At 63.4% G+C, this 56,769-nt stretch carries 51 protein-coding genes and 1 other annotated feature (1 of these 52 only partly in view); of the genes, 19 read left to right on the plus strand and 32 right to left on the minus strand.

What is annotated here, in order from left to right; genetic code table 11:
• The 5 genes from M1D34_RS25195 to M1D34_RS25215 all read left to right on the plus strand — a co-directional run.
• A protein-coding gene (locus M1D34_RS25195) for a glycosyltransferase family 4 protein (protein WP_127517186.1) crosses the window boundary here: on the plus strand, positions 1-630 show its 3' portion. It extends 471 nt beyond the left edge of the window; only the last 630 of its 1,101 coding nucleotides appear in the window; its start codon lies beyond the left edge, outside the window; it ends in the stop codon at positions 628-630.
• A 129-nt stretch (positions 631-759) separates the two neighbouring features.
• Complete coding sequence (locus M1D34_RS25200) at positions 760-2,964, plus strand: amylo-alpha-1,6-glucosidase (RefSeq protein ID WP_498783041.1); 2,205 nt, start codon at positions 760-762, stop codon at positions 2,962-2,964.
• A gap of 134 nt (positions 2,965-3,098) precedes the next feature.
• Positions 3,099-4,820, plus strand: a complete 1,722-nt coding sequence (gene araD, locus M1D34_RS25205) for an L-arabinonate dehydratase (RefSeq protein WP_498783043.1) — start codon at positions 3,099-3,101, stop codon at positions 4,818-4,820.
• A gap of 26 nt (positions 4,821-4,846) precedes the next feature.
• Entirely contained in the window at positions 4,847-5,572 is a 726-nt protein-coding gene (locus tag M1D34_RS25210) for a ribonuclease activity regulator RraA (protein ID WP_010975034.1), read from the plus strand.
• Positions 5,573-5,574: 2 nt separating this feature from the next.
• The gene (locus M1D34_RS25215; protein ID WP_498783045.1) at positions 5,575-6,507 is read left to right on the plus strand and encodes a 2-hydroxyacid dehydrogenase; all 933 of its coding nucleotides are present in this window, start codon (positions 5,575-5,577) and stop codon (positions 6,505-6,507) included.
• A 207-nt stretch (positions 6,508-6,714) separates the two neighbouring features.
• On the opposite strand, the gene M1D34_RS25220 is transcribed toward M1D34_RS25215, so the two are convergent.
• The 7 genes from M1D34_RS25220 to M1D34_RS25250 all read right to left on the minus strand — a co-directional run bounded on the left by M1D34_RS25220 (position 6,715) and on the right by M1D34_RS25250 (position 14,563).
• A complete protein-coding gene (locus M1D34_RS25220) occupies positions 6,715-7,602 on the minus strand; it encodes a DMT family transporter (protein ID WP_498783047.1) in 888 nt (295 codons plus the stop codon).
• Complete coding sequence (locus M1D34_RS25225; protein WP_498783049.1) at positions 7,599-9,239, minus strand: ABC transporter ATP-binding protein; 1,641 nt, start codon at positions 9,237-9,239, stop codon at positions 7,599-7,601. Before M1D34_RS25225 ends, M1D34_RS25220 begins: the two co-directional genes overlap by 4 nt.
• The gene (locus M1D34_RS25230) at positions 9,236-10,168 is read right to left on the minus strand and encodes an ABC transporter permease (RefSeq protein WP_498783051.1); all 933 of its coding nucleotides are present in this window, start codon (positions 10,166-10,168) and stop codon (positions 9,236-9,238) included. Before M1D34_RS25230 ends, M1D34_RS25225 begins: the two co-directional genes overlap by 4 nt.
• Positions 10,169-10,179: 11 nt before the next feature.
• Positions 10,180-11,103: an ABC transporter permease gene (locus tag M1D34_RS25235; RefSeq protein ID WP_003532182.1), complete on the minus strand. Its 924-nt coding sequence runs from the start codon at positions 11,101-11,103 to the stop codon at positions 10,180-10,182.
• Between the two features lie 72 nt (positions 11,104-11,175).
• Entirely contained in the window at positions 11,176-12,684 is a 1,509-nt protein-coding gene (locus M1D34_RS25240; RefSeq protein WP_498783053.1) for an ABC transporter substrate-binding protein, read from the minus strand.
• A 123-nt stretch (positions 12,685-12,807) separates the two neighbouring features.
• Entirely contained in the window at positions 12,808-13,779 is a 972-nt protein-coding gene (locus M1D34_RS25245; RefSeq protein WP_498783055.1) for a dihydrodipicolinate synthase family protein, read from the minus strand.
• A gap of 52 nt (positions 13,780-13,831) precedes the next feature.
• On the minus strand, positions 13,832-14,563 hold the full coding sequence (locus tag M1D34_RS25250; RefSeq protein ID WP_014527624.1) for a FadR/GntR family transcriptional regulator: 732 nt from the start codon (positions 14,561-14,563) through the stop codon (positions 13,832-13,834).
• Positions 14,564-14,670: 107 nt separating this feature from the next.
• On the opposite strand from M1D34_RS25250, the gene M1D34_RS25255 reads away from it, so the two are divergent.
• Positions 14,671-15,375: a GntR family transcriptional regulator gene (locus M1D34_RS25255; protein WP_003532175.1), complete on the plus strand. Its 705-nt coding sequence runs from the start codon at positions 14,671-14,673 to the stop codon at positions 15,373-15,375.
• Between the two features lie 101 nt (positions 15,376-15,476).
• On the plus strand, positions 15,477-16,235 hold the full coding sequence (locus M1D34_RS25260; protein ID WP_498783057.1) for a sulfite exporter TauE/SafE family protein: 759 nt from the start codon (positions 15,477-15,479) through the stop codon (positions 16,233-16,235).
• A 75-nt stretch (positions 16,236-16,310) separates the two neighbouring features.
• Here M1D34_RS25260 and M1D34_RS25265 read toward each other — a convergent pair whose 3' ends face one another.
• The 9 genes from M1D34_RS25265 to M1D34_RS25305 all read right to left on the minus strand — a co-directional run bounded on the left by M1D34_RS25265 (position 16,311) and on the right by M1D34_RS25305 (position 28,179).
• A complete protein-coding gene (locus tag M1D34_RS25265; protein WP_498783059.1) occupies positions 16,311-18,113 on the minus strand; it encodes an NAD(P)-binding domain-containing protein in 1,803 nt (600 codons plus the stop codon).
• A 214-nt stretch (positions 18,114-18,327) separates the two neighbouring features.
• A complete protein-coding gene (locus M1D34_RS25270; protein ID WP_498783061.1) occupies positions 18,328-20,211 on the minus strand; it encodes a sigma-54-dependent Fis family transcriptional regulator in 1,884 nt (627 codons plus the stop codon).
• Positions 20,211-21,545 (minus strand): L-2-hydroxyglutarate oxidase, encoded by a 1,335-nt coding sequence (gene lhgO, locus M1D34_RS25275; protein ID WP_498783063.1) that lies wholly within the window; start codon positions 21,543-21,545, stop codon positions 20,211-20,213. The genes M1D34_RS25270 and lhgO overlap by 1 nt, the downstream gene beginning before the upstream one ends.
• A gap of 108 nt (positions 21,546-21,653) precedes the next feature.
• Entirely contained in the window at positions 21,654-22,625 is a 972-nt protein-coding gene (locus M1D34_RS25280; RefSeq protein ID WP_498783065.1) for a TIGR03885 family FMN-dependent LLM class oxidoreductase, read from the minus strand.
• A 1-nt stretch (position 22,626) separates the two neighbouring features.
• A complete protein-coding gene (locus tag M1D34_RS25285) occupies positions 22,627-24,261 on the minus strand; it encodes an alpha-amylase family protein (protein ID WP_498783067.1) in 1,635 nt (544 codons plus the stop codon).
• The gene (locus tag M1D34_RS25290) at positions 24,258-24,653 is read right to left on the minus strand and encodes a sensory rhodopsin transducer (RefSeq protein ID WP_498783069.1); all 396 of its coding nucleotides are present in this window, start codon (positions 24,651-24,653) and stop codon (positions 24,258-24,260) included. The genes M1D34_RS25285 and M1D34_RS25290 overlap by 4 nt, the downstream gene beginning before the upstream one ends.
• An 8-nt stretch (positions 24,654-24,661) precedes the next feature.
• A complete protein-coding gene (locus M1D34_RS25295) occupies positions 24,662-25,891 on the minus strand; it encodes a D-arabinono-1,4-lactone oxidase (RefSeq protein WP_498783071.1) in 1,230 nt (409 codons plus the stop codon).
• A gap of 1 nt (position 25,892) precedes the next feature.
• Complete coding sequence (locus M1D34_RS25300; protein ID WP_498783073.1) at positions 25,893-26,285, minus strand: sensory rhodopsin transducer; 393 nt, start codon at positions 26,283-26,285, stop codon at positions 25,893-25,895.
• A gap of 76 nt (positions 26,286-26,361) precedes the next feature.
• Positions 26,362-28,179 (minus strand): thiamine pyrophosphate-dependent enzyme, encoded by a 1,818-nt coding sequence (locus M1D34_RS25305; protein WP_498783075.1) that lies wholly within the window; start codon positions 28,177-28,179, stop codon positions 26,362-26,364.
• A 144-nt stretch (positions 28,180-28,323) separates the two neighbouring features.
• Here M1D34_RS25305 and M1D34_RS25310 point away from each other — a divergent pair, with 144 nt between their 5' ends.
• A complete protein-coding gene (locus tag M1D34_RS25310) occupies positions 28,324-29,976 on the plus strand; it encodes a phospholipase D-like domain-containing protein (RefSeq protein ID WP_498783077.1) in 1,653 nt (550 codons plus the stop codon).
• On the opposite strand, the gene M1D34_RS25315 is transcribed toward M1D34_RS25310, so the two are convergent.
• Entirely contained in the window at positions 29,871-30,812 is a 942-nt protein-coding gene (locus M1D34_RS25315) for a putative bifunctional lysylphosphatidylglycerol flippase/synthetase (RefSeq protein ID WP_010975013.1), read from the minus strand. The two genes, M1D34_RS25310 and M1D34_RS25315, sit on opposite strands and share 106 nt — an antisense overlap.
• A 10-nt stretch (positions 30,813-30,822) precedes the next feature.
• Between M1D34_RS25315 and M1D34_RS25320 the strand changes: the two genes are divergently transcribed.
• On the plus strand, positions 30,823-31,620 hold the full coding sequence (locus M1D34_RS25320; RefSeq protein WP_027991351.1) for an endonuclease/exonuclease/phosphatase family protein: 798 nt from the start codon (positions 30,823-30,825) through the stop codon (positions 31,618-31,620).
• 73 nt (positions 31,621-31,693) lie between these two features.
• Here the strand turns inward: M1D34_RS25320 and M1D34_RS25325 are convergent, their stop codons facing one another.
• The gene (locus M1D34_RS25325; RefSeq protein WP_010975011.1) at positions 31,694-32,200 is read right to left on the minus strand and encodes a ferritin-like domain-containing protein; all 507 of its coding nucleotides are present in this window, start codon (positions 32,198-32,200) and stop codon (positions 31,694-31,696) included.
• A gap of 175 nt (positions 32,201-32,375) precedes the next feature.
• Here M1D34_RS25325 and M1D34_RS25330 point away from each other — a divergent pair, with 175 nt between their 5' ends.
• Positions 32,376-32,507: a hypothetical protein gene (locus M1D34_RS25330; RefSeq protein WP_498783080.1), complete on the plus strand. Its 132-nt coding sequence runs from the start codon at positions 32,376-32,378 to the stop codon at positions 32,505-32,507.
• A gap of 3 nt (positions 32,508-32,510) precedes the next feature.
• Positions 32,511-32,834: a hypothetical protein gene (locus tag M1D34_RS25335; protein ID WP_088198788.1), complete on the plus strand. Its 324-nt coding sequence runs from the start codon at positions 32,511-32,513 to the stop codon at positions 32,832-32,834.
• 18 nt (positions 32,835-32,852) lie between these two features.
• Here the strand turns inward: M1D34_RS25335 and M1D34_RS25340 are convergent, their stop codons facing one another.
• The 3 genes from M1D34_RS25340 to M1D34_RS25350 all read right to left on the minus strand — a co-directional run bounded on the left by M1D34_RS25340 (position 32,853) and on the right by M1D34_RS25350 (position 35,914).
• Positions 32,853-34,829 carry a protein-L-isoaspartate(D-aspartate) O-methyltransferase gene (locus M1D34_RS25340; protein ID WP_498783082.1) on the minus strand — a complete coding sequence of 659 codons (1,977 nt, stop codon included), beginning with the start codon at positions 34,827-34,829 and terminating at the stop codon, positions 32,853-32,855.
• Positions 34,830-34,983: 154 nt separating this feature from the next.
• The gene (locus M1D34_RS25345) at positions 34,984-35,589 is read right to left on the minus strand and encodes a general stress protein (protein ID WP_127521121.1); all 606 of its coding nucleotides are present in this window, start codon (positions 35,587-35,589) and stop codon (positions 34,984-34,986) included.
• 22 nt (positions 35,590-35,611) lie between these two features.
• Positions 35,612-35,914 carry a PepSY domain-containing protein gene (locus tag M1D34_RS25350; RefSeq protein WP_498783085.1) on the minus strand — a complete coding sequence of 101 codons (303 nt, stop codon included), beginning with the start codon at positions 35,912-35,914 and terminating at the stop codon, positions 35,612-35,614.
• Positions 35,915-36,110: 196 nt separating this feature from the next.
• On the opposite strand from M1D34_RS25350, the gene M1D34_RS25355 reads away from it, so the two are divergent.
• Positions 36,111-36,257 carry a hypothetical protein gene (locus M1D34_RS25355; protein WP_010975006.1) on the plus strand — a complete coding sequence of 49 codons (147 nt, stop codon included), beginning with the start codon at positions 36,111-36,113 and terminating at the stop codon, positions 36,255-36,257.
• A gap of 51 nt (positions 36,258-36,308) precedes the next feature.
• The gene (locus M1D34_RS25360; protein WP_010975005.1) at positions 36,309-36,482 is read left to right on the plus strand and encodes a DUF1328 domain-containing protein; all 174 of its coding nucleotides are present in this window, start codon (positions 36,309-36,311) and stop codon (positions 36,480-36,482) included.
• A gap of 121 nt (positions 36,483-36,603) precedes the next feature.
• Here M1D34_RS25360 and M1D34_RS25365 read toward each other — a convergent pair whose 3' ends face one another.
• Positions 36,604-36,843, minus strand: coding sequence for a hypothetical protein (locus M1D34_RS25365; protein ID WP_003532132.1), 240 nt, complete (start codon positions 36,841-36,843; stop codon positions 36,604-36,606).
• Positions 36,844-37,049: 206 nt separating this feature from the next.
• Between M1D34_RS25365 and M1D34_RS25370 the strand changes: the two genes are divergently transcribed.
• Both M1D34_RS25370 and M1D34_RS25375 read left to right on the plus strand, forming a co-directional pair.
• Positions 37,050-37,952 carry a hypothetical protein gene (locus M1D34_RS25370; RefSeq protein WP_498783088.1) on the plus strand — a complete coding sequence of 301 codons (903 nt, stop codon included), beginning with the start codon at positions 37,050-37,052 and terminating at the stop codon, positions 37,950-37,952.
• The gene (locus tag M1D34_RS25375) at positions 37,949-38,659 is read left to right on the plus strand and encodes a metallophosphoesterase family protein (RefSeq protein WP_003532130.1); all 711 of its coding nucleotides are present in this window, start codon (positions 37,949-37,951) and stop codon (positions 38,657-38,659) included. Before M1D34_RS25370 ends, M1D34_RS25375 begins: the two co-directional genes overlap by 4 nt.
• Before the next feature lie 76 nt (positions 38,660-38,735).
• On the opposite strand, the gene M1D34_RS25380 is transcribed toward M1D34_RS25375, so the two are convergent.
• The 8 genes from M1D34_RS25380 to M1D34_RS25415 form a co-directional block, all read right to left on the minus strand.
• Positions 38,736-39,905: a zinc-dependent alcohol dehydrogenase gene (locus tag M1D34_RS25380; protein ID WP_498783090.1), complete on the minus strand. Its 1,170-nt coding sequence runs from the start codon at positions 39,903-39,905 to the stop codon at positions 38,736-38,738.
• Between the two features lie 109 nt (positions 39,906-40,014).
• Entirely contained in the window at positions 40,015-43,233 is a 3,219-nt protein-coding gene (locus tag M1D34_RS25385; protein WP_498783092.1) for a beta strand repeat-containing protein, read from the minus strand.
• A gap of 432 nt (positions 43,234-43,665) precedes the next feature.
• Positions 43,666-43,935: a hypothetical protein gene (locus tag M1D34_RS25390; protein ID WP_498783094.1), complete on the minus strand. Its 270-nt coding sequence runs from the start codon at positions 43,933-43,935 to the stop codon at positions 43,666-43,668.
• An 824-nt stretch (positions 43,936-44,759) separates the two neighbouring features.
• Positions 44,760-45,395: a response regulator gene (locus tag M1D34_RS25395; protein WP_498783096.1), complete on the minus strand. Its 636-nt coding sequence runs from the start codon at positions 45,393-45,395 to the stop codon at positions 44,760-44,762.
• On the minus strand, positions 45,395-47,068 hold the full coding sequence (locus M1D34_RS25400) for a sensor histidine kinase (RefSeq protein ID WP_498783098.1): 1,674 nt from the start codon (positions 47,066-47,068) through the stop codon (positions 45,395-45,397). The genes M1D34_RS25395 and M1D34_RS25400 overlap by 1 nt, the downstream gene beginning before the upstream one ends.
• 118 nt (positions 47,069-47,186) lie before the next feature.
• Entirely contained in the window at positions 47,187-48,173 is a 987-nt protein-coding gene (locus M1D34_RS25405) for an SDR family oxidoreductase (RefSeq protein WP_498783100.1), read from the minus strand.
• A gap of 107 nt (positions 48,174-48,280) precedes the next feature.
• The gene (locus M1D34_RS25410; protein ID WP_003532118.1) at positions 48,281-48,472 is read right to left on the minus strand and encodes a hypothetical protein; all 192 of its coding nucleotides are present in this window, start codon (positions 48,470-48,472) and stop codon (positions 48,281-48,283) included.
• A gap of 48 nt (positions 48,473-48,520) precedes the next feature.
• Entirely contained in the window at positions 48,521-48,763 is a 243-nt protein-coding gene (locus M1D34_RS25415; RefSeq protein WP_498783103.1) for a hypothetical protein, read from the minus strand.
• Between the two features lie 195 nt (positions 48,764-48,958).
• On the opposite strand from M1D34_RS25415, the gene M1D34_RS25420 reads away from it, so the two are divergent.
• The 4 genes from M1D34_RS25420 to M1D34_RS25435 all read left to right on the plus strand — a co-directional run bounded on the left by M1D34_RS25420 (position 48,959) and on the right by M1D34_RS25435 (position 54,269).
• The gene (locus tag M1D34_RS25420; RefSeq protein WP_003532113.1) at positions 48,959-49,816 is read left to right on the plus strand and encodes an SDR family oxidoreductase; all 858 of its coding nucleotides are present in this window, start codon (positions 48,959-48,961) and stop codon (positions 49,814-49,816) included.
• A gap of 160 nt (positions 49,817-49,976) precedes the next feature.
• Positions 49,977-50,906 (plus strand): substrate-binding domain-containing protein, encoded by a 930-nt coding sequence (locus M1D34_RS25425; RefSeq protein ID WP_498783105.1) that lies wholly within the window; start codon positions 49,977-49,979, stop codon positions 50,904-50,906.
• A gap of 464 nt (positions 50,907-51,370) precedes the next feature.
• Positions 51,371-52,564, plus strand: coding sequence for an MFS transporter (locus M1D34_RS25430; protein ID WP_498783107.1), 1,194 nt, complete (start codon positions 51,371-51,373; stop codon positions 52,562-52,564).
• Positions 52,565-52,659: 95 nt separating this feature from the next.
• Positions 52,660-52,715 (plus strand) — a sequence feature (sul1 is cis-regulatory element that is thought to sense ions involved in sulfur or methionine metabolism; They are found in Alphaproteobacteria).
• 66 nt (positions 52,716-52,781) lie between these two features.
• Entirely contained in the window at positions 52,782-54,269 is a 1,488-nt protein-coding gene (locus tag M1D34_RS25435; protein WP_498783109.1) for a SulP family inorganic anion transporter, read from the plus strand.
• Between the two features lie 281 nt (positions 54,270-54,550).
• Here the strand turns inward: M1D34_RS25435 and M1D34_RS25440 are convergent, their stop codons facing one another.
• Both M1D34_RS25440 and M1D34_RS25445 read right to left on the minus strand, forming a co-directional pair.
• Positions 54,551-55,930 carry an alanine/glycine:cation symporter family protein gene (locus M1D34_RS25440; protein WP_498783111.1) on the minus strand — a complete coding sequence of 460 codons (1,380 nt, stop codon included), beginning with the start codon at positions 55,928-55,930 and terminating at the stop codon, positions 54,551-54,553.
• A 535-nt stretch (positions 55,931-56,465) separates the two neighbouring features.
• Entirely contained in the window at positions 56,466-56,675 is a 210-nt protein-coding gene (locus tag M1D34_RS25445; RefSeq protein ID WP_003527838.1) for a dodecin, read from the minus strand.
• Positions 56,676-56,769: the final 94 nt, after the last annotated feature.

The raw sequence follows: 56,769 nt of genomic DNA on the forward strand, positions 1-56,769 counted from the left end.
GGTTTGGCTCCTGACGTCCTTCCCTTCACCGGCCAGCCGAGGGGCGATTATCTCGCCTTCCTTGGCCGCATCTCGCCCGAAAAGCGGCCCGACCGCGCGATCGAAATCGCTGCCCGGGTCGGCATGCCGCTGAAAATCGCCGCCAAGGTCGACAAAGCGGACGAGGCCTACTGGCTGAACGAGATCGAGCCGCTTGTCCGGCGCTATCCGAATGTCGAATTCATCGGCGAAATCGACGAATGTCAGAAGGGCGAGTTCCTCGGAAATGCACGCGCCCTCCTCTTCCCGATCGATTGGCCCGAACCATTCGGGCTGGTGATGATCGAGGCGATGGCCTGCGGCACGCCGGTGGTCGCCTTCCGCTGCGGCGCGGTGCCGGAGGTGATCGACCACGCCGTGTCCGGCTTCATCGTCGACAGCATGGAGGAGGCCGTGAAGGCGGTCCACGATCTCGACCGGCTCGATCGCCACACGGTCCGGGCGACCTTCGACAGACGCTTCACCGCCCGACGCATGGCAGATGACTATCTGGATCTCTATCGCGCCCTGGCAGGCGGCGCCCAAAGGGTCATGCCGATCCATGCGGCGAACGAAAGCGGTGCCGGCCCCGGCTCTGCCAGGGTCGCCTGATACCGGATCACGGATGAGTTCTGATCGACCTGAACGCATGGTGATCTACTCGAGGAGCGAGAGCGGGATGCGGGCGGAAAACGGCACGCAGCTCCCTCATCCTGCTCCGATGCAACGGAGACCGATCCGATGGGAACCAATCTCTCCGGGGGGCCGGCCGAAGCCGCCCCCGACGTGACATCTGCGGACGACCTGGGACCCGCAGCGGTCTCGCGTTACGAGCGAAGCTCCAGATCGCTGAAACACGGCGATACCTTCGCAGTGTTCGACCACAACGGCGATGCCTTTTCCTCTCCTTCCAATCCGGAGGGGATCTTCCACCGCGACACCCGCCATCTGTCGGAGTTCGTGCTGACATTGAACGGCGCCCGGTCGCTGTTGCTGAGTTCCACGCTCAGGGACGACAATGCCACGCTCGACTGCGATCTCACCAACCCGGCTCTCGTGCTCGATCCCGGTGGCGAGGTCTTGAAGCATGACCTCATTCACGTGCGGCGTACCCGGTTCCTCTGGCAGGAGGCCTGCTACGAACGCCTGGTCCTCCGAAACTTCGATGAAGTGCCTAGAAGGCTGCAGGTCGAGTTGTCCTTCGCCGCCGACTTCGCCGACCTTTTCGAGGTGCGTGGCACCCCCAGGCGGCGCCGCGGCACCCATCACAGCGCGCTGGTCGGCAACAGCCGGGTCGTGCTTGCCTATGACGGCCTCGACGGCCAGACCCGCAGCACGACGCTCCGCTTCGATCCGGAGCCGCAGAGGCTCACCGGACGGGAGGCGAGCTTTGTCGTCGAGCTCGCACCGCATCAGGCGCAATCGATATTCATCGAAATCGTCTGCAACAGTCTCGAAGACAATCCGCACCCTCCGGCCTTCACCTTCTTTCTGGCGTTGCGCGATGCCAGGAGGGCGTTGCGCTATTCCGCCTCGCGCGCCGCCGCGGTCGTGACCTCCAACGCCGTGTTCAACGAGGCGGTGAGACGCAGCGTCACCGACCTCTACATGCTGCTTACGGAGACACCCGAAGGTCCCTACCCTTACGCCGGCATCCCCTGGTTCAGCACCGTCTTCGGCCGCGACGCGCTCATCACCGCGCTCGAAACACTGTGGCTGGACCCGGAAATCGCGAAAGGCGTGCTCAGGCATCTTGCCGCCAATCAGGCGACCGATTTCGACCCCGCCGCCGATGCGGAGCCGGGCAAGATCCTGCATGAGATGCGCTACGGCGAAATGGCGGAACTCGGCGAGGTGCCCTTCCGGCGCTATTACGGCAGCATCGACTCGACCCCTCTCTTCATCATGCTTGCCGGCGCCTATCTCGATCGCACCGGCGATCTCGATACCGTGCGGAACCTCTGGCCGAACGTGGTGGCGGCGCTTGACTGGATCGACCGTTTCGGCGACCGCGACGGCGACGGCTTCGTCGAATATGGAAGCCGCACCGCAAAGGGCCTGGTGAACCAGTGCTGGAAGGACAGCCACGATTCGATCTTCCATGCCGGGGGCAATCTGGCCTCGGGGCCGATCGCGACCGCCGAGGTACAGGCCTATGTCTTCGGCGCCTGGCAGGCGGCCGCGCGGCTGTCGCGCAAGCTCGGCCATGTCGAGGATGCGCTGAGGCTCGAACGACGGGCCGAAGAGCTGCGCATCCCGTTCGACACGGCCTTTTTCGACGATGAGCTTGGAACCTATTCCCTGGCCCTCGACGGGGAAAAGAACCCCTGCCGCGTCCGCTCCTCCAATGCAGGCCATGCGCTCTTCACCGGCATCGCCCTGCCGGAGCGCGCCGGCAGGGTAGTGTCGACGCTGATGGCGCAATCCTCCTTCTGCGGCTGGGGCGTGCGCACGATCGCCGCCTCGGAGGCGCGTTACAATCCGATGAGCTACCATAACGGCTCCGTCTGGCCGCACGACAATGCGCTGATCGCGGCAGGCTTCGTGCGCTACGGCTTTCAAGCCGAGGCGGCGAGCATCTTCGAAGGGCTGTTCGCGGCCTCCACCTACACCGACCTCAGACGTCTGCCGGAGCTATTTTGCGGCTTCGCGCGCCAGCGCGCCCGCGGGCCGACCTTCTATCCGGTTTCCTGCGTCCCGCAGGCCTGGGCGGCGGCTGCCCCCCTCTATCTGCTCCAGTCGATGATCGGACTCGGCTTCGATGCCGGCAGGATGCATGTCACCCTGAACGAGCCGACGCTCCCGCCCTTCCTGGACGAGGTCGTGCTGAAACGGCTGCGGGTCGGTTCGGGCATGGTCGACATAGCCCTGAGACGGTCGAGATCCCAGGTCGTGGTCGACGTCCTGGAGCGGAGGGGCGGAGTGAAGGTGCTGACGACGCATTGAGTTAGAACGTCGCCGGAGCACTGGAGGCTGCTTCCGGCCCGCCAGATCTATACTAATGCATTAGTGTATTGCACCCTGTTTCCCGCCATGCTACATCCGCGTGGAAGATCCACCTGTCGGGAATATCCAAGCCAATGACATCCACACTTCGTAGCGCACGGTGGTTTGCCCCCGATGACCTGCGCTCTTCCGGTCACCGCTCCCGCCTGATGCAGATGGGCTACGACGCCAAGGACTGGGGCGAGAAGCCGATCATCGCCATCCTGAACACATGGTCGGATCTCAATCCGTGCCACGCTCATTTCAAGCACCGAATCGACGACGTGAAACGCGGCGTGCTGCAGGCCGGCGGGTTTCCCGTCGAACTGCCGGTGCAGTCGCTCTCGGAAAGCTCGCTCAAGCCGACGACGATGCTCTATCGAAACTTCCTGGCCATGGAGGCGGAGGAATTGCTGCGCGGCCACCCGATCGACGGGGCCGTACTGATGGGCGGGTGCGACAAGACCACGCCTGCCCTCGTCATGGGTGCGATCAGCGCCGGCCTCCCGATGATCTTCCTGCCGGCCGGCCCGATGCTGCGCGGGCACTACAAGGGCGAGCATCTCGGCTCCGGCTCGGATGCATGGAAGTATTGGGACGAGCGCCGCGCGGGAACGATAACGGATGAGCAATGGATCGGCGTGGAGGAGGGGATCGCCCGCTCCTACGGCCATTGCATGACCTTCGGAACGGCAAGCACGATGACGGCGATCGCCGAGTCGCTCGGTTTGACGCTTCCCGGCGCCAGCTCGATCCCCGCAGCCGACGCCAACCACATCCGTATGAGCACGCGATGCGGCAGGCGGATCGTCGAGATGGTTCACGAGAAGCTGGGACCTGAGAAGATCATCACCGAGAAGTCGGTCGCAAATGCGAGTGCCGTAGCAATGGCGACCGGCTGTTCGACCAATGCCGTGGTGCACCTCATCGCCATAGCGCGACGGGCCGGGGTGCCGCTGACGCTCGAAGATCTCGACGGGATCAGCCGCACGACGCCCGTCATCGCCAATATCAGGCCTTCCGGCAAGCAGTACCTCATGGAGGATTTCTATTATGCCGGCGGCCTGCGCGCGCTGATGGCGGAGATGAAGGAGCTGTTGCATCTCGACGCGATGACGGTGAGCGGATTTCCGTTGGGGGCGACGCTCGAAGGGGCGGAGGTGCACAATTCCGACGTCATCCGGCCGCTTTCCAACCCGATCTATCATGAAGGCTCGCTGGCCGTCCTGAAGGGCAATCTGGCGCCGGATGGCTGCGTCGTGAAGCCGTCCGCCTGCGAGGAGCGGCTGCGGGTCCATGAGGGGCCGGCGCTCGTCTTCGACAGCTATCCGGAGATGAAGGCCGCCATCGACGACGAGGATCTCGACGTCACGCCCGACCACGTGCTCATCCTCAGAAATGCGGGGCCCAAGGGCGGGCCCGGCATGCCGGAATGGGGTATGCTGCCGATCCCGAAAAAGATCCTGAAGCAGGGCTATCGCGATATGCTGCGCATCTCCGACGCCCGCATGAGCGGGACGAGCTACGGCGCCTGCATCCTGCACGTGGCGCCGGAGTCCCATGTCGGCGGGCCCCTTTCGCTCGTCAGGACCGGAGACATCATCCGCGTCGACGTGCCGAACCGGACGATCGACATGCTGGTCGACGAGGAGATATTGGCGATGCGGCGGGCCGCATGGACGCGCCCCGCCGACAAATACGAACGAGGCTATGGCTGGATGTTCTCGCAGCACATCAAGCAGGCCAATGAAGGCTGCGACTTCGACTTTCTCGAAACCGCCTTCGGAACAGCCGTGGGCGAGCCCGACATTTTCTGATTTCACGAACTTCCCAGGGAGGAAACATGACCACCTATGTTCTGTCCGACGAGACACGCAGGAAATTCGAAGGCGTAAGCTGCGCCACCTTGTGCACCGCCCTCTTCAAGCGCGGCCTGCGCAACCAGTTCATCCAGGACGTTCGTCCGGTCGCGCCGAAGGCGAAGAACATGGTCGGCCAGGCCTTTACCCTTCGATACATCCCGGCGCGAGAAGACCTGAACCAGCTTTCCGCCTTTCAAAATCCCGAACACCCGCAGCGCGCGGCCGTGGAGAAGTGCCCACCCGGTTTCGTCATGGTGATGGATAGCCGGAAGGATCCGCGGGCGGCTTCCGCGGGTTCGATCCTGGTTTCGCGGCTGATGGTGCGCGGCGTCGCCGGCGTCGTCACCGACGGCGGTTTCCGGGACAGCCCGGAAATCGGCGAGCTCGACATCCCCGCCTATCACAGCCGTCCTTCCGCGCCGACGAACCTGACGCTGCACCAGGCGCTCGACATCAACGTTCCGATCGGCTGCGGCGACGTCGCCGTCTGGCCGGGAGACGTCGTCGTCGGGGATCGCGAAGGCGTGGTCGTCGTCCCCGCGCATCTTGCCGACGAGATCGCCGCCGAAGCCGTCGAGATGACGGCCTTCGAAGACTTCGTCACCGAGGAAGTCCTGAAGGGCCGCTCCATCATCGGCCTCTATCCCGCCACCAAGGATGAGACGAAGACGGAATTCGCAGCCTGGCGCCGGACCAAGGGACGCTAGGCATGACGATGCTCCGGGACATAACCATCCTTCAGGCCGCCGAACTGCCGGAAAAGACCGATCTGGAACTGAAGGAAACCTTCAATACCGTCCGGCTGCCGAAGGATGCCTCGGCGATCGGGCCGTTTCTTTCCGAGTACGGAGCGCGTATTCGCGGCATCGCCGTCAGGCACGCCCATATCGATGCGGCCATGCTCGACCGCCTGCCGGCGCTGGAGATCATCTCCAGCTACAGCGCCGGTCTCGACGGCATCGATGTCGAGACCGCGCATGCCCGTGGCGTCGTCGTCCGCAACACGTCGAAGATCCTTGCTGAGGATGTCGCCGATCTTGCGCTTGCACTGAGCATTTCGGCCACGCGCGGCCTCATGCGCGGCCACGATTTCGTGCGCGAGGGCAAGTGGGGCGGGAGCGCCTTCCCGCTCGGCCGCTCGCTGAGATCGATGAAGACGGGGATCGTCGGGCTTGGACATATCGGCTCGGCGGTCGCCGCCCGGCTGAGCGTGATGGGAGCGCCGACTGCCTATTACGGCCCGAGACGCAAGCCTGTCGACCTTCCGTATTTCGACGACATCGAGGCGCTCGCGGCCTGGGCCGATCTCCTGATCGTCACCTGTCCTGCGAGTCCCGAGACGATCGGCCTCGTCAATGCCGCCGTGCTCGCGAGCCTTGGCCCGGAAGGCTATTTGGTGAACGTCTCGCGCGGCACGATCGTCGACGAACAGGCGCTCATCACGGCGCTGGCCGGAAACGGGATCGCCGGCGCGGCCCTCGACGTCTTCGAGAAGGAGCCTTTCGTCCCGGAAGCGCTCCGCACCGATCCGCGCGTCGTCCTGTCGCCGCACATGGGCAGCGGTACGCGCGAGACGCGGCAACAGATGGGCGACAGCATGGTTGCCGCATTGGTGGAACATTTCGAGAGCCGAAACGCGTGATCGTTCGCAAGAACCCCTCCCCAACCCCTCCCCACAGGTGGGAGGGGCTCTGGCGCCCGTTGCACCCGATTGCCATTCCCCAGAACCTTGAGACTGTAGCGACGGTCAGAGAGGCGACGAGGCCACGGCCGGTTAGCCCCTCCCACCTGTGGGCAGGGGTTGGGGAGGGGCATTCGTTCCTTGCGTTGCGCGCTCGCGGCCCCGCCCCTATCCTCGCCTCCTCCCCTCGCGGTGGAAGAGCAACGCGATCGCCCCGAGGATGATGGCTCCGCCGATCACGACCTCCAGCCGGATCGGCTCGCCGAAGAGCACGAGGCCAAGGATGAGGGCGATCGGCAGCCGGATGAAATCCACGATAACCAGCAGCGAAGCGTCGGCGAGCTTCATTGCCCTCGCGAAGGATAGCTGGGCGAAAAGGCCGCCGATGCCCTGCAGCGTCATCAGCGCGAGGCTGAACAGCGAAGGCGTCTGCCAGAAAGGCAGAGCCATGACGAAAGCCACCGGGACCGTCACGAGCAGGTTCAGCCAGGCGATGCTGAGCGGGTCCTCACGCTCGGCCGAAACCTTCATCAACAGCGCGACGATAGCGAGGCCGACCGCTGACGCCAGCGCCCAGGCCGCGCCTGACTGGAAGGTTGCGGCGCCCGGCCTGACGACGATCAGAATACCGGCGAAGCCGGCAACGAGGCTGAGGACCCGGGCGGCCGAGAACCGCTCACCGAGGAAAAGTACCGACCCGAGCGCGACGAAGAGAGGCATGGTGAAGGCGATCGCGGTCGCGGAGGCCAAAGGTATCTCGGTGACGGCAATGAAGGCCGCGACGAGCGCAAGAAGCTTGATGACGGCCCTGATCGCATGGACGGAGAAATGCATCGCCCGCCCGCTGGATTGCGCGATGCCGAGCGGAAAGCCGCGGCGGCACAGCAGCAGATAGAGCGCGATCAGGCTGGCAAGGTTACGGAAGAAGACGATGCCGATCGGGTGGACCTCCCCGGCCACGAAACGCACGATGACGCCGTCCATCGCCGCGACCAGGGAATTTGCCCCCATCAACAGGGCTCCTGCGACGACCGCAGGCAGGGCGATCTTCTTCATGCCGCGTCGGCGGCTGTCTGCCACTTCGGCTTCGGAGTCGCATTGATGAGCTGGCGCGTATAGGCATGTTGCGGATTGCGGAAGATCTCTTCCGTCGTCGCATGCTCGACGATCTCGCCGCTCTTCATGACGATGATGCGATCGGCAAAGTGACGAACGATCGGCAGATCATGGGTTATGAAGATGTAGGCGAGGCCCAGCCGGTCACGCAATTCCGCCAGAAGGTCGATGACCTGCACCTGCACCGAGACGTCGAGCGCCGAGACGGCCTCGTCGCAGACGACGAGCTCCGGATCGCAGGCAAGCGCCCGGGCAATGGCGATGCGCTGCCGCTGGCCCCCTGAGAACTGGTGCGGATAGCGTTTGGCGTGCTCGGGGTTCAGGCCGACGAGCCCCAGCAATTCGGTGACACGGTCGGGCCAGCGCGTCTTCTCCAGAATGTCATTGTGGATGCGCCACGGCTCCGAGACGATGTCGAACACCGTCATGCGCGGGTTCATCGAACTATAGGGGTCCTGGAACACCATCTGCACCTTCCGGCGGAAGGCCAGCAGTTGCTTGCGGTCCATCTTCAGGACGTCGCGTCCGTGAAACAGCGCCTCGCCGCCGGAAGCCTCGTTCAGGCCCAGAAGCACGCGTGCGACGGTCGACTTGCCGGAGCCGCTCTCGCCGACGATCCCGATCGTCTCGCCGGCTGCGACGTCGAAGCTCAGGTTCTTGACCGCATGCAATCGCGCCGGCTTCGCAAAAAACCCGGACGAGAGCGTATAGAACTTGTCGATGTTCTTCACTTCCAGGATCGGTTTCCCGGCCGGCCTCGCCGGCCTCGGCGGCGCTCTATCATCGGCATGCGGGAGGGCGTTGATCAACGTCCGCGTATAGCTGTGGGCGGGATTTTCGAAGACGGCGCGGGCTTCGCCCTCCTCCACGATGCGGCCGGACTTCATGACGATCACCCGGTCGGCCATGTTCGCGGCCACCTCGAGGTCATGGGTGATCATGATGATGGCAAGGCCGTCTTCGGCCTGCAGCTTCTTCAAAAGCTCGAGGATCTGCGCCTGCACGCTCACGTCGAGCGCCGTCGTCGGCTCGTCGGCAATCAGGATTTCCGGCCTGAGCGCGATCGCCATGCCGATCATGATGCGCTGGCGCTGGCCGCCGGAAAACTGGTGCGGATACTGATCGATGCGCTTCTCCGGCTCCGGGATGCCCACCCGCCCCAATATCTCGACGGCCCTCTGCCGAGCCTCGGCGCCGCTCGCCACTCCGTGGACAGTGAAGACCTCCTCCAGCTGCCAGCCGATCGTATAGACGGGGTTCAGATGCGACAGCGGGTCCTGGAAGATCATCGCGATCCTGCGGCCGTTGAGGTCCCGCCGCTCCCCCTCGGAAAGCGAGGAGAGATCGCGTCCGCGATAGGCGACCGACCCGGCGCAGATATCGCCCGGAGGCGTGTCGATGAGCCCCATGATCGCACTGGCGCTGACCGACTTGCCGGAGCCGGACTCGCCCAGGATCACGAGCGTCTCGCCGGCGTCGACATGAAAGCTGACCCCGCACGTCGCACGGAAGGCACCGCCGAGCGACAGGAAATCCACGGTCAGATCCTTGACCTCGAGGAGGTGTGGGCCGGTCATTTGCGTTTCTCCGGAATGCCCTTCTTGGAGCGGGCGAGTTCGATCCGCCAGCGCTGCTGCGGATCGGCATAGGTGCGCCACCAGCTCGACAGGATATTGAGCGAAAGCGTCGTCAAGAGGATCGCGAGTCCGGGCCAGAAGGCGATCCACCAGGCGGTCGAGAGATAGCCGCGGCCGGTGGCGACCATGGCGCCCCAGGTGAACTCAGGCGCCTGGATGCCGAGGCCGAGAAAGCTCAGCGACGACTCGGCAAGAACAACGGTTGCGAAGTCGATGGCGCCGATCGTGACCAGCGTCGGCAGCACGATCGGCGCGATGTGACGGAAAAGGATGCGCGTGTGGTTGGCGCCGAGCGCGACGGCGGCGCTGACGAACATCCGCTCTCTCACCTCGAGCACTTCCGCACGCGTTGTGCGCAGATAGATCGGCACGCGGGTGATCGCGAGCACCAGTATGAGATTGGTGACGGATGGTCCAAGGCTGAAGAGGACGATCAGCGCCAAAAGCAGCGAGGGAAAGCTCATCACGATGTCAGCACCGCGCATGATCATCGTGCCGGCGGCGCCTCGCGAATAGCCGGCGATCAAGCCGAGCATGCCGCCGATCACGACCGAGCAGAACACCGCAAAGAACGCGATGCCGATCGTGTTCTGCGCGCCCACCACGAGCCGCGCGAGCAGGCTGCGGCCGAGCGTGTCGGCGCCGAGCACGTAAGTCCAACCCTGGGACAGGCTGAACGGCGCCATGTTTCGGGCGCGGAAATTGGGTTTATCGATGAGGTCGCCCATCAGCCACGGACCGAAGACGGCGCACGCGACCACGAGCAGCAGGAAGATCACGGCGGCGAGCGCCAGCCAGTCCCGGCTGATGAGGCGCAGTATCTGAAAACGCGAGACTTTCGTCTCGGAGGTATCGGCGGAAGTCGTCATGGCCGTCGCGCTCATCTCGTTTCAAACCTTATGCGTGGATCGAGCCGCGCATAGACGAGGTCTATCGCGATGTTCAGAACGAAAATGGCAATCGCCGTCACCAGCACCGTCGCCTGGATGAGCGCGAAGTCGCGCCGCACGATCGCGTCGATCATGAGCTTGCCGATCCCCGGCCAGCCGAAGATGGTTTCCACGACGACGGCGCCGTTGACGAGGCTTGCGGCAAGGTCGCCGGCGACGGTGATGACCGGGAGCAGCGAGTTGCGCAGGGCGTGGCGGAAGACGATCCGGGACCGGTTCACGCCCTTGGCCCGCGCCGTCTTCACATAGGGCGAGGCAAGCGCACCCATCATCGTGCCGCGAACGACCTGGACCAGCAGGCCGAAGGGTCTGAGGGTCAGAACGAAGATCGGCATGATCCAATGCAGCGCCGTCCCCGTCCCGGAGGTCGGAAGCAGGCCCAGTCCGACGGAGAAGACAAGGATCGCCACGATCGCAACCCAGAAATCCGGCGCGCTGGCCCCCGCAAGCGACGCGGTGCTCGCGATCTTGTCGAACAGGCTGTTCGGGCGTGCCGCGGCAAGCGACCCGACGACGACGGCGAGACAGAGAGAAAGAACGATCGCGATCACGGCGAGCTTCAGCGTTTGCGGAAAGGCTTCGAGCGCGACTTCCATGGCCGGCCGGTTGCGGCTCAGCGCGTCCCCGAAATCGAATCGGGCCAGATCGACCAGGTAACGGCCGAATTGCACGACAAGAGGATCGTTGAAGCCGTGCGCCTCCGAGAAGGCCTGACGCTGCGCTTCGGAAGAATCGAGCGGCAGATAGAGATAGGCCGGATCGCCGGTAAGCCTCGAGAGGAAGAAGACGAGCACCAGAAGTCCGATCACCGCGATCAGGCTCTGGCCGGCGCGTCTGAGAATGAAAGCGAACACGGCGTTTCCTTTCCACCGTCATCAAGGAGGGCGCCGCGACGTGAGACACGCCGCGGCGGCAGGTCGGGTTCGTCAGTCCTTGAAATGGATCTCGGAGAGCGCGATCTCGCTGTTCGTCTTGAGATCCGGCTTCCAGTCGAGGCGCGAGCCGACGCGGACATAGCCGATCATGTGGTACATCGGCACGTCTGCGACGATTTCGTCGTGCACCTTCGCGAAGACCTCCTGAAACAGCTTTTCACGCTCGTCGCCGGTCGCGGCCATGGCTTTCTTCAACACGACGTCGAGGTCGGGATCGGCGATCGTCGAATATTGTCCCTCGCTCAGATACATGACCGGAGCGGTAAACCCGGCGTCGCCCGTATTGTTGTCGTGCTGCTGCTGGAAGAGCGTCGGCCCGCGTCCCTCCGGGAAGGGCTTGTCGAGATAGCGCACCCAGTCGGCCGCTTCGAGCTGGCGTATCGAGACGTTGAGCCCGATCTCCTGCCACATGGACCGCATCGCTTCGAGGCTTTCGGCCGAGTTCGGGAAGAAGCCGTTGCGCCCGATCAGCACGATCTCCTTGTCGACCGGAGCGCCTGCGGCCTTGGCTTCCTCGACCAGCTTCATCGCCTCTTCGGGATCGTAGGTCCATGGCTTGATATCGGGATTGTGGCCGCGCACGCCCGGAACGACCATTTGCGAGGCCCGCAGGACGTCCTTGCCGAACAGCGCTTCGCCCATGCCGTCCCAGTCGATAGCCATGTTGAGCGCCTTGCGGATGCGGACATCATCGAGCGGCGGGATCTGCGCATCGATGCGCATGCGGGTCGTCTCGGAGTTCAGATAGGCAAAGTCAGACTCGGCATTGGTGGCGTCCTGCACGGCGATGGATGGGGTCATGTCCGCTTCGCCGGATTCGACCATGGCCGCCCGGATGGCCGACTCGCTGCGCCAGACATAGGTTGCGCGCGTGACGTCCGGCTTGGCGCCCCAGTAAGCATCGTGACGCTTCAGGACGATCTGCTCGTTGGACTTGCTTTCGACCACATAGGGTCCCGTGCCCACGGGATCGTTGCTTTCCTTGTCGAACGGCATGTTGGGGGAGACGATCTGCACGGTGCCGAGCAGCGTCGGCATGATCGGCACCGGGCTGTCGGAGGAGATCTCCACCGTCTGCGCATCGACCGCCTTCGGCGTCAGCTTGACGTCGCCGAATTTCGAGCGGCTGTCGCAGGTGAGGCCGGGGTTCATAAGGCGATTGATGGACTTGACCACCGCTTCGGCATCGAACGCCGCGCCGTCCTGAAACTTGACGCCGCTCTTGAGATGCACACGCCAGGTCAGATCGTCCACCTGCTCCCATTTTTCAGCAAGCCAGGGGCCGACGGTGCCCTTCTCCGTGTCGATGACGGTCAGGGTCTCGGTAATATTGGAATTGATGATGCGGCCGATATCCGACCGGATGGAACGACAGGGATCGAGGTTGGCCGGCTGCTCCGGCAATACGATCTTCACCTCGCCTTCGGCGGCCATCGCGACGCCGGAAAAGAGCGTCGCGGTCAAGAGCGCCACGGCGCGGGTACAATAGCGGATGGTCATTTCTTTCTCCTCCTCGATAAAGACCAGGACGTTGCGGTGGGCCGTTTTCGGCCTCGTAGTCCTCCGGCACCGCATCCGCACTAGCGCACTAATGTATTAGTGTATCCACACAAAAGTGTCAACTCAGGCTGAAGCCGCCGCCGCTGCCTTTCCGGAGCGCCTCAGGCAGGCGGCTTCCGCCGCCTTCAAGGCCTCCACCGCGGCGCCGGCGGGGCCAAGCTTCGCAGCACTCAGATTGGAGATCATGGGCATCAGCGGGCCCGTGTCGGCGATCCCCGCCAGCCGCATGCCGTCATGAAGCACTTGCAAGCCGCCAAGGTCCGTGCGAACTCTTTCGAACTCCAGAAACGGCTGGCTGAGCTCCAATGCCTCGGCGCCGCGCCCGGCCTTGTAGAGCCTAAGGAGCTCCATCGCGGCCGAAGGGGCAATGCAGACCGCGCCCGAAGTATAGGTCGTCAGTGCGCGGCGGCCGAGATGATCGTGGATCGGCGTTTCGCCCATGCCGCTCGCCATCCGGTCTTTTCCGATCGCCCCTATGACGGCATCGAGATAGGCGTCCTGCGCCGGATCGGCCCGCTCCACCGCATATTTGACGAAATCGACGGCGCCTTCGGAGACGAGGCGGGCAAGCTCGTCCGGATCGACATAATTCTCCCGCTTCAGATAGAGCACGAGGCCATGGCCGAGAATCGCCGCGAGGCGGCGCACGCCATTGGCGACACCGGCGGGATCTGCCGGGAATTGGGTCGGGAGCAGCATCACGTTCTTGAAACCCAGGTCGCGGGCGATCGGCGCCTGCGCCATGGCCTTGCCGAAATCCGGACCGATCGACGTTATGAGACCGGTCTGCGGCGCAGCAGCCGCGATCACCGCCTCCATGCCCGCGCGATAGTCGTCCAGGCCGAAATGATAGAGGTTGGCATTTCCGCCATAGAGGAGAATGCGCACCCCGCCTGCCTCGATATGACGAATGATCGCCGCGTTGGCGTCGGCGTTCACCGTCAGATCCGCATTCAGCGCGATGGGCGGGACCGCCACCACCGAAGCTGCGTAATCACGGGCACCAAGTCGAGTTTGCATGAGAACCTCCTCCATAAGTCGGTTTTTATTACAACATGGCCAACGATTTGTAAAATATATTTACCTATCAGGAGTCGATTGTACCGTCCGTCATCCTTCGGCGCGCGTTGATGATGTGCGTTTCCATCGCCACCCGCGCCCACACGGCATCTTTCGTGCGGATCGCTTCGACGATCTCGGCATGTTCGGCAATGACCCGGCGGGCACGTGCCTGCGATCCGGACCGGGTGAGGGCAAGCGAAACGTTCATGAAGCTGGTCAGCGAAACCTCCGGGCCCTCCAGCGCCTTGGCGAAAAACTCGTTTCCCGTCCCCTCGCAGATCGCAAGATGGAAACGCCTGTCGCTTTCCGGCAGGAAGGCCCCGCGGCCGACCTCATGGGCGAAGGCCTCATGGGCCTCGAGAATGGCGGCAAGCTGCTTTTCCGTGCGCCGCTCCGCTGCCAGTGCTGCCGCCTGGCCTTCCACGTAGAAGCGAAGCTCCTGATAGCGCAGGAAGCGCGAAATATCCTCCAGGTCGGCCAGGTTCGGCAGATCTTGCGAGGGCCTGCTCAAGACATAGGTGCCGCTGCCGCGCCGCGCTTCCACGAGGCCGTCGACCCGCAGACGCGCAAGCGCCTCGCGGACGACCGGCCGCGAGACGCCGAAGCGTTCGGCGAGTTCGTTCTCCGTCGGCAGACGTGCGCCCGGTTGAAAGATGCCGTTCAATATGTCGTGCAGGATGCGCCCGTAGACCTGATCGGCATAGCTCGACGGGCGGGCTTCGGCTAGGCTTTCGAGGATGGGCGACTTCTCGGGCACGGCGATCCTTCCTGTCCTGCCGGGGAGGCCGGCCGGCGAGATCCACTTCACACTAACACATTAATGCATTATTACAGGATCGGGAACCGTCCTGGAGGATTGGATTTTTGACATCGGAAGCTCCGGCTGCCAAACATCGCAGCGGCCTTGACCGCACCCGGCAGATCGCGCCGCAAATCGTGGAATATCTTCGCGAGAGGATCCTCGCGCTCGACCTCGCCCCCGGTACGGCGCTCTCGCGTGTCGAACTGCAGAAACAGTTCGGTCTCAGCCAGACGCCGGTGCGTGACGCGCTGATGCGCCTGGAGGAGGAAGGCCTCGTCACCGTCTACCCGCAATATGCGACGCTGGTCTCCAAAATCGATATCAATCTGGCCCGCCAGACCCACCTCATGCGCCGTGCGGTCGAGCAGGAAGCCGTCTTCAATCTGGCGGAAAAGGCCAACAGGGGACAGATCGCAGACCGGCTGCGAGTGGCGAACACCAAGCTGAAAGCCCTCGCTTCGAAGGAACATGCGGAGTTTCTCGCGGCGGACCGTGCGTTTCACTTCATCATCTTCGAGGAAGCGGGGCTGGAGCACATCTGGCCGATCATCCGGCGCCACAGCGGCCATATCGATCGTCTGCGGCGCCTCAATCTCGTCAATGTCGGCACCAAACGTGTGGTGGACACCCACGACATGATCATCGAAGGGATCGAAAAGGGTGCGCCGGTCGAGGCAGCGCAAGCGATGAAGACCCACCTCTCCGGCACGTTGTCGATGATCGACGACATCGCGGCGCGTTACCCGGATTACATAGAACTCGGGTAGGATGCCCGGGAGCCGCGCGCGGACACCTAATCGGTAGGTTCGCGGACGACGTTTCCGCGGATCTCCTTGTCTGATCCGGCTCGCCTGAGGGCAAGTTCGACATGATGGATTATCTTCTCCTCGCCGCCTCGGGTTTCATCGCCTGGATCGTTTCGACGATCGGCGGCGGAGGTGGAGCCATGCTTCTCGTGCCGCTCATCGGCTTCATCGCCGGTGCCCAGGCGGTCGCTCCCGTGGTGGCTGTCGCCACCCTCATTGCGAGAGGCGGGCGCATCCTGATTTTTTCTGGGGATATCGAATGGCGCGTCGCCGCCTGGGGTCTCCCCGGCGCGGCGCTCGGCGGCGTCCTCGGCGCCGCCGCCTTCTCCAACACCTCGGCGGAATGGCTTCAGATCGTCGTCGGCCTGTTCCTGATCTCGACAATATTCCAATACGGCTTCGGCCGGCGGGAAAGGACCTTTGCGGTAGCTACCTGGTGGTTTTTCCCGGCACAATTCGTCGTCGGCTTTCTTTCCGGCCTGATCGGAGCCATCGGGCCGATCCTGAACACGCTCTATCTCAATGCCGGCATCACCAAGGAAAAGATGGTAGGGACCAAGACCGCGATCTCCTTACCCATGCATTTCGCCAAGCTCGGCACATATACGGCACTCGGAGCGTTGACAGACAAGCTGCTGTTGTTCGGCATCGCCGCCGGGCTGGGAGCGCTTCTCTCCAACTGGCTCGCCAAGCGGGTGCTGACGAACATGAGCGAGCTGAATTTCCGCGTGATCGTGGTCGGCTTCATGGCGCTGAGCGGAGCGGTCATGATCTGGGAGCAAAGAGAGACGCTCCTGCGGATTTTTCCGGGGAGCACTTGATCCCGCCCGGGATCTGGCCCGCCAGCCAGGCCACGCCCGATGCCAGCCGGACTTCTCCGGCTGGCATCTTGCCGATCAGGAAAGGTGGTGGCGTTCCTGGAGGCCATAGACGGGCGTCGATATGCCTTCGCAGCGCGCTTTCAACTGCAGCGAAAGATACTGCGAATAGTGCCGCGACTGATGCAGGTTGCCGCCGTGGAACCAGAGCGCCTCCTGCTGCGTCGGCTTCCACATGTTGCGCTGCTCGCCCTCCCATGGACCCGGATCTTTCGGCGTATCGGAGCCGAGACCCCAGACCTTGCCGACCTTGTCGGCGACGTCCTTCGAGATGAGGTCGGCCGCCCAGCCGTTCATCGAACCGTAGCCTGTGGCGTAGACGACGAGATCGGCCGGAAGCACCGTACCGTCCTTCAGCACCACGGCATCCTCGGTCAGGTGGCTGACGTCGGAACCGGATTTCAGCTTGATGCTGCCATCGATGACGAGGTCGCAGGCGCCCACGTCGATATAGTAGCCGGAGCCGCGGCGCAGATATTTCATGAACAGGCCGGAGCCGTCGGCGCCCCAGTCGAGCATGAAGCCCGCCTTTTCGAGATCGGCGTAGAACTTGGCGTCCCGCTCGCGCATCTTCTCGTACAGCGGGATCTGGAACTCGTGCATGATCCGGTAGGGGAGCGAGGCGAAGATCAGGTCGGCCTTGCGCGTCGTCACGCCGGCGGCAAGCGCCCGCTCGGAATAAAGATCGCCGAGCCCGATCTCCATCAGCGTGTCCGATCGGACGATGTGCGTCGACGATCGCTGCACCATGGTCACATCCGCGCCGCCTTCCCAAAGTGCGGCGCAGATATCATGCGCGGAATTGTTGGAGCCGATGACGACCACCTTCTTGCCGCGATAGGCGTCGGGACCGGGATGCTGCGAAGAATGCTGCTGCTCGCCCTTGAAGATGTTCTGGCCTTCGAGCTTTGGCACGTTCGGCTTGCCCGACATGCCGGTTGCGAGAACGAGCTGTTTCGGCCTGAGGACGACCTCCTCGCCGTTCCGTTCGACGATCACCGTCCATTCCTCGGTCGCCTCGTCGTATCGCGCCGACTTGCAGGTTGTGGAGCTCCAATAATTGAGTTCCATCACCCTGGTATACATCTCCAGCCAGTCGCCGATCTTGTCCTTCGGTGCAAAGACGGGCCAGTTTTCCGGGAAGGGGATATAGGGCAGATGGTCGTACCAGACCGGGTCGTGCAGGCAGAGCGATTTGTAGCGCTTGCGCCAGCTGTCGCCGGGGCGTTCGTTCTTCTCGATGATGATCGTCGGCACGCCCAGCTGCCGCAAGCGCGCGCCGAGCGCGATCCCGCCTTGGCCGCCGCCGATGATGACGGCATAGGGCTGCGTCGTGTAGCCGAGTTCGGCTGCTTCCGCTTCGCGCTTTTCCTTCCAGGTCTTACGGTCCGGGTCATGACCGTGTTCGGCGCCGAGCGGCCGCCTGAGCCCCTTCGGCTCCTCATGCCCCTTGAGCTCCGTCATCGTCGTCAGAAGCGTCCAAATCAGCCCGTTCCTGAGACGGATATGGCCGTGGCCGCGCGCCACCTCGGTCTCGAACTCGAACCACCCTTCGGTGACGCCGTCGCCGGCGCTCGCCGGTTCCTTCTCGTCCTGGCGCAGCCGCGCCGGCTTGATCGCAGCGAGCTGCGTCGTCAGCATGTCGCGGATCTGATCCTGCCCCTCCATCGTCTTGAGATTCCAGGTGAAGGCGACGAGGTCGCGCCAATAGCAGTCGGCCTGGAACAGGTTGACGGCCGCATCGATGTCGCCCTGTTCAAGGGCTTTTCCGAGTTTGGCGAGCACGGTATCGACGCGGGTGCCGGGACTTTCTTCAAGCATGGGTATCCTCCTCTTTGCTTGGATGGCACACGGGCGGCTCCTCAACCGCCCGCAGACGCTGGTCGTCGAACCATCTTCTGCAATGACCGTGCCAGGGCAGAAAACCGAGTGTTTTCAAGAAGCGAGAACGTGGAGGTGTCGCATGATGCGACGCGGCTGCAACATGTGTGGCGCCGCGCCTGTTGCACGGCCGCCTGCCGCGACGGATTGCGCCTCAATGGCGGTGGGGTTTGAGGCGGTAGCGCTTGATCTGCCGGTGCACCGTCGAGCGATCGAGCCCCAGCCGGCGGGCAGCCTCGGAAATGTTCCAGTTGCAAGCGGCCAGCGTCAGGCTCAAGGTCGCGCTCGCCTCGTTTCCGCCGACAGTGTCCGCATTCGCCAGGAGTTGGTCCGGCAGGTCGCCGAGCTCCACGACGCCGTTCTCGGCAAGTGCCGCGGCGACCGCGATGACGTTGTCGAGCTCGCGGATGTTTCCCGGCCAATCGTGGGCCTTGAGCGCAGAAAGCGCGGCCGGGGACAATATCAATTCGCCATCGCCGTGCCGCTTCAGGAGTTGCTCCAGAACCCAGTCGAAGTCCGGCCTGTCCCGGAGCGCCGGAAGGGTGAGCGTCGCGGCATTGAGCCGGTAATAGAGGTCCTCGCGGAATGCTCCTTGCGAGACGAGCGTCTGCAGGGGCCGGTGCGATGCCGAGACGATCCGGATCCGAACCTTCCGCGGTGCCGTCCCGCCGACCGGCAGCACCTCGCCCTCGGCAAGCACGCGCAACAGCCGGCTTTGCAGGGCAAGCGGCATGTCGCCGATTTCGTCGAGGAAGAGCGTTCCGCCGTCCGCCTGCTCGATCAGGCCCTTGCGGCCCTTTGCCGAAGCGCCGGTGAAAGCTCCCGGCAAGTAGCCGAAAAGCTCGCTTTCGATCAGCTGCTCCGGGATTGCCGCACAATTGATGGCGACGAACGGGCCCTCGAGACCGCTGCCCTCGTGGATGGCCCGCGCGAGATGTTCCTTGCCCGTTCCGGTCTCGCCTTGAATGAGGATCGGCAATCGCGTCCGCGCAAGCTTTGCCGCCTTTGCCTGCAGCGCCGCGATCACGGGCGCGTCGCCGCCGAGCCGCCGCAAGGCCGGTGGAATTTGCTCGCGCGAAACGAGCGGTGCGCGGACCTTCGAGTGCGGCTCGATCGCATGGGCGAAGAGCGCGTTTCCATCCCGCGCGAAGACGAGCCGCTCCCGGGTCGGGCGCCGGCGGGTAAGGTCGGAAAGATTGTCGACCTCGATGTCGAAGAAGCGCGACACCGGCTCGCCGATCAGTTGCTTCGGATCGCGCCAGTCGAGGCCTGTCGAACGCGCAAGGATTTTCGCTCCCGCATGCGTCATGCCGGCGATGCGGCCGAGACCGTCGATCGAGATCGCCGCCTCCGGATCGACGTCGAGGAATTCGGGTGAGCGCGAGAATCGCAGGACCCATTGATTACGCGCTTGCGCCATGAGATTGGCAAGCTCGATGCGCCTTACGGTCGCGCTCACCAGGTGCAGTGCCAGGTTCTGGCTCGCCTTGAGGATCGGCGAACTCAGAAGCGAGATGTCGAGCACGGCGGAGAGTTCGCCCTGGATGTCGTAGATCGGCGCGGCCGTGCAGGAGAGCGGCGTGTGGGTGTTGTCGAAGTGGTCGGTCTGGTGGATCGTCAGCGCCTCTCCCGTTTCCAGGCACGCGCCCACCGCACACGTCCCGGCGCGCCACTCGGACCACTCCGAACCCAAATAGAGCCCCGCCTTGCGCAGGCTGTTGCCGAAGAGGGGATCGCCGAGGAACTCGACCGTCACGCCTTCGCGGTCGGAAAGCAGCAGCACGTAGTTCTGCCCCGCCACCTGGCGGAACAGGTTTTCGAGCCCCGAACGGGCGATGGCGATCAGATCCTCCGATTGCTGGCGGTGTTCCCTAAGCCGCGTTTCCGGAACGATATAGGCTTCACAACTCTGCGCCGGATCGAGCCGGTGATGCTCCAGGCAGCGCAGCCACGATTTCACGACCGTCTCGTCGCGGCGCACGGGAAGACCACGGCTGACGCGTTCGATTTCGCGGATGTGCTCGGAATGTGAAACCATCAACGCCTCCCAACGGACCGCGCTTGCTCCTCCGGCAGAGTGTGCGCATGGCGGGGGCGAAAGTAAAGGAAGCGGCGGCTCGATGCACTACCGATGAAGTTGCGCATGAGTCCATGAAGCGATTGTGATCGTTCCGTCGCGGTAGGAGCCCCGTCGAGCAGGCGATCGACGATCATGCGGCCGATCGGAATTGCCGAGGTCGCAGCCGGCGACGGCGCGTTGCAGACGTGGAGCATCCTTTCGGTCTGTTTGAAGAGGAAGTCGTGGACGAGGCTGCCGTCGGCCATGACCGCCTGCGCCCGGATGCCGGCCTGCGGGACTGCGAGGTCGTCGATCGTGAGCGACGGGCAGTATTTCCGGCACTCCCGCAGATAGCGGAACCGCGATGCCGAATTGGCGAATTCCGTGATCGCCGAACGCCAGTTCTTCGCCGCCATTTTCCAGAAGCCGGGAAACGCCGCCATGTTCGCCACATCGGCCGCTTTGAAGCTGCCCTTCGGGTAGCCCTCGCGGGCAAAGCCCAGCACCGCATTGGGGCCGACGGTCATGCCTCCGTCGATCGTCCGGGTCAGGTGAATTCCGAGGAAAGGCAGGTCCGGGTCGGGAATGGGGTAGATGAGGCGCCTGGTCATACCGGCCTTCGATGCCGGCAACACGTAATATTCGCCCCGGAACGGAACGATGCGGTGGTCGATGCTGAGGCCGGCCATGAGCGCGATGCGGTCGGACTGCAGGCCGGTGCAGGCAATCAGCCTGCGCGCTTCGATGCGGCCGGATGCACTTGCGATCCGCACGCCGCCGTCCTCTTCGGCAATGGCAGTGGCCTCGACCCCGCGCCGGATTTCGCCGCCCCGGGCTTCGATGCGCTCGGCCATCGCCAGGCAAACGGCCGAATAATCGACGATCCCCGTCGCATGGACGAGAAGCGCCCCGAGGCCGGCGATGTTAGGCTCGTCCGATCGCAGTTGCGACTTCGACAGGCGAGTGTATTCGATCCCATTCTGCCGCGCTCTTTCTTCCAGGCTCTCCATGCGCTCGATCTCGGCATCGTTCGTCGCGACCAGCAATTTGCCGCAGGTTTCGAACGATATGCCGCTCCCGGTGCAGAATTCTTTCGTGGCCTCCGCTCCCTCGCGGCACAGCTTCGCTTTCAGGGATCCCGGTGCATAGTAAATCCCGGCGTGGATCACGCCGCTGTTGTGGCCCGTCTGATGCCGCGCAAGCTCCCGCTCCTTTTCCAGAAGCACGATGCTGGCGCCGCCCATCCTTTCCTGCAGCGCCATAGCGGTCGCGAGGCCGACGATCCCGCCTCCGATGATGCAATAGTCGTACAAGCCGCAACCCCTCCCGCCCGATCCTGCCGGCATTGGGGGAACATAATGCACCAGACGTCAAGGTGGAAAACCGGCGGGACGGCTGTCGTCAACTTACTCGGTTGCCGATCAGGAAGCGCGCACGCGCGGCAGCACCGTGCGCCCGAAGACGTCGATGAATTCGAGCTGATTGCGCCCGACATTGTGGAGGTAGATCTCGTCGAAGCCTGCCGCGATATCCTCTTCGATCCAGGCGAGGTGCCGCCCCGGATCGGAAGAAATGCGGACATAGGCGTCGAGGTCCTCCGGGCGGACACCGCTCGTCGCGGTTTCTATGTCGCCCGGCGTCATCAGGGTTTCCGACTGAAAGGTGCTGAGCGCATTGCTCCGCCACTGGTCGAAGGCGTTCCGCCGCGCCTCCTCGTCGCTTCGGGCATAGGACACATGGACCTGAAGACAGAGCGGCTTGCCGTCGCCGCCGCCGCGCTTGAAGGCCTGGGCGATCGCCGCGAGCTTTTCCGGCGACTGATTGACGGTGATGAGGCCGTCGGCCCATTCGCCGGCACCTTCCGCCGTTTCGGGCGTCAAAGCCGCTGCGATCAGCGCAGGCGGAGTTTCGGGAAGCGTATAAAGCCGGGCCTCGGAGACGGCAATGGGCGCGTCCCTCGTCACCGTCCGGCCGGCAAAAAGCTCGCGGATGACGCCGACCGCCTCGCGCAGCCTGGCGTTTCGTTCCGCCTTTCCGGGCCAGGCACCGCCGACGACGTGTTCGTTCAGTGCCTCGCCCGTGCCGAGCGCAAGCCAGGCAAGGCGCCGCGGAAACATCTGGGCAAGGGTTGCGGCGGCCTGGGCCGTTATCACCGGGTGATAGCGCCAGCCGCAAGGAACCGTGACGAGGCCGAAGCTCCGCTCGGTTGCCTGGAGGGCGGCACCCAGCCAGGCCCAGGCAAAGCCGCTTTGCCCCTGGCGTTCGCTCCAGGGCGCCAGATGGTCGGAGGACATGGTGCAATCGAACCCGGCCTCTTCCGCCGCCCGCGCCCAGTTCAACAGGTCGAGCGGGGTGAACTGCTCGTGCGATGCGTGATAGCCGATGCTCGCCATCTCAATCCTTCTTTCCCGAATGAAGCCAGACGTAGCCGAACGGACCGAGCCCTATCGCCAGACGCTGCCCGGAAAGCTCGACCTCACGCTCGCCGAGAATGTCATTGAGCCTGGCGTCGATTGCGCCGGGCAGTTCGAGCTCCGCCCGCCGCTTGCCGTCCGAAAGATTGTGCAGCACCACGAATAGTTCGGTGCCGTCGGAATAGGCCAGCGCGAACAGCGCCGGGTCTCCGGTGTGCAGCATGACCGGGCGTCCCCTGTTGAAGAGTTCGTGCCGGCGCCGCGTCAGGATCATCGCCCGCACGCGGTTCAGAAGCGACCCCGGGTCCTCACGCTGAGCTTCGACATTGACCCGCTTGAAGGAGAATGGGCCGTCTGTCACCGGCGGCTGGACGAGTTTGGCGCGCTGGGCGGTGGAGAAGCCGGCATTGGTACCCGCATTCCACTGCATGGGCACGCGGACCGGCTCCCGGCCCGGTCGGGAAAGGTCCTCGCCAAGGCCGATCTCGTCGCCGTAGAGAACGAGCGGCACGCCCGGGGAAGACAGAAGCAGACTGAAGGCGAGTTCTATTCTCGCCCGGTTTCCGTCCAGCATCGGCGCGAGGCGGCGCCTGATGCCGCGTCCGTAGATCCGCATCTCCTCATCCGGGGCGAAGGCTGCAAAGGTTTCCTCTCGAATGTCTTCCGGCAGGCGATCGAGGTTCAGTTCGTCGAGATTGCGAAGGAAGTTCGCCCAGCCGCGATGGGGAGGCGGCTCCGGCATGATCGAAAGCGCCTGACCGATGGGGTCGGCCTTCTGCCCCGCAAGGCTCGCGGCGAAAGCCGCACACAACACGAAATTGAACAGAAGGTCGAGCTTTCCCTCACCGAAATAGGACCGCAGCTTTTCCGGCGCCAGGTCCGCTTCGCCGAGCAGAAGGCCGTCCTGGCGCCTCCCGTCGACCAGCTTGCGCATTTCCCTGAGAAAGCCCTGGGGGTCCCTGGGGTCCGCGTGCTCTATGCCGGTTTCGCCGATTACGAATGGCGCGGCATCCACCCGGAATCCGTCGACGCCCAATGTCAGCCAGTAGTCGACCACACGGAGCAATTCGTCTCGCACCGCCGGATTGGCGATGTTCAGGTCCGGCTGGAAATGGCGGAACTTGTGGAAGTAATAGGCCTGGGCGAGATCGTCATAGGTCCAGACGCTGCTTTCCTCGCCGGGAAACGCCGTCTTGTTGTCCGGAGCGACCGGCGGCGGGCTTTCCGACCAGACGTAATAGTCGCGGAAGCGGCACCTCGCGTCGCGCCGCGCCGCCTGGAACCACGGATGCTCGCTGGATGTGTGGTTGGCGACGAGATCGACGATGACGCGAATGCCCTGTTCGCCGGCGGCGTGCAGGAAATCCAGGAAGTCGTCCAGCGTTCCGAGAACCGGATCGATGGAATAATAGTCGCTGACGTCGTAGCCGTTATCGGCAAAGGGGGACCTGAAGAAGGGCGAGAGCCAGACACAGTCGATGCCCAGATAGTGCAGATAAGACACGCGCTCCTTGAGACCTATGAAGTCGCCGATCCCGTCGCCATTTCCGTCCGAAAATCTGCGCACGTCGATTCCATAGATGACCGAGCTCGAGAACCACGGCGCCTCTTTCATCGTCCGCTCCCTTGAAGGTTCCGCTCCGCATAGGCCGCGGTCGCCACCGCGATGCGCGATGCTGTGCCGCTGTCGAGGCGGGTAAATTGCACGACCACGGGAATATCCGCGTCGATGACCGCGCCGAAATCCTCGTCCAGCTGCAGCGCCTCGGGAAAGATCAGGTCGTTGAAGCGGATGCGGCGGACCCGCCTCGCGGCGACCTCCACCTCATAAGGTCCGACAGCCGGACGATCCGCATAATGGATATGAATGCGCAGCCTGGCCGGGCTGTCGCAACAGTTGAGCACCGCGATCTCGTCGCGGCTCGTGAATTCGGGTTCCCGACCGTTGCTTTCAAGGGGAATGCGCCCCCCGGCTATCGTCCATCGCCTCTTGCCGATCGCCTGCATACGCCCTCCTAACAACCTAGAAGCCCGCGCAGATACGGCGTCAGGAAGCGCCCGTCCGGATCCATTTCCTGCCGGAGCGCGAGAAAGCGGTCCCACATCGGGTAAAGGGGTCTGAGCTCGGCTGCGCGAAGGCTGTGCTTCTTCGCCCAATGCGGCCGCCCGCCGTAATCGCGCATGATCGGTTCGAGGTCGAGAAAGAAGTCCCAGTAGGGGAGCGTCGCATTCTGATGAAGCGATATGCTCACGGAATCCCGCCCATAGGCTTCGCTGAGCCAGCTGTCGTCCGCCTTGATGTAGCGATAGAGCAGACGCCAGCCGACCGAGCGGCGCCATCTTTCCTTGATCCGCGCGCGCAGCTTTCCGAGGCATTCCGGCCCCGCTTCGGCGGGCATGGAATATTCCATCTCCTCGAAACGATGCGGAAGGTCGCTGTGCTGGGGAATGACCGCGTGCGGCGGGCCGGTTTCGTCCTTTGCCAGCCGTGCGAAGGCGCCGTAATCCTTCTCCTCGCCGGGCGGGTTGAGGCAACGGATCTTCACCTCGTCGGAGCGGGGATACCAGTAGAAATCGAAATTCCGGTTTTCGCGGGAGAGCTTATCGAGCACCTCCATGCATGGCTCGAAGGCAAGGCACCATTCCTGGCGGTGCAGATCGTGCAACGGCTCGAGCTTCAGAGTGGTCCAGGTGAGAATCCCGAGCGTCCCGAAGGAGACGCGCAGGGCCCGCACGAAGTCCGGCTCCTCTTCCACGTCGAACGTCCTTATCTCACCCCCGGCGGTGACCAGGCGGCCGCCCACGAGCATTATCGACAGGTTGGCGAAATTCCGTCCGGACCCATGCGTTCCGGTTCCGATCGCACCGCCGACGGTCTGGGTGGCCACGTCGCCGAAGTTGGAGAGCGTCATGCCGGCTGCCTGCAGCTCCTTGCTGAGCTCGGTCAGCTGCGAGCCGGCGCCGACCGTGGCGCGGTGGTGTTGCGCATCATGCTCGCGTAAGCCGCAGATGTCGGCCATGGAGACCAGGATGTCGTCGGTCACGTAAATCTCGCTCGACGAATGGGCCGAGCCGACCGGCCGTATGCTGCGGCCCTGCCGCGCGGCTGCGCGCACGAGCGCCGCCACGGTTTCCTCGTCTTCCGGCACCTCCAGACGCGACGGACGAAAGCGCAGGCCGCCCGACCAGTTGTGAAAATCCTGACCGAGGTTCTGAGAGGTAGCACTCCACGGTGTTTTCGGCATGCTACTCCTGGCAATAGGCGATTGTGCTCAAGAGAGCGTGGGGCGGTTGCCGGGAATCGAGCCGCGTCTGCTGCACGACGATCGGCGTGTCGGATTCGATCAGCGAGGCATAGGGCGTGTCCCGCGGCACGCGCTCCGGATCGTCGAGATCGTTGAAACGCAGGTGGACCGTCCGGCGGGCCGCGACGGTTACACGGTACGGACCTGCGGGCTCCCGGTCGGAAAAGAACAGCATGATCTCGACCTTGGCCGGCGTGTCACCGGTATTCAGGATGCAGGCGCTTTCATGGGAGACGAGCGCTGGGGAGACGAGCACGGGATCGTCGCTCGCGCTCGAAGAAGGGATGTAGCCGTCGGCGATTGCCCATCGCCTGCTGCCTATAGCATGCGTCATTCTCGGGTCCTCGAAGCCCATACTTCCGGTTCGAACCGAAGAAGGCATGCTTTGTTCCCGTCGGCGGGAATGCGCTCTACGGAATTCCCGGCAATTCGCCGGTGTTCTCGTCCGGCGCCGCCTCATGCGGCGGCGGCGGCTCCTCGTCGGTTACCTTCCTGCCGACGGAGGAATTCCTGAGGTTTTCCTCGATCTTCTCGTGCCCCGGCGTTTCCGGAAGCGCGGCACGGAAGTTCCGGGCGTAGTCCGCCGGCATTTTCGGCGGCATCAGCGGCTCGTAACGGTCGACCAGCGCCTGGATGACCACCGGCCCATCCACGGCGAAGGCCTGATCCATGATCCCGTCCAGTTCGCCGAAGGACCGGACGGTGAAGCCCCGGCCGCCCATGGCCTCCGCCGCGGCGGCGAAATCGATCGGCGGCAATTCGCAGGCGAATTGCGGATTGCCGAGAAACATCATCTGCTCCCAGGCGATCTGGTTCAGCATGTCGTTTCGGATGACCAGGAGCTTCAAAGGAATCCGGTATCCGACGGCTGTCGCAAATTCGCCGAGCTGCATCGCGAAGCCGCCGTCGCCGACGACCGCATAGACCGGGCGGTCCGGCATCGCGATGCCCGCCGCGATAGCATAGGGCAGGCCCGAGGCCATCGAGGCGAGGGCGCCGGAGACCGCGAACATGTGGTCCGCACCGAGATCGACATGACGGGCCGCAAGCTCGGTGTTCTGTCCGGAATCGGTGACGACGATACCGTTCTTCGCGATGCGCCGGCCGAAAGCCGCGACCGCCGCCTGCGGTTTCAGGGGAGAACTCCTGTCGCCTTCCATCGCCCGCAGCTCCCGGCGCCAGTTTCGCGTCTGCTCTTGCGCCCGCTCGAGGAACGACCTGTCCTGCTTGCGTTTGAGCCGCTTGTTGAGCATGCGGAGGGTCTCGCCTGCCTCGCCGACCAGCCCGACCTCGACGGGGTAGCGCAGACCGATGCGCTGCGGGTCATGGTCGATCTGGATTCCGGCTGCCGTGTTCGGCCTGGGATAATATTCGAGATAGGGGAAGGTCGAGCCGACGATGAGCAGCGTGTCGCATTGCTGCATGATCTCCTGCGACGGCGCGGTGCCGAGTATGCCGATGCCGCCGGTGGTCAGCGGGTCGTCGTCGGGCAGCAGCGCCTTGCCGAGAAGAGCCTTCGCCACCGGCGCGCCCAGCAGTTCCGCCGTCTCGCGCAGAGCCTCCTTCGCCTCGAGTGCGCCGCGCCCCGCAAGAATTGCCACCTTCCTGCCCGCATTCAGGAGATCCGCCGCTCTCGAAAGATCGCTTTCTAGCGGCACGAGCTTGCCGGCGAAATACCGGCTCGGCATGTGCCCCGGCCGGTTGCGGCGGGACCGCCCGCCATTAGCCATCCGCTCCTGCACGTCGTTGGCGATCGAAAGATGCGCCACGCCGCGCTTGGAGAGCGCCGACCGGCAGGCAAGGTTTGCGAGGTTTTCCATGTGGGCTGCGTCGTTCACCTGCGCGTTGTAGACGGCGACGTTTTCGAAGACGCGGGTGAGATCGACGTCCTGCTGTGAGAACGTCTCGATCAGGTCGTGATACTGCATGCCGGTGATCGCGAGCACCGGCATCTGGTCCAGCTTCGCATCGTAGAGGCCGGTCAGCAGATTTGTGCCGCCCGGGCCCGATGTGGCGAGGCAGACGCCGAGTCTGCCGGTGAATTTGGCATAGGCGCATGCCATGAAGGCGGCCGATTGCTCGTGGCGCACAGAAACGAACCGGATGCGATCCTGCCGCCTCCTCAGCGCCTCCATGATGCCGTTGATGCCGTCTCCGGGCAGGCCGAAGACGACATCGACCTTCCATTCGATAAGCGTGTCGATGAGGATGTCGGAAGTGTTCGGCATATTTGCCCCTCCTCCGGTCAGCGTATGGGTGATTGGCGGGTTCGATTGAAGGCTCGGAACCTTCTAATCTCGTCCTGCCGGGAAATGTTCCGCCATGGCAAAGCTCCGCCGACCTGGTCGCCGCGAAGGCTTTGTTCGGCAACAATGCTGCTCCTGGAACAAATCACGGTTGAAAGGGATTCATTTCCAGTCGCCACGTACGGGATAGGAAGCTTGGACTGGAAAAGCGCGTTCACCGGAAATCCGGCCGGCCGATGGCGTCGGACAAGCCGGCCGATAATCAAGGAGGCGGAGAATGTCTGGCGCAGCGCGCCCGCACGGCATCTGTCCTTCCTGGTGGACGCAGCCGCCTATTATGCTTGTCTCGACAGTACGTTCGATCAGGCGGAAGAGCAGATCTGGATCACCGGATGGGACTTCGATCCGCGCATCAAGCTCAGACCGGACGACCCCCAGGCGGAATCGCTCGGCAGCAGGCTCGAGCGCCTCGCTGCGCAAAAGCCGAAACTGAAGATCCGCATTCTCGTCTGGGCGATGGGACCGATCTACTCGGGAAAGTCGCTCAGGCTCTTTCGCAGGCAGCAATGGGCGGCCCATCCGCAGATCGAACTTCGCTTCGCGAGCCACCGGGCGCTGCGCGGATCGCATCACCAGAAGCTCGTCTGCATCGACGACAGCATCGCCTTTGCCGGGGGCATCGACCTGACGGCGCGCCGCTGGGACACGCCGGAGCACGCGGCCGAGAACGAGTTGCGGCGCGATCCGGACGGAAAACCCTATGATCCGGTGCATGACATCCAGGTGGTGCTCGAAGGCGAGGCGAGCCGCGCCATCGGCGATCTCTGCAGATCCCGCTGGAAAGCCTCTACGGGCGAGGAAATCGAGGCGCCGCCCGCGAGGGCGCTTGCATGGCCGAACGGCACGGTGCCGGTGCTCGAGGATTGCCCGGTCGCAATCGCCCGCACGGAGCCGGGCTCCGGCAAAAGGCGCGGCCGGCAGGAGGCACTGCGGCTGACGCTCGATGCCTTGCGCAGTGCGCAAAGTCACATCTACATCGAAAACCAGTATTTCGCATCGGGAAGAATTGGGCAGTTGCTCTGCGACCGGCTGCAGGAGCCGGACGGCCCGGAAGTGGTGGTCATCACCACCCGCAGCTCGCATGGGCTTTTGGAACGCATCGTCATGGGAGGAAACCGCGACCGTCTCGTTCGGCGGCTCAAGCGGGCCGACCGCTACGGCAGGCTCAGGGTCGCCTACCCGGTCGTTCCCGCCGCCGACGGATCCGAGCAGGAGGTGATTATCCATTCCAAGGTGGTCGCGATCGACGATCGTTTTTTCCGCGTCGGCTCGTCGAACTTCAACCACCGCTCGGCAAGCCTCGACACCGAATGCGACGTCGCCGTAGAAGCGGCCAACGAAGGACAGCGCGCCGCCATTGCCAGAGTCCGCAACGGCCTGATCGCAGAACATCTCGACATTGAAGCGGACGCCGTTGAAAAGGCACTGAGGGAAACGAACTCGCTCGTCGCCGCCTTGGACAGGTTGAACACGCGCCGGCGCGGCATACGCGCCTTCGATGGAATCGATGACGACGGCGCGACCAGTCTCGTCTGGGGCACGGAGATCGTCGATCCGCAAAGGCCGATCCGACCCTTTTATCGCACGCACAAGCTCGTGAGGCGCTGGATCGGTCAGCTTTTCGCCTTGCTCACCAGGCTTTTTTCCTCATCCCGACGGGCGACGAACTCAGCGACCGAAAGCGAGATCAAGCCGAGCGGCAGCGGCAGGAAGAAATAGATCGCCCGAAAGGCGATCAGAGCGCCCAGGCTCGCCGAACTGCCAAGCAGAAATGCGATCGTCGCCTCGAGTACGCCGATTCCGCCGGGGACATGGCTGACGATCGCGGTCACGCCGGCCCCGACATAGGCCATGGCCGTGTCGATGAAACTCACCTCCTCGAAGGCGCTGAGCAGCTGATGCAACGCTGCGCTGACGCAGAGGAAGTTGGCGACTCCGACGACGACCTGCAAGGCGGCAATCCCCACCGAAGGCATTTCGAAAGTCCAGCGAAAGATGCGAACCGAGCCCCGCAGAAAATAAGCAAGCAGGACGTAACCGGCCGCGGCCGCTATGCAGGCAGTGCCGAGCAGGAAAGCGCCGGTCGTGGAAAATCCGGTAAGCCGCGCGGCACCCGAAGGCACGATCAGAAAACAAAGCCCGGCCAATGCGACAAGGCCGAGGCCGACGGTGACGCCGCAGAACAGAATGACCTTCGCCACCTCTTCGGCGCTCAACCCCCAGCGCGAGTAGAACCGGTAGCGGACTGCACCGCTGCTCAAGGCCGCGCCGCCGACATTGTGGCCGATCGAAAGGCTGGTGAAGGAGGCGATGGCGATTTGCGGATAGGCGAGCTTCCGCCCGACATAGCGAATAGCGAGGGTGTCGAAGAGGGTCAGGCAGAAATAGGAAAGAAAGACGAAACCGATGCCCACAAAGAGATTCCGGGCCGGAATCCGCATGATCGAACCAGCGATTTCATGAAAGCTATGTTGGCTGAGGGTGCGATAGATCAACCAGCCCGCCACGCAGATACCGGCAGCGATGAACAGTCTCGCTAGAATTTTTCTGGACATCGGCCCTCCCTTGCGCACCCACCGGAACGAAAAGCAGGTGCTGCGTGTTCCGAAGGCGATGCGACAGCGGATACGTTTCCTCACCTACAACGTTCACAGCTGCTTCGGCACCGACCGCAGGCTCGATCCCGCGCGCATCGCCGCCGTCATCGCCGAATGCCAGCCCGACGTCATCGCATTGCAGGAAGTCGACGTCGGCCGCGCCCGCACCGGTGGAATAGACCAGGCCCATATGATCGCCACGCATCTCAACATGGAAGCCGAGTTCCATCCGGCTCTCCACCTGGAGGACGAGAAATACGGAGACGCCGTTCTGACGGCCTTGCCTATGCGGCTGATCAAGGCAGCACCCCTCCCCTCGTCCGGCGAGCCGCGGGGCGCGCTCTGGGTGGAGATCGACGTCGCCGCAGTCAAGCTTCAGGTGATCGTGACGCATCTCGGATTGCGCGGCGCCGAGCGCCTGCGCCAGGCGACCGCCCTTCTAGGCCCCGGCTGGCTCGGAGGAATGGCCCAGGGAGACGCTCACGTGGTCCTGGCAGGCGATCTCAACGCCACGGGGCGTTCGACCGCCTACAGGCTCCTGGCCCGACAGCTCAGCGACGCGCAACTGCTGACCGGCGCCAAGCCTCGGCCGACCTTTCCATCGCGATTGCCGCTGCTGCGCATCGATCACGTGCTGATCGGGAAAGGCATAGAAGTGGCTTCCTGCAGGGTGCACGGCAGCACCCTGGCGCGAAGCGCTTCGGATCATCTTCCGCTGCTTGCCGAACTGGACGTCGTGATGCGGGACAAGCAGGAACCGTCCTGAGAACCACAGCGCCGCGCATCTTGTCGGAGGCGCGGCGCTTTCGGCAGGTCCCGCAGGTCCGGCTGAAGCCGCTTCAGTGCTTGGCCGTCACGTCCCGCTGGTCTCGCTCCAGGAATTTTCGCGTGATCTCACCGGCGTTCTGAGCCAGCCACTCCGCCATCGCGATTTCCTGCTGCAGGATGCTCTCGCAGACCCGCTTTGTCTCCTGATCGCCCGCCTGTTCGGCTGCGGCGATGAGAATCCTGTAGCTGGCGATTTCCATATGCTCGAATGTATAGCTGGCCAGCGTGCCCTTGACGACTTCGTCACTGACGAAGAGGCCGCTCAGGCCTTGCCCGAAGGCAACGATCTTGCCGCTGATATCCTTGATGCTCGAGGTTCCGCCGTCGAGCCGTTCGAGGCAGCGCTCGAGCATGGCCGCCTGGTCCTTCGTCTCCTGCAGGTGGCGGTCGATCCTGGTCTTGAGTTCGGGATAGTTTTCCAGCCGGCTCGACTGGCTGGTGAGCATCGTGATCGCCTGCTCTTCCATCGCATGTGCATCCCTGAGCCAAGCCACAAGGTGTTCGTTCGCAGTAGCCATCGGATATTCCTTTCTTTTCGCGCGTCCTCCAACCGGCGGCTTCCCGAAATGTTCCTGCAGAACGGCGCGTGGCCGCGTCACCTGCGTGCTTCGGAACAATTCGACGCCTGGGTGATTGGAGACCGGAAAACCGCAGGTTTCGCGGTTCGGTCTCGACAATCGTCGGAAGGTTCACATGTCCAAGGTCCTGGCTGCAGCAGTGATCGTCGTCCTGGTGGTGATTGCGGCGCTCTGGATGATGTTTCCTCTCGACCAGACGGCCGAATCGGGGCAACCGCCGCCGCATGCGATCGACCAGTCGGAGTAGCACATGCAGGAAGAGCTCAAGATATACCGTCTGTCGCCGCTCGCCGAGCCCGACGATCCGAACTGGCAGAATGCCAGCTACCAGGGCGAGGTCGTGGTGGCGGCAAGATCGAGCGGCGATGCCCGCATTGTCGCGAGCGAGGCGGAACTCGATTTCCTCGAGATCGACGCCAAGCCGGCGGAAGGGGTGACGACCGACATGGCCAGCGCATTTCGCAGCGAGAAGCTCTACACCGTGGTCGAGGAGGGGCCGGCCCCGGACGGCACGGAACGCGGCGTGCTCAGCGGCGAGGTGAGCGTCGACAACATCATCTCGACGCAGCTTTAACTCAAGGATTCACGAGCCTCACAGGCCGAACGGGAACGTGTCCGGCACGCCCGCCTTTATGTGTTGCGCGCCGAGCGGTTCGACCGGCGTCGTCTGATCGAACCAGACGAAGGCGTCGAACTGCCGGGGCAGCGAAGCGTGGGCATAATGGCTGAAGCGTTCCGTGTCCGGCCGGTAGATCACCCCGATGAAGCGCTCGAGCATCGGCTTGAGGAGACCGTCGCGCAAACGCGCGCGGCGCGCGAAGTCGATGAGAAAGCGCCCTACCCCTGAGTCGTGCATCACGCGCTCATAGCTTCCTTCGAGCGACGGCCGGATCGGCTTCACCTCCATATCGCCGTCCCAATCGCTTGCGGCAGCCACATGGCCGCCATGCGTGCCGAAGCCGATCAGCGCTGCCTGGTCGCCAAACCGCTCGCGGCAGAGCTGACCGATGTTCAACTCCTCGCGGGCCGTGCCCATGTCGGTATGGCGGGCATCGCCGATATGGGAATTGTGCGCCCACACGACCGCTTTCGAGCGGGCGCCGCGTGCATTCAACAGATGCTCGAGCGTCTCGAACATGTGGGTGTCGCGCATGTTCCAGGAGTCGGCTCCGGCATAATACATGATGCGGTAATACCGCTCGGCCGAGGCGACGAGGCGCGCGTTCTGCACCGCGTCGAGAAGCTCGTCGCCGCTGTCGCGCCCGGCTTCGAGCTGCCTCTCCAGGAGTTCGCGGCATTGCCTGACGACGGCCTCTTCGCATTTGCGGAAGCCCGCGGTCATGGCCGCACGGCCATAGGTCGACGGCTCGTTCTGCCAGGGGGTCAGGCAACCGTAGCGCTCGCGGGCGACCGCGGCGGCCTCGGGGTCGGTCTCATCGAGATACCGGAGAACCGCGGAAATGGAGCCGCGCATATTATAGATGTCGAGACCGTAGAAGCCGGCCCGGTCAGGCAAGCTCCTGCGGCCGTTATGTTCGCGCATCCACTCGACGAAATCCATCACTTCGCGGTTGCGCCACATCCAGGTCGGGAACCGCTGGAACGGCGCTTCGAGGTGCATGCCTTGACTTCGATGTCGGACATAGCGGTCGACTGCCGCCGCATCCGGCCAATCCGCCTCGACCGCCACGATCGTGAACCCGTGTTCCTCGATCAGGCGGCGCGTGATGGCTGCGCGGGCGCGGTAGAATTCCGACGTGCCGTGGCTCGCCTCTCCGAGCAGCACGACCCGCCGCCCGGCAAAGCGATCGAACAGCAGCCCGAATGCAGGATCGTCGAGATCGGGCAGCGGCTCGGCCGCCTCTGCAACCATCTCGGGCAGCGTGGGCGCAGGTCTGAGCCTTGCCCGGGATTGAGCCCGCTCCTCATGCCAGCCGTATTCGCCGACGAGCGGCACGAATCTGACCCCGCCGAGGTCCTGCTCCTCGAATGTCGTGGCGTTGACCCGCGTGACCTTCATCAGACGCTGCTCCTCAGGGGGGCCGACGGGTATGACGAGATGGCCGCCGAGGTCGAGCTGCTCCTTCAGCGCATGCGGTATCTCGGGACCTCCGGCGGCGACCAGTATGGCGTCGAAGGGTCCTGCCTCGGGCCAGCCGGCCGTGCCGTCGCCGACACGCACATCGATATTCCCGTAACGGAGCTCGGCAAATCGTCTCTCGGCAACCTCGGCGAGGCCGGCATGGCGCTCGATCGTATAGACAGATGCCGCGATCCGGCTGAGCACCGCCGCCGCATAACCGGATCCGGTCCCGATCTCGAGCACTGTATCGCCCGGCTGGACTTCGGCGCGTTCGATCATCAGCGCCACGATATAGGGCTGCGAAATGGTCTGGCCATGGCTGATCGAAAGGGCCGAATCCTCATAGGCGAATTCCTCGAAGCCTGGATCGACGAATGCCTCCCGCGGGACGACGCCCATCGCCTCCACGACATGTCTGTCCCTTATCCCCCGTCGCGAGAGATGCGACGTGATCATCCGTTCGCGGGCACGGGAAAAATCAATCATGGCGGAAGCCTTCCTTGCGTCTCGTCGCAACCGCCGCGCCAGATCGTTTCATTGTTTCGCGAAGGGGCGCAGTGATCTGGCTCCTTCGGCGGCCGGGTTGCTTTTGCGGACCCGAACGGCAGTGTTCAGCTGTGCCGCGGCAGCGGCACCTGCGCTACAGCGCCGGGCGGCTGAGGCGTTCGCGTTCGCGTTCGATCTCGTCGAGGCTATAGGGACTGGAGGCGGTGTCGAACCGGGTCCAGCCATCCTCCGTATAGGCGCGGCGCCGGACCGATATGTCGACGGCGTCGCGATTTCTCAAAATCCCGTCCGCCTGTGCGACCAGGGGCTCCTCGGTCCTGACCACCACCAGCGTGCCGCCTCGGCGCACGCCCTCGGCGTAAAGATGCGCATCCTCCTCCTCGATCCCGGAATCGGTGAGCGATCCGATGATGCCGCCGGCCGCACCTCCGGCGAGAGCGCCGGCCGCCGCGCCTGCGGCGGTCGACGCCAGCCAACCAGCCGCGACCACGGGTCCGACCCCAGGTATGGCCATCAGGCCCAGGCCGGTCAAAAGCCCCAGCGTGCCGCCGCCCACGGCGCCCAGACCGGCACCTGCTCCGGCACCGCTTGCTGCAGCGGAGCCGTCGCCCGAATAGCGGTCGCCCGCATTGTTGGCGACGATGCTTATATTTTCGGAAGGAAAGCCTGCCGCTTCGAGATCGCTTACGGCGCCTCGGGCTTCGCCGTAATCGTCAAACAGCCCTGCCACGGTTCTCATTGTCTTCTTCCTTTATTTGACGTTAAAGCGCGACTACGTTGCCCTGAAAATCGAGAGTGACGGAAACGGATTTGCCGTCCTTCATCGCGGTTGCCCGCCAGATACCCTTGTCGTCGAGCTTCAGCTCCTTGACGTCCGTGTAGCCCGCCTCCTGCATCCGTTCCCGTGCCTGGTCTTCGGTGAAGCTGTTCTTGCCGGGGATAGGCGCCGTCGGGTTCTGCGTGTCGGGAGTGGCGATGGCCGGGGTGTTGCCGGCCGTCTGCGCGAAGGCCGGCGCTGCCGCAGCGCTCAACAGCACCGCAACGCCGAAGACGATGTTCTTCATGGCCTTTCCTCTCTCGGGAGCCTCATTCGGCCAACCAAACCGTCCGGGCCAGATTTGGTTCCGCCGGCAGTCGCTGGAACAATGGAAGGAAAGCGGACCGGCGCCGCCGGCTCGAAGGCCCGGACGGAACTTTATCGCCCTTCCCCGGTTGCATCCGCTCTGCTGCCGGTTTCGGTACAGCGCTGGAGGATGCGAGATGGCTACGAACGTAAAGGACGGCAAGACCGCCAAGAGCTCGAAAGGGACGCATGGCGGGAATCGTGCAGGCGATCAGGCGAAGAAGGACGACGTCAAGAAAAGCAGCCAGGCGGCCGGCAAGGATCCGAACCGGGGCAGCCGCTGAACGGCTGCGCCACGACGACCGCAACGCAGGAACTGAACGGAAGGAGTGACTATGCTGAAGTGGGCACTGATTTTCTTCGTCATTTCACTGATAGCCGGGTTCCTCGGGTTCTCCGGCGTCTCGGCTGCGACGGCGGGGATCGCGAAAATACTCTTCTACATTGCGGTTATTATCTTCCTCGTTTTCCTCGTATTGGCACTGGCCGTCGGAGGTGCCGTGACCTAAAGCACTTCCAGGAAAGTGTGCGACGGTTTTCCGTCCGGGAGTGCGTAGTCTCAAAATATAAAAGCGTTTCACTGCTTCAATGAAACAGCGAACGCCTTGGGTGAACGCGACACTGCTCCGGTCAGTGCAAGCTCTTGGAGTGACTGCGCAGGAGTGATCTCGCCTCCATCGCCGAACTCGGCCGCATGGCTGCAACATATTGCTCGGTCAACTCCAACATGGCGAGCGCGATTTCCTGCCATGACCAGCCCGCTTCCTCGGCCAGGGCCGTAAGGACCAGGAACTCGTCCTCCATTGCGCGCTGACATTCAAGCTCCCGGCTGTTTTGCTGGGTGTGGATCGTGGGGCTGATGACAGGCATATGCTCCTCCCTCAGCGGCGCATCAATAGACGTGCGCAGTCGCTGTAGCGCTTTGATTTGCCTAATGATTCTGCCCTTCGCTCCGCTCCGGGCGCTCATGCGATAGCTGCCAGACAAACGCCATGACGTGGCCAGCGGTTCCATCACGTTCGCGCCTTGGTGCATCCCAGCTAAAGTAGCGGACGCAAAGTGCGGGGACTTGAGGGATGCAATTCCCCACCTCGGGGCAAGCGGAACTTCCGAAAGACTGGCGTGTTGTCAGGGAAGTCTCGTTCATTTGGATGACCAGCATGGCGTCAATGCCCCCGCGCTCCCCTTTGGAACACCCGTCCGAGCCGCTCGCGCTGCCGCGTCTCGTCGACGAGGAGGCCGAAGCATTCGTTGCCGAGGCGATTGCCGAGCTGGGCCGGTCGCAAATTCCGTTCCTGATCGCGGGCACCTTCGCCGTCAGCGCCCATACGGGCATTTCGAGGCCGACCAAGGATCTGGACGTCTTCTGCAAGCCGGGCGATTACACCCGCATCCTCAATCATTTCAAGGCGCTCGGATACGCCGTCGAAATCGAGGACGATCGATGGCTAGGCAAGGTCTTCAAGGGGAAATCCTTCTTCGACGTCATCTTCTCCTCGCCGAACGGAACCATGATCGTCACCGATGCCTGGTTCGCCAATGCTCTGTTGATAGAGATCGGTGCCTCCACCTGTGCTATCGTCGCGCCGACGGAACTCGTCTGGTCCAAGGCTTTCATCCAGCTTCGCCACCGCTACGACGGCGCCGACGTCGCGCACCTGATCCTGAAGGCACATGACCGAATCGATTGGGCAAGATTGCTCGGATACATGGAAGCGCACTGGGAGGTCCTGCTCATCCACCTCCTGAACTTCCGATGGATCTATCCCTCCGAGCGCGACAAGGTCCCCCTCTGGCTGATGGACGAGCTCTTGAGCAGGCTGGCGGCGCAGAGAGACCTTCCACTGCCCCTGACGAAGATCTGTCGCGGCCGGATGTACTCGCGCCCCGACTACGAAATCGATGTGAAGGAATGGGGTTTCGCCGATGTCGGCGGCGACTCCGACATCAGCGCAGAACCTGAGGATACGGAGTCATGAGCAAGTTGAAGGTGGCCGCCGTGGCGGACCTGCATGTAAAGGAGGACCGATCGGTCTCCTATACCGATCTCTTTGCGGAAATATCGCGCGCCGCGGACGTGCTCGTGATCGCCGGCGACCTGACGGATCTCGGCAAGCCTGCGGAGGCGGAGCTTCTCGCCGCCGACCTGAAGTCCTGCACGATCCCGGTCGTCGCCGTGCTTGGAAACCATGATCATCAATGCGATGCCGTTGAGGAGGTTTCGTCGATCCTCGTCAGGGCGGGTGTGCATCTTCTCGACGGTCAGAGTGTCGAAATTTCGGGCGTCGGCTTCTGCGGAACCAAGGGTTTCATCGGCGGCTTCGGCCGGCATATGCTGGGCGCCTTCGGCGAAGCGGCGATAAAGACCATGGTCAAGACAAGCGTCGACGAAGCCATGCGACTGGAAAACGCCTTGAGGGCTACCAGGGCGGAGCGCGCGCTCGTCGTCTTGCATTATGCGCCGATCCCTGAAACCGTTGCCGGAGAACCGAAGGAGATCTATCCGTTTCTCGGGTCGTCGCGGCTCGCAGAGACCATCGACCGCTTCAAGGTGAGCGCCGTCGTTCACGGCCATGCGCACCAGGGTGCCTATCAGGGGCAGACGCCCGGCGGCGCCCCCGTCTTCAACGTCGCCGCCCATGTGGAGAAACCGACGGGCAGGCCCTACGCCATACTCGAGCTCTGAGGCACCTCGGGAGCACTTTCAGGAAAAGTGTGTGCGGTTTTTTCGTCCGGCACTGCGCAGCTTCAAAGGGGTCTTGTCACGGCCTCAGGACGACCTTGATGCAGCCGTCCTTTCTTTCCGCGAAAGTCTTGTAGAGTTCGGGGCCGTCGTCGAGGCCGCCGCGGTGGGTCACCACGAAGGACGGATCGATCTCGCCCTTCCGGATGCGGTCCAGGAGCGAAGGCAAATAACGCTGAACTGGGGTCTGGGCCATCCGGAGGGTCAGGCCGCGGTTGATCGCCGAACCGAGCGGTACCTTGTCGAGATAGCCGCCATAGACACCGACGACGGACACCGTGCCGAAATTCCTGCAGCAATGGATTGCCTGCCGCAACACATGCGGCCGGTCCGTTCCCATGAAGGTCGCCACCTTCACGCGGTCGACGAGCGAATCCAGGCTCGCCCGGCTGTCGGCCTCCGTGCCCACGGCGTCGATGCAGGCGTCTGCGCCCCGGCCATGGGTGATCTCCATGATGCGGTCGTAGATATCCTCAGCCATGTAGTCGAGTGTCATGGCGCCGGCGGATTCGGCAAGTCTCAGGCGCTCCGGGATCGTATCGATGGCGATGACCCGTTCGGCGCCGAGCAGGAATGCCGAGCGGATCGCCATCTGTCCGACTGGGCCGCAGCCCCAGACCGCAATCGTCTGCCCGGGTTCGATGTTGCAGAACTCCGCCGCCATGTAGCCCGTGGGGAAAATATCGGAGAGGAAGAGCGCCTGCTCGTCCGTGAGTTCGTCGGGAACTTTGATCGGCCCCACATCGGCGTGCGGCACGCGCAGATACTCCGCCTGTCCGCCGCTATAGCCGCCGAGGAGATGGGAGTAGCCAAAGAGGCCCGCCGGCGAATTGCCCCAGAGCTTCGCCGCCTTTTCCCGGTCGGGATTGGTTCGCTCGCAGGCGGAATAGAAGCCTTTCCGGCAGAAGAAGCACTCGCCGCAGGCGATGGTAAACGGAACGACCACCCGGTCGCCGACCTCCAGTCCCGTGGCGCCCTCGCCGACCTCCACGACCTCACCCATGGTCTCATGGCCGAGAATGTCGCCATTCTTCATGGATGGAATGAGGCCGTGAAAAATATGAACGTCCGATCCGCAAATCGCACAGGCGGTGACCTTGATGACGGCGTCGCGGTCATCTTCGATCTTCGGATCGGGCACGCTCTCGCAACGGATATCGCCTTTGCCGTGCCATGTCAGGGCTTTCACGTCGGAGCTCCTTGTCGGTCGGTGGAAGAATAAAAGGACGGGCGCTGCTCGTCCTTTCACGTTCCTCCAAACACGGAGCCCGGGCAGGTGTTCCCTGGAGCCGGGGCGATCACACGACGAGCACGAAATCGCCCGCGGTCAGCCCCGGATGCGTCGACAGCACCGCGAACTGCACGGCCGTGTGAGCGGAAAGGCTGCCGTCTGCGTCGTAGTAGAGCGCACCGCTCGTCGTGTCGTAGATGATCTTTTGGTTCGCGTTCGGCGCCGCCGTGGCATCGGCCGCCGCGTAGAACTGCGTCGCTGCCAGCGTACCGCCACTCAGCGTGGTGAACACGCTCTTCGACAGGAAGAGCCTGTCTCCGGCGGTGAAATCCAGGACCGTGTCGATATTCCCAGCGCCGAGAGCGTAGTCGAACTGGAAAATGTCCGCACCGGCACCACCGAAGAGGGTGTCGCTTCCGCCGCCGCCCGAAAGGAGGTTCGCGTTCGCGTCGCCGCTCAGGCTGTCGTTGCCGGTCCCGCCCCAGATGTTCTCGACGTTGCGGATCGTGTCCTCGGCCACGCCCCCGACCGTGACGGTCGTGTAGGTGGCCCCGTCGAGTGTGACGGAGACCGATGCCGTCTTGTCGCGGTAGCTCGCCGTATCGGAGGCCGCCCCGCCGTCGAGAATGTCCGCTCCGCCGCCGCCCGTGAGGAGGTCCTTGCCGTCATTGCCGTTGAGGGTGTTGGCAAGGCCGTCGCCGGTGAGCGTATCGTTGCCCTTGCCGCCGAACACATTCTCGATGTTGCGGATGGTGTCTTCGGCGACGCCGCCGACGAAGACGAAGCTGTCGCTGGCTCCTAGGAGCGCCACCTCGACAGACGCCGTCTTCTCGCGGTAATCGGCAGTATCCACGCCTGCGCCGCCGTCTATGAAATCGGCCCCGAGGCCCCCCCGTAACATGTTGCTCGCCGCGTCGCCGACAAGCGTGTCGTCACCGGAACCCGAGAGAATATTCTCAACACCGCGGATGATGTCTTCGGAGACGCCGCCGACGAAGACCGTCGCGTTCGCCGTGCCGTTCAGCGTAACAGTGATCGCGTCGGTCTTCTCGAGATAATCCGCGGTGTCGATACCGTTGCCGCCGTCCAGCACGTCGTTGCCGAGGCCCCCTTTCAGCGTATCGGCGCCGTCATTGCCGATAAGGACATTGGCCAGACTGTCTCCGGTGAGCGTATCGCCGGCTGAGCCGCCCGCGATGTTCTCGAAATTGCGGATCGTGTCTTCGATCACGCCGCCCACCTTGACGGCTACAGGGGTGGCGCCGTCGAGGGTCACGACAACCGATTGCGTCTTGTCCCGGTAATCGGCCGTGTCTACGCCGGCGCCGCCGTCCAGACTGTCGGCGCCAGCGCCGCCGCGTATCGTATTGTTGCCGCCGTCGCCCGTCAGCACGTCGGCACCGGCACCGCTGAAGATGTTCTCGATATTGCGGATCGTATCCTCGGCAACGCCGCCGACCGTCGCAATAGCGTCGGCTGCGCCCGCCAGCGTCAGGACGACACCCGCCGTCTTGTCACTGAAGTCGGCCGTATCGGACCCCGCGCCGCCGTCGATGGTATCCTGCCCACCGCCGCCCTTGAGAATGTCGCCGCCGCCGCCACCCAGGAGGACGTTGGCCTGCGAGTCGCCGGTCAGCACGTCCGCGACGGCGCTGCCCGTGACATTCTCGATATTGCGCAGCGTGTCCTCCGCAGCGTTCCCAACGATCACCTTCGCGTCGTTGGCGCCGTTGAGCGTCACCGCGATCCCCTTGGCTGAAGCCGAATAGTCGACCGTGTCGTTGCCCGCCCCGCCGTCGAAGACGTTCTGGAGCCCGTCGCCTGCGAACACGTCGTTGCCCGAGCCGCCGGTGACGTTCTCGATGTTGCGCAGAGTATCCTCCGCGACGCCGCCGACGAAGACCGTCGCCGGGTTCGACCCGGCCAGTGTCACGACCAGCGATGCCGTCATGTCACTGTAGTCAGCCGTGTCGCTGCCGCCACCTCCGTCCAGAAGGTCGGCGCCAAGGCCGCCGCGGAACGTATTTGCGGCGGCATCACCGGTAAGCTGGTCGTTGCCGGATCCGCCGATGACGTTCTCGATATTGCGAACCGTATCCTCGGCCGTCCCGCCGACGGTTGCAACGGCATCGGCCGCCCCGTTGAGGGCCAGAACGACGGATTGTGTCTTGTCGCTGAAATCTGCGGTGTCGCTGCCGGCGCCGCCGTCCAGCACGTCGGCACCGAGACCTCCTCGAAACGTATTGGCGGCCGCATCGCCGATGATCGTGTCGTCTCCCGAGCCGCCGATGATGTTCTCGATCTTCGCGATCAGGTCCTCGGCAACGCCGCCAACCGTGACCGTAACTGGCTTGCTACCGTTCAGCGCCACGGCAATCGCAGCCGTCTTGTCGCTGTAGTCGGCAGTGTCGCTGTCTTCGCCACCATCCAGGGTATCGGCGCCGTCGCCTCCCTTGAGCCAGTCGTTGCCACGCGCGCCCGAAAGCTTGTTTGCCTCCGCATCGCCTACGAGCGTGTCGTCCGCCGACCCGCCGACGATGTTCTCGATATTGCGGATCGTATCCTCCGCGATGCCGCCGACGAAGACCGTCGCCGCGTTCGCGCCGTTCAACTGCACGACGACGGAGGACGTCTTTTCGCGGAGATCGAAGGTATCGACCCCCGTTCCGCCGTCGGCCGTGTCGTTGCCGGCGCCGCCGGACAGCGAGTCGTCGTCGGCGCCGCCGTTGAGAATGTCGTTCCCTGCTTCGCCGCGGAGAATGTTGCTTCGGTCGTCGCCGGTCAGGATGTCGTTGCCCGACCCGCCATAGACGTTTTCGAAATTGCTGATCGTGTCCTCGGCGATACCGTTCACGAAGACGGTGGCGGGTGTCGCCCCCGCCAAGGTGACCACGACGGACTGCGTCTTGTCGGTATAGTCGGCCGTGTCGTTGCCGGCGCCGCCGTCGAGCACGTCGTTTCCGCCGCCGCCTCGGAACAGGTTGTTTTGGGCGTCGCCCGTAATAGTATCGTTGCCGGAGCCTCCGTAAACGTTCTCGATGTTGCTAAGAGTGTCCTCGGCCACGCCATTGACGAAGACCGTCGCGGCGGTCGCACCGGTCAGGGTGACTACGACTGAAGTCGTCTTTTCGCTATAGTCGACCGTGTCGACGCCCGCGCCGCCGTTGATCACGTCGGCGCCTCCAAGTCCCTGAATGAAATCGTCACCGCCGAACCCGCTTATCACGTCGTCTAGATCCGTGCCGATGAGGACATTGTTTCCGGCTGTGCCGTTGATGACTGCCATAGGAATTCCTCCCTAAAAATCTCCCGGCGGGGGCCTGGATATTGCGCCCAACGCTTGGAGGATTGCTGACCTGGAGCATTGCCGCCTTTCCGAGTTGCGGAAATGCTCTAACCCTTTGTGTTGCCGCAACGGACGGAAATCGCTGCGCAGTTGTCCTGGAGTTGTTCTAGAGAAATCGTTCCCCGTGATATGCGCGCCGCCTATCTGGCCATGTCTGCGTCAGAAGTCGCACGCTGTTTTACGGATGCCTTCGCTGGATGAAAGAATGCCTGGGCTTTATCGTCCGCTTCCCGCTAGAAGTTGTCGCAATCAAGTGTGTTCTATGCTTTTGGCCGCTTGGACCCAAGAAATCTGGACCTCGACGGCGCCTCTTCACAATCGCAAAATGGCCCGCTTGCCGGGTCCGGCATGACCCGGTCCAGGCGAAGCAGACTACAACAGCTTGTGCCCGTCACGCGGCTTTCCCTGTTTCGCCCCATCCTGTCGGGGTGCGGTCTGTCTGCGGTCCCTGATCCTGCCGCCGCCGGCTCCAGACTTGGCAATCGCGTTTGAGGTGAGGCTGGTGGAGAGCAGGACGGTGACTCGCGGCTGCGTCCAAACGACAAAGCGGCCACAACTTTTCGGAAATTCGCGGCGATCCTCTTCGCAGGTTGCTCCCGAATTTTCGGCTCCTTGAACGGCATAGTCGAAATTCCTGTGCATTCAGCAATCACACCGGGCATTCATCAGGCTCGCAACGATCGCTGCAGCACTTCGATTTGCTGCATGTTTTGTCCTTCATGGGCTACGATCGAAAGGAAACATGCAGTCAGGATACTGGCACCGCCCGCTGCGGTAGGATATATAGGAAACCCTATAGTGAAGGTGGCAATCACGGCGGCTGACGAACCTTACGATCCAACAGAATGCTGCCGTTTCGACCCGTTTTCACGCCCAAGGAACAAAGCATATATCTTTCCCTATATTTCGGCTTCGACGGTTTGATGTAATCATCGTGCCGTGAAGTTGCGTTTACTTCGCCGGCCGCGAGCAGCACTGCAGCAGCGCGTCCGTAAAAGTCTTCACCCTCTTAGAGGAAAGGGTCACCTATGCTTACACGTAGGAGAATTGTTTCCGTATGCGCGCTTGGAGTGTCCTTCCTAATGGTGCTCCCGCTTATTTCAGTAACTGTATTTGACGGATCTTCCGACAAGGCCTTTGCAGACAGCCGCGATATCGGCCACAAGAAGGGCGATAAGGGCAAACAGGACAGTGGCACTGTCAACACGGGAGACTGATCGACACCTGTGTCGTAGCTCCATGCAGCTCGGAGGCTCTAAGGGCCTCCGTTTTTTTTAGGAACCGTACGCATTCGTCTTGGAATGACTTTATTCTAGAGCAACCCCAGAAGGTTTGTGGTCGAGTGTTCCGTCCGGAAGCGGTCGCTTCAAGGGATGATATCCATCCGTTTGAAGGTCAGGCCACCATCTATTGAGCTCGCGGGACGACCTGACCTGACAGATGGTCCATCTGGCAGCATCGCACCACTAAGACTTCAGGGGATTGGTATACTGCACGTGAAGCGCGGCAAGGGTGGCGCGATTGTTGATGTCCAACTTACGGAAAATATTGTGCAGATGGATCCCGACCGTACCTTCGGATGTTCCGAGTTTCGACGCGATCATTCGGTTGGAGAGGCCGCCGCAGATCAGCGCTGCGATCTCGCGTTCGCGCGGTGTGAGCAGACTGAACCTCTCCAGCGTCGCGTCGTCGCTTATTTGAGACGCTTTTGCCATCAGATCGGCCGGCAGCCACTTCCCGCCCATGGCGACCTGCCGCATGCAGTCCAGCAGCGCTTCGGGGGCATATTCCTTCAGGAGAAGGCCGGAAAGCCCCATCTTCAGCGCTTCCGCGACCTGCGGGCCGCTGATCGTCGCGGTCAGAAAAATGACCCTCGTCAGACGACGGGTGCCACGGATGGCCCGCAGAATTTCCAATCCGCCCATGCCGGGCATGGCTACGTCGAGGACCGCGATATCGGGCTGCAGGCGGGATATGAGTGAAACCGCCTCGACGCCGCTTGCCGTTGCCCCGACGACCCTGAAGTCCGGCGCCGCGGCGATAATATCCTGAAGCCCTCGCAGGAGCAGCGGGTGATCGTCGACGAGCAGCACTGAATGCATCACCTGAACTCCAGCTTCAGCGGCAGCGTGATCTGGAGACCGAGGCCCGGCGCATTCCGGCAAACCGCCAGCTTGCCGCCAAGCTCTGCGACCCGCTGCGACAGCGAGAAGGGTTCCTTGAGTTTGAATTTGAGTTTATCCGGCATTCCAGCGCCGTTGTCGGTGATCTCCAGGTTCAAGCACTCCGCGGTCTTGGCGAAAGCTATTCGCAACTCAGTGGCTCGCCCGTGGCGAACCGCGTTGGCGGCAGCCTCGGAGATCAGCTGCATGATCTCGTAAAGCATCCACTTGGGGACCATCAGTTCCGCAGGTCCGAGCGAAACCTCGATCGCGCAATTCCATTGCGCTTTCAGAAGGCCGAGAAACTCCGGCAGTTCCTGGTCGAGCCTGGCAAGGTTCCCCTCCTCTCCCGGCCGGTTCTCGTCTACGAACTTGCGTACGCATTGCTGCTGCTCCAGGATGATCGAACCCACCTCCGTCAGCTGTGCCTTTGCGCCTTCCGGGATCCCTTCGCCGATCAGTTTCAGTTTGAGACGGGCAGCGGTGAGGTTCTGGAGCACGCTGTCATGCAGGTCCCGGGCAAGGCGCATGCGTCCTTCGGCGCGGGCGGCCTGGATGAGGGCGACGCGTTCCAATTCCGCCCCGACCCGCGTGGCCATGATCCGGGTCAGGTCCTTGGTGTCGTCGGCTGCATTGCCGAAGCTGATGACGAAAACTGCGCCGCGATAGCGCAGGCTCGAAAAAGCGGCTGAAAATACCTTGCAATCAGATTGATCAGAGCTTGCGCGGATCTGAGGCAGGTCAGCGAAAAGGCCGTTCAAGGTCTCGCCGTTCTTGGAGTAGCGTCCGTCGTAGCGATCGGGATCGTGCCGCCGCCAGAATTCGGGCTCCGTGAGATCGGCGAGCTGGAGCGTTCCGCTGGTCCAGTATGCGGCGCATCCGGATTCGAATTCCTGCTCGCGCCAGATGACGAGCAGGTGTGCGTCGCCGAGAACGCCGGAAGCGTGCTCCAGCAGAATGCTCAACCACGAGACCCGGTCCTCCCCGATCGCACCCTGCGGCCACTGCGCCAGATGCGCCAGGCGTTGGCGGCTTCGCTCCCTGTAGGCTCCGAAATAGCCGAGCGTCGACGCGATGAGCACGAAATAGATAGAGCGCATGATGAGCAGGTTGAGTCCGGTCTCGCCGTCGAGAAGATCGGGAAGGCCCACCACGAGCTGAACGAAGAGAGCAACGAGGGCTCCAAGTGCGGCTCCCTTCAGCCCCCAGCGCATCGTCATCGCGAGGATAACGAAGGGGAGGATCGAGAAGAACGGGCTCGCCAGCTCGCTTGTAAGGAAGGTCAGCCAGCCGACAACCGCCGCATCGACACCGTGAATGAGCAGGTGCACCGGACTGATGAACGAGTAGCGCAGCGGAAAGATGACCAAGGTTACCGAAAGCAGAAGGTAGAGGCAGAGAACGACGCGCGATTCATAGAGCATCGAGTTCGGCCGAGTGGGGTCGAGATAGATCGCCAGAATTGCGAAAGCGGCCGTGATCACGCGACCGAGGCAAATCAGGCGTTCAGGATCGGTGCGCAAAAGCCATTCGCGCGCCAGCCCGGCAAGTTCCTTGGCGGGACGGTGAGTGCCCGTCGCCGCGTTGTTTCGGCTCGATTGCGTGGTCGCCATGCGCAACTCCAAATCCGCGCACTCGCGAGAGTGAAAATTTATTTTAGTATATTGCGATCTTCACTGCGATCGGCCCAAAAGTCAACGAGCTGCGAATCAGCCGGAGTTTTCGCGCCGTTCAATGCCCCCGGCGGAAAGGAGAGCGAGGCTTGCCGAGGACCAGCGCGGCGACGGCAATGCCCAGCACGCAGACAGCGGCCGTCGTTGCGACCGGGACCCGGCGGGACGATCGTAGCCCGCCGTCTATGCCCCCGGGCTCGGCCGGTGCCCTGAACAGATTGCCATGGCTCCTCGCCACGCGCGGCGCGCGGCTCAGATAGCGCGATGTCAGCTTCGCCATGAGCCGGGGGGTCATGTTCGGCGCGACGAAATGCGCAAACCGCGTCAGGTCGGCGACGAGGCCGACGGTCAGCGAATTGCGCGGGCGTTCCGCCAGGCGCACGATCGCCCGGGCAGCGCGGCGCGCATTGTAGACGGGCGGGGGAACGCTCAGCCTGCGACCGGTATAATTGGCGCCGTGCCCGACCCCGGGTGTGTCCATGAAGGTCGGGTAGACGTCGCAGATGTGAATGTCGCGCTCGTCCGCAAGCTCCGCCCGTAGAGCTTCGGAAAAGCCCCTCAGGCCGAATTTGCTGGCGCTGTAGGCCGCGGCAAAGGGTGCGGAGGCGAAGCCGCCGAGCGAGATCATGTTGATGAAAATGCCGTGCCCCTGCTTGCGGAAGATCGGGACCGCCGCATGTGCGTCGTTGAGATGGCCGATCAGGTTGGTGCGGATGACCTGTTCGTGCGCTTCGATCGGCGTTTCCTCGAAGCGGCCGACGGCGCCGACGCCGACATTGCTGAACCAGACGTCTATCTTGCCGAAGCTCATCGCCTTCCTGGCCAGGTCCTTGACCGCATCGGCGTCCGTCACGTCGGTCGGAGCGACGAGAACCTCCGCCCCGAGTTCACGGCAGGTTCTGGCCACCTCGTGAAGCGCGGCCGCATCGCGGGCCGCCAGCACGAGCTTCGACCCGCGCCGGGCAAAGGCTTCGGCGGTGGCCTGTCCAACCCCCGACGAGGCCCCGGTGATGACGACCACTGCATCTTCGAGAGAATTCAACATATCGCTCCTCCAGCGGCAGTCCGCACGTCGGCCGCAATCGCGTTACAAGCATCGCCCCCCGCCGCGTGTGGAACCGCGAGCGATCGAAGATGTTCCGGCGCAGGCCGCTAACGCTTCGTCTTGCCGGCGTCCGAAACCTTGCCGCGATGCGGATCCTTCAGGTTCTCGCCGACGGCGTCCCGGTCGCGTTCCGGATCATCCTTGGCGGGGAGGTATCCTCTCGGGCGCGTCTCCTTCGGTCCTTCCCACCGCGGCGACTGCTCGGTGGTGCCGGGCGCGCCTTCCTTTGGCGTTTTCATCGTCATTCTCCATCAAGCTGCGAGGCGAACCGACCATCTGGATCGCACTCATTCCTGGTCTTTCATGTCGGGCAGGGGATTGCGCTGGTCGGCATCCTCCAGGTCGGACTTGACGATGTATTCATCCCTCTTCAAGCGCGCCGCCTCTCGGGCGGCCTTGGCGTTCGGGATATCGTCCGGTTCGATCGGGGGTTTGTCGGCCTCCGGGCGCAGGTCGCTGTCATTCTCGACCGGCCCTCCCGCGGTCTTCACATCTAGGGGGGCCGCCGATGGGCGCTTGGCTCTCTCCATCTTACTCTCCTGCTGTTTCATCGGGTCAGGAGGGCAACGTGAAGCCGTAGGCGAAGTTCCATCGGCGGCCTTCTCAAGGCCGCCATGGGCCGGAACAAAGCCAGTCTGCCCGAGTTAGGGCCGCGTACTCGCCGGGGGCAGCCCAGCGATGCCGATCGCCATTCCAGAAGGAGCCTTGCGAAGGAGTTCGTGACCATGGAAAAATTTCCGCACCCTCCCTTTCCCCGCCAAACCCAGGAAATGCCCGGCACCACCGATCGGATGCAGCCGCTGCCGGATCACGGGGAAAATTCGTACCAGGGTTCCGGACGTCTGAAGGACAAGAGAGCCATCATCACCGGCGGAGACAGCGGCATCGGCAGGGCCGTGGCGATCGCTTATGCGCGCGAGGGAGCGGACGTTCTCATCAGCTATCTGAGCGAGCATGACGACGCGATGGCCACCAAGGCTCTGGTGGAGGAAGCAGGCCGCAAGGCCGTGCTTGCCGCCGGCGACATCCAGTCGTCCGACCATTGCCGCAGGATCGTCGAAACGGCCGTTCGGGAACTCGGCGGCATCGACATCCTCGTCAACAATGCGGCCCATCAGGCGACCTTCAAGAACATCGAAGACATCAGCGACGAGGAGTGGGAGCTGACATTCCGGGTCAACATGCACGCCATGTTCTACCTGACCAAGGCAGCGGTGCCGCACATGAAGAAGGGCAGCGCCATCATCAACACCGCTTCCATCAATGCCGACGTTCCCAATCCGATCCTGCTCGCCTATGCGACCACCAAGGGCGCGATTCACAATTTCAGCGCCGGTCTCGCGCAGATGCTGGCCGAACGCGGGATAAGGGTGAATGTCGTGGCCCCGGGCCCGATCTGGACGCCGCTGATCCCCTCCACCATGCCCGAGGATACCGTCGCCAATTTCGGCAAACAGGTGCCGATGAAGCGACCGGGCCAGCCCGTGGAACTCGCCTCGGCCTATGTCATGCTGGCGGATCCGATGTCGAGCTACGTGTCGGGCGCAACGATTGCCGTGACGGGCGGCAAGCCTTTCCTTTGACCGGACGCCGGCCTTTCATTCACCGCCATGAAGTGGTGCCGTCGCGCCGATAGCCTCCACCGAAATCAAGAATGAAACGTATATTTCATTCTTGATTTTCTTCAGAACCTGTATTCCATTTACACATGGATTCTGAAGTCCAGCTGAGGGAGGTTTATCCATGAAACATCTATTGTCCGCCGCGGCCCTGGCTCTCGTTGCCGGCAGCGCGCATGCCGAGAACGTCGGCATCACCATGGCCCGTTCAGACAGCGCGTTCCTCACCATTCTGCGAAACGGCATGCAGGACCAGGCAGCCAAGCTCGATGGCGTCACCGTCCAGGTCGAAGACGCGCAGAACGACACGAGCCGGCAGCTCGACCAGGTGCAGAACTTCGTCTCTTCCGGGGTCGATGCGATCATCGTCGTCGCGGTCGACGGCGACAGCACGCCGGCGCTGACGAAGATGGCGACCGACGCGGGGATTCCGATCGTCTATGCGAACCATCCGCCGGCCGATGTCGACAAACTGCCCGAGACGGCGGCCTTCGTCGGCTCCAACGAGATCGATTCCGGCACGCTCGAGACGAAGGAAGTCTGCCGGCTGCTCGGCGGCAAGGGTGCTGCCTATGTCCTCATGGGACCGCTCAACAATCACTCCTCGCTTACGCGCACGAAGGACATTCATGACGTCATCGCCACCGACGAATGCAAGGGCATGAGTGTCATCGAGGAGCAGAGCGCCAATTGGGACCGGCTCGAAGCCGCCAACATCATGACGAACTGGCTTTCGACGGGACGGGAATTCGATGCCGTCATCGCCAATAACGACGAGATGGCGATCGGCGCGATCCAGGCAATGAAGGCTGCGGGGGTCGACATGTCGAAGGTCGTAGTGGGCGGCATCGACGCGACGCCGGACGGCCTAGCCGCCATGGCCGCGGGCGACCTGGACGTCACCGTCTTTCAGAACGCCATCGCTCAAGGGGCGGCCGCAATGGACGCCGCGGTCGCGCTTTCGCGCGACCAGAAGACCGAGCGGCAGATCTGGGTCCCCTTCGAACTGGTGACGCCGGAGAACATGAAGGACTACGCCACGGCAAATCAGTAAGGCGGTCGTTGGGAGGCGCTATAGGGATGCCATGTTTGATGCCCCTCATCCGCCTGCCGGCCACCTTCTCCCCATTGGATGCGGAGAAGGGACAAGCGGATGCGCCTCGAGTCCCCTTCGCCCCGCCTGCGGGGAGAAGGTGGCCGGCAGGCCGGATGAGGGGCAGGTTACGAGACACCGTTCGAATGAGTTCGCCCCTCTCCTAGGGTCGACCTAAAGACATGAACTTGATGGATTTCAAGAAGTTAGAGCGGGAGGCGGGCGGAAGACCGCACACACTCTTCCTCATCCCGCTCTAGGCAACGCAGCCAACCATTCGTGAATTTCATTCACAGGCATTGCGACTGGCGAGGTGCTTATCGCAGCCGCCCGGCTGCAGCATATTGCACTGCGAAACATCAACCATCGCCAACGTCTTCTAGCCCGTATCGCCTTCGCGAACGGCGGGCGGAAAGGATTTTGCCATGCCTTTGGCCATCTTCGCATTGACGATCGCGGCCTACGCGATCGGCACCACCGAATTCGTGATCGTCGGTCTCCTGCCGACGGTCGCTACCGACCTCGCAATCACGCTGCCGCTTGCCGGCCTCATCGTCAGCGTCTACGCGCTCGGCGTCACCTTCGGCGCGCCGGTCCTGACAGCGCTGACCGGGCGGATCGAACGCAAGCCCCTGCTTCTCGGCCTGATGGCGCTCTTCATCGGCGGCAACACCGCGGCGGCAATGTCGCCGAACTACGAAGTGCTGCTCGTCGCACGGGTGCTTTCGGCCTTCGCCCACGGCGTCTTCTTCTCGGTCGGCTCGACGATCGCCGCCGATCTCGTACCGGAGAACCGCCGCGCCTCCGCGATCGCCATGATGTTCATGGGGCTCACGGTCGCGATCGTTACCGGCGTGCCGATCGGCACCTATATCGGCCAGGTCTTCGGCTGGCGGGCGACCTTCTGGGGCGTCTCTGCACTCGGCGTCGTCGCCTTTGCCGGTATCGCCGCCCTGCTCCCGGGCACGCTCGCCAAGGCCGCCCCGGCGAGCCTTCTCGATCAGGTGCGGGTGCTCGGCTCCGGCCGTCTGCTGATCGTCTTCGCCATGACCGCGCTTGGCTATGGCGGCACCTTCGTCGCCTTCACCTTCCTGGCGCCGATCCTGCAGGAGGTCACCGGTTTCTCCGAACGGAGCGTCGGTCTGATCCTCGTGCTCTACGGCGTCGCCATCGCCATCGGCAACATCGCCGGCGGGCGGATCGCCAACACCAATCCCGTCAAGGCGCTGATCGGCCTCTTCCTCCTGCAGGCGCTCGTGCTGGTGATCTTCTCGTTCACCGCCGTTTCGCCGGTCCTGACGCTTGTGACGCTCGCCGCTCTCGGTTTTCTGTCCTTCGCCAACGTGCCGGGCCTCCAGCTCTATGTGGTGCAGCTTGCGATGGAGCACCGCCCCGGTGCCGTCGACGTCGCCTCGGCGCTCAACATCGCCGCCTTCAATCTCGGGATCGCGCTCGGCGCCTGGCTCGGCGGCACGGTGGTCGACTCTCCCCTTGGACTTGCCGCCACCCCTTGGGTCGGCGCCATCCTCGTCTCCGGTGCGCTTCTCCTCACGCTTTGGAGCGGCGTTCTCGACCGGCGCGGCGCGATATCCGGCGAGCCCGCCACCGTCACAGGCTGAGATTTGCAGCAGACGGGCGCTGCCGCCGGCATTGCGGCAGCGCCCAATTCGGCATTGCATCGGGACCAACCGATCCGTATAAAGCCGGAACTCACCCCGGACCCGGTGAAACCCCGGGTGGCTCTTCTGGCCGCCGATCCGCCAGACAACGCAACAGCATCAAACCTCGACGAGCCGGCTCCTGCCGGCCTGGTGTGCTACTCTTGCGAAGAAAATCATGAAAACGACGATTACCAGCTATAAACGCGAATGGTTCTCCAACATCCGCGGCGACGTCCTTTCGGGCATCGTCGTGGCGCTTGCGCTGATACCGGAGGCGATCGGCTTCTCGGTCATTGCAGGCGTCGATCCGAAGGTCGGCCTGTTCGCCTCCTTCGCCATTGCCTGCGTTTCCGCCTTCGCCGGCGGCCGCCCGGGCATGATCTCGGCGGCGACCGCCGCCACCGCCGTCCTGATGGTCACGCTCGTCAAGGAACACGGCCTCGAATATCTCTTTGCCGCCACCCTGCTGATGGGGCTCATCCAGATCGCCGCAGGCTTCCTGAAGCTCGGCCGGGTGATGCGCTTCGTCTCCCGTTCGGTCATCACCGGCTTCGTCAACGCGCTTGCGATCCTGATCTTCATGGCGCAGCTTCCGGAACTCATCGGTGTGCCGCATGTCACCTATGTGATGATCGCGGCAGGGCTCGGGATCATCTACATCTTTCCCTATGTCACGAAGGCGGTTCCCTCGCCGCTCGTCGCGATCGCCGTGCTGACCGCGGTCGCCTTCTGGACCGGAATGGACGTCCGCACCGTCGGCGACCTCGGCGCATTGCCGTCCAGCCTGCCGATCTTCGCGCTGCCGCAGGTGCCGCTCACCTTCGAGACGCTGCAGATCATCTTCCCCTACTCGGTGGCGCTTGCCGCCGTAGGGCTGCTCGAATCCCTTTTGACCGCTCAGATCGTCGACGACATGACGGACACGACGAGCAACAAGAGCCAGGAATGCATCGGCCAAGGCGCAAGCAACATCGCCTCCGGCCTCATCGGCGGGATGGGCGGCTGCGCCATGATCGGCCAGTCGGTGATCAACGTGACCTCCGGCGGACGCGGGCGGCTCTCGACCTTCGTCGCCGGCGCCTTCCTTCTCTTCCTCATCCTCGTCCTCGACGACCTCGTCCGCATCATTCCGATGGCCGCACTCGTGGCTGTGATGATCATGGTCTCGGTCGGCACCTTCTCCTGGCGCTCCATCCTCGACCTGCGCCGCAATCCCCTGCCCTCCTCCGTCGTGATGCTGGCAACGGTCGTCACCACCGTCGGCACCCACGATCTCGCAAAGGGCGTCCTGGTCGGGGTGCTTCTGTCGGGGGTGTTCTTCGCCGGAAAGGTCGCCCGCCTCTTCCATGTCCGCTCGATGCTCCACGAGAGCGGAAAGGTGCGTACCTATCATGTCGACGGCCAGATCTTCTTCGCCTCGACCGAGGGTTTCATTGGCGCATTCGACTTCGCCGAACCGCTGGACAAGGTCGTCATCGACGTCGGCGAGGCGCATCTGTGGGACATCACCGCAGTCGGCGCACTGGACAAGGTGGTGCTCAAATATCGCCGCCACGGCGTAACCGTCGAGGTGATCGGCCTCAACGAGGCAAGCGCTCATATGCTCGACCGCTTCGCCGTGCACGACAAGAGCGAAGGCGCGGCGCTCACCGCAACATATTGAATCCATGAGACCCGGGTCGATCGATCGACCCGGGTCTCGCCCATAGGGACACGGTTGCCGTGCCGGCGAGCACGGCTCGACTTTGCGCTGCCCGATCTCCGCGCGATTTCCGCCAACTCAGGCCTTCCGGCCCCCGCCTCTCCGGGACGATCAGTTCACTGAAACTCGCTGGATCACCATGATTTCAGGTCGGGTCGACCTGAAATCATGGACGTGATCGACTCCTGTAGTTGGAGCGGGATGCGCGCGGAAAACCGCTGCGCACCTTTCCTCTGGATCAGCTAGCCCTGGCTGTGCGAGGCCACTCCCGCGCCGGCGCCTTCTTCGGCGAAGTAGTCACGCGTCAGTTGGGCGATAACCGGGGACAGGAGCAGCAACGAGATCAGGTTGGGAATAGCCATCAGCGCGTTCAAGGTGTCGGCCACCAGCCAGGCAAAGTCGAGGCTGAGCGTGGCGCCGAAGAACACTGCGACGGTCCACACGATGCGGAACGGTATCGCGCTCACGGTTCCGATCAGGTATTCCCAGCACTTCTCGGCATAATAGGCCCAGCCGAGGATCGTCGTGAAGGCGAACAATGCCAGTGAGATGGTCACGAGATAATTCCCGTAGCCGGGCAGTGCCGCCTCGAACGCCGCAGAACTCAGAACCGCTCCGGTTTCGCCCGAGGCCCAGACGCCCGACACCATGATCGCCAGACCCGTCAGGGTGCAGACGATGATCGTGTCGATAAACGTGCCCATCATGCCGATGACGCCGGAGAAAACGGGATTGGCGGTCGAGCCGGCAGCCTGTGCGATACCGGCGGTACCGAGGCCCGCCTCGTTCGAGAAGATGCCGCGCGCCACACCCATGCGGATCGCCATCAGCACACTGGAGCCGAGGAAGCCGCCGGTGGCCGCCGTCGGGCTGAATGCCTGGGTGAAGATGGTGGCGATGGCCTGCGGAATGTTACCGGCAAAGACGACGAGGACGGCAGCCACGCAGACGAGATAGAAGATCGCCATGAAGGGCACGACCTTCTCGGCCACCGCGCCGATTCGCTTGATGCCGCCCAGGATCACCGCACCCGTCAAGACGGTCATCACGATGCCGCTGATCCATGTCTCGATGCCGAAGGCGTTCTCGACCGCACTGGCGATACCGTTGGCCTGGACCATGTTGCCGATACCGAAACCCGCCAGTCCGCCGAAGATGGCAAAGGCGGTGCCCAGCCACTGCCAGTGCTTTCCGAGTCCATTCTTGATGGCGAACATCGGTCCGCCGGCGTGTTCGCCTTTGTCGTCGACCTCGCGGTATTTCACCGCTACGACGACCTCGGCGTATTTCGTCGCCATTCCGACGAAGGCGGTAACCCACATCCAGAACAGCGCACCGGGTCCACCCACCGCGATAGCGGTAGCGACGCCGGCGATGTTGCCCGTGCCGATGGTGGCCGACAGCGCCGTCATCAGCGCGGCGTAGGGCGTAATCTCCCCTTCGGCGGCCCTCCCCGGCCTGCGGCTTTTCAAGATCATGCGGAAGCCATAGGCCACTTTGCGGATCGGCACGAAGCCCAGGCGAAGCTGAAGATACAGACCGGTGCCAATGATCAGCACGATCATAGGCACGCCCCAAACGATGCCGTTGAGCCAGTTAAAGAATTGGTTGAGTGCTTCCACGAGACTGCTTTCCTCCCTGGTGCCATGTCTTTCCGCGAGCCTGCGCACGCCTGCGGCCTGACTAACTTCACCGGCGAATATTGCAAGCCGTCTTGTTCATGGGCCACAGGCACCTCGACTCATTCCGATCGAGGATGGCCCGGGTGTCCCCCGTCTGCGAACACGCAGGCGGTACCCGTGGAGCCGGTTCGTCAGGCGCGATGGGTACATGCCGGCCCCTTGGGAGCCGCGATCATACATAGAAGTCGACGTTGGTGAATTTCATAGTTCGAATGCTTCTATTTATGAAATTGATGATGGCCGGCAGATCGGCATGGGAAAGCGGCGCGGCGCCGGCACGAAACTGTCAGTACTCGGCGCGCGAACATACATAGCCATTCAGCTGTCAGTCGGCCCTTAGGAAAGGGCCGCCACCCGGCATCGCCGGCTTCCGCATGGGTGCCGGCGTCTCTTCTCGTGGCAATCGCAGGCAGGTGGAACCCGCGGAACAAGTCGGGGCGGAATGTCGCATCCCGCTCTCGGCGCCGTGCGCACCTCAATCGTCGATGCGGAAGCCCACCTTCATCACCACCTGGTAATGCGCGACCTTGCCATTCACGATCTGGCCGCGAATCTGGTCCACTTCGAACCAGTCGAGATTGCGGGTGGTTTTCGAAGCACGCGAAATCGCCCCTTCGATGGCCTCGTCTATCGAGTTCGGCGAACTGCCGATCAGCTCGATCTTTTTGTAGACGTGCTCGCTCACGGTTTCCTCCTGAAGGATTCTGGTTTGATTCCAGGCTCGCCGGGTCTCCTTGTTGGCGCGGCAAGGGACGGCGGCGCGATCGCCGCCAGGGACA

It is taken from the genome of Ensifer sp. D2-11 (genome assembly GCF_054161295.1).

What these genes read in the sequence shown, in the direction of transcription:
- M1D34_RS25200 (WP_498783041.1), top strand. Translation starts at nt 760, where the DNA reads ATGGGAACCAATCTCTCCGGGGGGCCGGCCGAAGCCGCCCCCGACGTG.
- araD (WP_498783043.1), top strand. Translation starts at nt 3,099, where the DNA reads ATGACATCCACACTTCGTAGCGCACGGTGGTTTGCCCCCGATGACCTG.
- M1D34_RS25210 (WP_010975034.1), top strand. Translation starts at nt 4,847, where the DNA reads ATGACCACCTATGTTCTGTCCGACGAGACACGCAGGAAATTCGAAGGC.
- M1D34_RS25215 (WP_498783045.1), top strand. Translation starts at nt 5,575, where the DNA reads ATGACGATGCTCCGGGACATAACCATCCTTCAGGCCGCCGAACTGCCG.
- M1D34_RS25220 (WP_498783047.1), bottom strand. Translation starts at nt 7,602, where the DNA reads ATGAAGAAGATCGCCCTGCCTGCGGTCGTCGCAGGAGCCCTGTTGATG.
- M1D34_RS25225 (WP_498783049.1), bottom strand. Translation starts at nt 9,239, where the DNA reads ATGACCGGCCCACACCTCCTCGAGGTCAAGGATCTGACCGTGGATTTC.
- M1D34_RS25230 (WP_498783051.1), bottom strand. Translation starts at nt 10,168, where the DNA reads ATGACGACTTCCGCCGATACCTCCGAGACGAAAGTCTCGCGTTTTCAG.
- M1D34_RS25240 (WP_498783053.1), bottom strand. Translation starts at nt 12,684, where the DNA reads ATGACCATCCGCTATTGTACCCGCGCCGTGGCGCTCTTGACCGCGACG.
- M1D34_RS25245 (WP_498783055.1), bottom strand. Translation starts at nt 13,779, where the DNA reads ATGGAGGAGGTTCTCATGCAAACTCGACTTGGTGCCCGTGATTACGCA.
- M1D34_RS25260 (WP_498783057.1), top strand. Translation starts at nt 15,477, where the DNA reads ATGATGGATTATCTTCTCCTCGCCGCCTCGGGTTTCATCGCCTGGATC.
- M1D34_RS25265 (WP_498783059.1), bottom strand. Translation starts at nt 18,113, where the DNA reads ATGCTTGAAGAAAGTCCCGGCACCCGCGTCGATACCGTGCTCGCCAAA.
- M1D34_RS25270 (WP_498783061.1), bottom strand. Translation starts at nt 20,211, where the DNA reads ATGGTTTCACATTCCGAGCACATCCGCGAAATCGAACGCGTCAGCCGT.
- M1D34_RS25280 (WP_498783065.1), bottom strand. Translation starts at nt 22,625, where the DNA reads ATGGCGAGCATCGGCTATCACGCATCGCACGAGCAGTTCACCCCGCTC.
- M1D34_RS25285 (WP_498783067.1), bottom strand. Translation starts at nt 24,261, where the DNA reads ATGAAAGAGGCGCCGTGGTTCTCGAGCTCGGTCATCTATGGAATCGAC.
- M1D34_RS25290 (WP_498783069.1), bottom strand. Translation starts at nt 24,653, where the DNA reads ATGCAGGCGATCGGCAAGAGGCGATGGACGATAGCCGGGGGGCGCATT.
- M1D34_RS25295 (WP_498783071.1), bottom strand. Translation starts at nt 25,891, where the DNA reads ATGCCGAAAACACCGTGGAGTGCTACCTCTCAGAACCTCGGTCAGGAT.
- M1D34_RS25300 (WP_498783073.1), bottom strand. Translation starts at nt 26,285, where the DNA reads ATGACGCATGCTATAGGCAGCAGGCGATGGGCAATCGCCGACGGCTAC.
- M1D34_RS25305 (WP_498783075.1), bottom strand. Translation starts at nt 28,179, where the DNA reads ATGCCGAACACTTCCGACATCCTCATCGACACGCTTATCGAATGGAAG.
- M1D34_RS25310 (WP_498783077.1), top strand. Translation starts at nt 28,324, where the DNA reads ATGCTGCTCCTGGAACAAATCACGGTTGAAAGGGATTCATTTCCAGTC.
- M1D34_RS25315 (WP_010975013.1), bottom strand. Translation starts at nt 30,812, where the DNA reads ATGTCCAGAAAAATTCTAGCGAGACTGTTCATCGCTGCCGGTATCTGC.
- M1D34_RS25325 (WP_010975011.1), bottom strand. Translation starts at nt 32,200, where the DNA reads ATGGCTACTGCGAACGAACACCTTGTGGCTTGGCTCAGGGATGCACAT.
- M1D34_RS25330 (WP_498783080.1), top strand. Translation starts at nt 32,376, where the DNA reads ATGTCCAAGGTCCTGGCTGCAGCAGTGATCGTCGTCCTGGTGGTGATT.
- M1D34_RS25335 (WP_088198788.1), top strand. Translation starts at nt 32,511, where the DNA reads ATGCAGGAAGAGCTCAAGATATACCGTCTGTCGCCGCTCGCCGAGCCC.
- M1D34_RS25340 (WP_498783082.1), bottom strand. Translation starts at nt 34,829, where the DNA reads ATGATTGATTTTTCCCGTGCCCGCGAACGGATGATCACGTCGCATCTC.
- M1D34_RS25345 (WP_127521121.1), bottom strand. Translation starts at nt 35,589, where the DNA reads ATGAGAACCGTGGCAGGGCTGTTTGACGATTACGGCGAAGCCCGAGGC.
- M1D34_RS25350 (WP_498783085.1), bottom strand. Translation starts at nt 35,914, where the DNA reads ATGAAGAACATCGTCTTCGGCGTTGCGGTGCTGTTGAGCGCTGCGGCA.
- M1D34_RS25355 (WP_010975006.1), top strand. Translation starts at nt 36,111, where the DNA reads ATGGCTACGAACGTAAAGGACGGCAAGACCGCCAAGAGCTCGAAAGGG.
- M1D34_RS25360 (WP_010975005.1), top strand. Translation starts at nt 36,309, where the DNA reads ATGCTGAAGTGGGCACTGATTTTCTTCGTCATTTCACTGATAGCCGGG.
- M1D34_RS25365 (WP_003532132.1), bottom strand. Translation starts at nt 36,843, where the DNA reads ATGCCTGTCATCAGCCCCACGATCCACACCCAGCAAAACAGCCGGGAG.
- M1D34_RS25370 (WP_498783088.1), top strand. Translation starts at nt 37,050, where the DNA reads ATGCAATTCCCCACCTCGGGGCAAGCGGAACTTCCGAAAGACTGGCGT.
- M1D34_RS25375 (WP_003532130.1), top strand. Translation starts at nt 37,949, where the DNA reads ATGAGCAAGTTGAAGGTGGCCGCCGTGGCGGACCTGCATGTAAAGGAG.
- M1D34_RS25385 (WP_498783092.1), bottom strand. Translation starts at nt 43,233, where the DNA reads ATGGCAGTCATCAACGGCACAGCCGGAAACAATGTCCTCATCGGCACG.
- M1D34_RS25390 (WP_498783094.1), bottom strand. Translation starts at nt 43,935, where the DNA reads ATGCACAGGAATTTCGACTATGCCGTTCAAGGAGCCGAAAATTCGGGA.
- M1D34_RS25395 (WP_498783096.1), bottom strand. Translation starts at nt 45,395, where the DNA reads ATGCATTCAGTGCTGCTCGTCGACGATCACCCGCTGCTCCTGCGAGGG.
- M1D34_RS25400 (WP_498783098.1), bottom strand. Translation starts at nt 47,068, where the DNA reads ATGGCGACCACGCAATCGAGCCGAAACAACGCGGCGACGGGCACTCAC.
- M1D34_RS25405 (WP_498783100.1), bottom strand. Translation starts at nt 48,173, where the DNA reads ATGTTGAATTCTCTCGAAGATGCAGTGGTCGTCATCACCGGGGCCTCG.
- M1D34_RS25410 (WP_003532118.1), bottom strand. Translation starts at nt 48,472, where the DNA reads ATGAAAACGCCAAAGGAAGGCGCGCCCGGCACCACCGAGCAGTCGCCG.
- M1D34_RS25415 (WP_498783103.1), bottom strand. Translation starts at nt 48,763, where the DNA reads ATGGAGAGAGCCAAGCGCCCATCGGCGGCCCCCCTAGATGTGAAGACC.
- M1D34_RS25420 (WP_003532113.1), top strand. Translation starts at nt 48,959, where the DNA reads ATGGAAAAATTTCCGCACCCTCCCTTTCCCCGCCAAACCCAGGAAATG.
- M1D34_RS25425 (WP_498783105.1), top strand. Translation starts at nt 49,977, where the DNA reads ATGAAACATCTATTGTCCGCCGCGGCCCTGGCTCTCGTTGCCGGCAGC.
- M1D34_RS25430 (WP_498783107.1), top strand. Translation starts at nt 51,371, where the DNA reads ATGCCTTTGGCCATCTTCGCATTGACGATCGCGGCCTACGCGATCGGC.
- M1D34_RS25435 (WP_498783109.1), top strand. Translation starts at nt 52,782, where the DNA reads ATGAAAACGACGATTACCAGCTATAAACGCGAATGGTTCTCCAACATC.